The sequence below is a fragment of the Burkholderia sp. Ac-20353 genome, assembly GCF_017104785.1.
Taxonomy (GTDB): domain Bacteria; phylum Pseudomonadota; class Gammaproteobacteria; order Burkholderiales; family Burkholderiaceae; genus Burkholderia.
The window spans coordinates 1-55,316 of record NZ_JAAGPL010000027.1 but is presented as its reverse complement, the minus strand read 5'-3'; the positions used below and the strand labels follow the sequence as shown (position 1 = coordinate 55,316).

The 55,316-nt window shown below is 65.9% G+C and carries 57 protein-coding genes (1 of these 57 running past the window's edge); 30 read left to right on the top strand and 27 right to left on the bottom strand.

The window, feature by feature from the left end:
• Together G3N94_RS11950 and G3N94_RS11945 are read right to left on the bottom strand one after the other, a co-directional pair.
• On the bottom strand, positions 1-693 hold the 5' portion of the coding sequence (locus G3N94_RS11950; RefSeq protein ID WP_205792593.1) for a branched-chain amino acid ABC transporter substrate-binding protein. It extends 429 nt beyond the left edge of the window; the window shows 693 of its 1,122 coding nt (coding positions 1-693); it begins with the start codon at positions 691-693; the stop codon falls past the left edge of the window.
• 122 nt (positions 694-815) lie between these two features.
• Positions 816-1,553, bottom strand: a complete 738-nt coding sequence (locus tag G3N94_RS11945) for a FadR/GntR family transcriptional regulator (protein WP_205792592.1) — start codon at positions 1,551-1,553, stop codon at positions 816-818.
• A 281-nt stretch (positions 1,554-1,834) separates the two neighbouring features.
• Between G3N94_RS11945 and lhpI the strand changes: the two genes are divergently transcribed.
• The 3 genes from lhpI (at position 1,835) to G3N94_RS11930 (ending at position 4,139) form a co-directional block, all read left to right on the top strand.
• The gene (gene lhpI, locus G3N94_RS11940) at positions 1,835-2,773 is read left to right on the top strand and encodes a bifunctional Delta(1)-pyrroline-2-carboxylate/Delta(1)-piperideine-2-carboxylate reductase (RefSeq protein ID WP_205792591.1); all 939 of its coding nucleotides are present in this window, start codon (positions 1,835-1,837) and stop codon (positions 2,771-2,773) included.
• Positions 2,774-2,933: 160 nt separating this feature from the next.
• Positions 2,934-3,341: a response regulator transcription factor gene (locus G3N94_RS11935; RefSeq protein WP_205792590.1), complete on the top strand. Its 408-nt coding sequence runs from the start codon at positions 2,934-2,936 to the stop codon at positions 3,339-3,341.
• Positions 3,342-3,359: 18 nt separating this feature from the next.
• A complete protein-coding gene (locus G3N94_RS11930; RefSeq protein ID WP_205792589.1) occupies positions 3,360-4,139 on the top strand; it encodes a helix-turn-helix domain-containing protein in 780 nt (259 codons plus the stop codon).
• A gap of 79 nt (positions 4,140-4,218) precedes the next feature.
• Here the strand turns inward: G3N94_RS11930 and G3N94_RS11925 are convergent, their stop codons facing one another.
• Together G3N94_RS11925 and G3N94_RS11920 are read right to left on the bottom strand one after the other, a co-directional pair.
• Complete coding sequence (locus G3N94_RS11925; protein WP_205792588.1) at positions 4,219-4,566, bottom strand: metal ABC transporter ATPase; 348 nt, start codon at positions 4,564-4,566, stop codon at positions 4,219-4,221.
• A 199-nt stretch (positions 4,567-4,765) separates the two neighbouring features.
• Positions 4,766-5,005 carry a UDP-glucose 4-epimerase gene (locus tag G3N94_RS11920; protein WP_205792603.1) on the bottom strand — a complete coding sequence of 80 codons (240 nt, stop codon included), beginning with the start codon at positions 5,003-5,005 and terminating at the stop codon, positions 4,766-4,768.
• A gap of 364 nt (positions 5,006-5,369) precedes the next feature.
• Here G3N94_RS11920 and G3N94_RS11915 point away from each other — a divergent pair, with 364 nt between their 5' ends.
• Entirely contained in the window at positions 5,370-5,813 is a 444-nt protein-coding gene (locus G3N94_RS11915) for a hypothetical protein (protein WP_205792587.1), read from the top strand.
• A gap of 127 nt (positions 5,814-5,940) precedes the next feature.
• On the opposite strand, the gene G3N94_RS11910 is transcribed toward G3N94_RS11915, so the two are convergent.
• The 5 genes from G3N94_RS11910 to G3N94_RS11890 form a co-directional block, all read right to left on the bottom strand.
• Positions 5,941-6,339, bottom strand: coding sequence for a DUF488 family protein (locus G3N94_RS11910; protein ID WP_205792586.1), 399 nt, complete (start codon positions 6,337-6,339; stop codon positions 5,941-5,943).
• Positions 6,340-6,539: 200 nt separating this feature from the next.
• Positions 6,540-7,403 carry a PhzF family phenazine biosynthesis protein gene (locus G3N94_RS11905; protein ID WP_205792585.1) on the bottom strand — a complete coding sequence of 288 codons (864 nt, stop codon included), beginning with the start codon at positions 7,401-7,403 and terminating at the stop codon, positions 6,540-6,542.
• A 75-nt stretch (positions 7,404-7,478) separates the two neighbouring features.
• Complete coding sequence (locus G3N94_RS11900) at positions 7,479-7,634, bottom strand: hypothetical protein (RefSeq protein WP_205792584.1); 156 nt, start codon at positions 7,632-7,634, stop codon at positions 7,479-7,481.
• A gap of 248 nt (positions 7,635-7,882) precedes the next feature.
• Positions 7,883-9,085 carry an amino acid aminotransferase gene (locus G3N94_RS11895; RefSeq protein WP_205792583.1) on the bottom strand — a complete coding sequence of 401 codons (1,203 nt, stop codon included), beginning with the start codon at positions 9,083-9,085 and terminating at the stop codon, positions 7,883-7,885.
• Positions 9,086-9,157: 72 nt separating this feature from the next.
• A complete protein-coding gene (locus G3N94_RS11890) occupies positions 9,158-10,543 on the bottom strand; it encodes an amino acid permease (RefSeq protein ID WP_205792582.1) in 1,386 nt (461 codons plus the stop codon).
• A gap of 314 nt (positions 10,544-10,857) precedes the next feature.
• Here G3N94_RS11890 and G3N94_RS11885 point away from each other — a divergent pair, with 314 nt between their 5' ends.
• Positions 10,858-11,331: an Lrp/AsnC family transcriptional regulator gene (locus tag G3N94_RS11885; protein WP_124597345.1), complete on the top strand. Its 474-nt coding sequence runs from the start codon at positions 10,858-10,860 to the stop codon at positions 11,329-11,331.
• A gap of 19 nt (positions 11,332-11,350) precedes the next feature.
• Here G3N94_RS11885 and G3N94_RS11880 read toward each other — a convergent pair whose 3' ends face one another.
• Positions 11,351-11,902: a hypothetical protein gene (locus tag G3N94_RS11880; RefSeq protein ID WP_205792581.1), complete on the bottom strand. Its 552-nt coding sequence runs from the start codon at positions 11,900-11,902 to the stop codon at positions 11,351-11,353.
• Between the two features lie 386 nt (positions 11,903-12,288).
• On the opposite strand from G3N94_RS11880, the gene G3N94_RS11875 reads away from it, so the two are divergent.
• From G3N94_RS11875 to G3N94_RS11845, 7 genes are all read left to right on the top strand, one after another.
• Positions 12,289-12,972, top strand: a complete 684-nt coding sequence (locus G3N94_RS11875; protein WP_205792580.1) for a hypothetical protein — start codon at positions 12,289-12,291, stop codon at positions 12,970-12,972.
• A gap of 10 nt (positions 12,973-12,982) precedes the next feature.
• Complete coding sequence (locus G3N94_RS11870; RefSeq protein ID WP_205792579.1) at positions 12,983-13,507, top strand: PAAR domain-containing protein; 525 nt, start codon at positions 12,983-12,985, stop codon at positions 13,505-13,507.
• Positions 13,508-13,511: 4 nt separating this feature from the next.
• Positions 13,512-14,225 (top strand): M35 family metallo-endopeptidase, encoded by a 714-nt coding sequence (locus G3N94_RS11865; protein ID WP_205792578.1) that lies wholly within the window; start codon positions 13,512-13,514, stop codon positions 14,223-14,225.
• On the top strand, positions 14,222-14,713 hold the full coding sequence (locus G3N94_RS11860; RefSeq protein WP_205792577.1) for a hypothetical protein: 492 nt from the start codon (positions 14,222-14,224) through the stop codon (positions 14,711-14,713). The genes G3N94_RS11865 and G3N94_RS11860 overlap by 4 nt, the downstream gene beginning before the upstream one ends.
• Before the next feature lie 244 nt (positions 14,714-14,957).
• Positions 14,958-15,404, top strand: coding sequence for an OmpA family protein (locus G3N94_RS11855; protein WP_205792576.1), 447 nt, complete (start codon positions 14,958-14,960; stop codon positions 15,402-15,404).
• 71 nt (positions 15,405-15,475) lie between these two features.
• Complete coding sequence (locus G3N94_RS11850; protein WP_205792575.1) at positions 15,476-15,811, top strand: hypothetical protein; 336 nt, start codon at positions 15,476-15,478, stop codon at positions 15,809-15,811.
• 160 nt (positions 15,812-15,971) lie between these two features.
• Complete coding sequence (locus G3N94_RS11845; RefSeq protein WP_241021776.1) at positions 15,972-16,451, top strand: hypothetical protein; 480 nt, start codon at positions 15,972-15,974, stop codon at positions 16,449-16,451.
• Between the two features lie 58 nt (positions 16,452-16,509).
• Here the strand turns inward: G3N94_RS11845 and G3N94_RS11840 are convergent, their stop codons facing one another.
• Together G3N94_RS11840 and G3N94_RS11835 are read right to left on the bottom strand one after the other, a co-directional pair.
• The gene (locus tag G3N94_RS11840) at positions 16,510-17,367 is read right to left on the bottom strand and encodes an EamA family transporter (RefSeq protein WP_205792574.1); all 858 of its coding nucleotides are present in this window, start codon (positions 17,365-17,367) and stop codon (positions 16,510-16,512) included.
• Between the two features lie 211 nt (positions 17,368-17,578).
• Entirely contained in the window at positions 17,579-17,728 is a 150-nt protein-coding gene (locus tag G3N94_RS11835; RefSeq protein ID WP_205792573.1) for a hypothetical protein, read from the bottom strand.
• 26 nt (positions 17,729-17,754) lie between these two features.
• Here G3N94_RS11835 and G3N94_RS11830 point away from each other — a divergent pair, with 26 nt between their 5' ends.
• Together G3N94_RS11830 and G3N94_RS11825 are read left to right on the top strand one after the other, a co-directional pair.
• Positions 17,755-19,434: an alkaline phosphatase family protein gene (locus G3N94_RS11830; RefSeq protein WP_205792572.1), complete on the top strand. Its 1,680-nt coding sequence runs from the start codon at positions 17,755-17,757 to the stop codon at positions 19,432-19,434.
• A 94-nt stretch (positions 19,435-19,528) separates the two neighbouring features.
• Entirely contained in the window at positions 19,529-20,971 is a 1,443-nt protein-coding gene (locus G3N94_RS11825) for a cytochrome c peroxidase (RefSeq protein ID WP_205792571.1), read from the top strand.
• Between the two features lie 45 nt (positions 20,972-21,016).
• Here the strand turns inward: G3N94_RS11825 and G3N94_RS11820 are convergent, their stop codons facing one another.
• Together G3N94_RS11820 and codA are read right to left on the bottom strand one after the other, a co-directional pair.
• Complete coding sequence (locus G3N94_RS11820) at positions 21,017-22,339, bottom strand: TIGR00366 family protein (RefSeq protein ID WP_205792570.1); 1,323 nt, start codon at positions 22,337-22,339, stop codon at positions 21,017-21,019.
• 230 nt (positions 22,340-22,569) lie between these two features.
• On the bottom strand, positions 22,570-23,811 hold the full coding sequence (codA, locus tag G3N94_RS11815; protein ID WP_205792569.1) for a cytosine deaminase: 1,242 nt from the start codon (positions 23,809-23,811) through the stop codon (positions 22,570-22,572).
• Between the two features lie 358 nt (positions 23,812-24,169).
• Between codA and G3N94_RS11810 the strand changes: the two genes are divergently transcribed.
• Both G3N94_RS11810 and G3N94_RS11805 read left to right on the top strand, forming a co-directional pair.
• Positions 24,170-25,312 carry a porin gene (locus G3N94_RS11810; protein ID WP_205792568.1) on the top strand — a complete coding sequence of 381 codons (1,143 nt, stop codon included), beginning with the start codon at positions 24,170-24,172 and terminating at the stop codon, positions 25,310-25,312.
• Positions 25,313-25,562: 250 nt separating this feature from the next.
• Complete coding sequence (locus tag G3N94_RS11805) at positions 25,563-25,865, top strand: DUF4148 domain-containing protein (protein ID WP_205792567.1); 303 nt, start codon at positions 25,563-25,565, stop codon at positions 25,863-25,865.
• A 240-nt stretch (positions 25,866-26,105) separates the two neighbouring features.
• Here G3N94_RS11805 and G3N94_RS11800 read toward each other — a convergent pair whose 3' ends face one another.
• Positions 26,106-27,053, bottom strand: a complete 948-nt coding sequence (locus G3N94_RS11800) for a LysR family transcriptional regulator (RefSeq protein WP_205792566.1) — start codon at positions 27,051-27,053, stop codon at positions 26,106-26,108.
• Positions 27,054-27,254: 201 nt separating this feature from the next.
• On the opposite strand from G3N94_RS11800, the gene G3N94_RS11795 reads away from it, so the two are divergent.
• The 3 genes from G3N94_RS11795 to G3N94_RS11785 all read left to right on the top strand — a co-directional run bounded on the left by G3N94_RS11795 (position 27,255) and on the right by G3N94_RS11785 (position 30,989).
• Positions 27,255-29,438 (top strand): FUSC family protein, encoded by a 2,184-nt coding sequence (locus G3N94_RS11795; protein ID WP_205792565.1) that lies wholly within the window; start codon positions 27,255-27,257, stop codon positions 29,436-29,438.
• A 156-nt stretch (positions 29,439-29,594) separates the two neighbouring features.
• The gene (locus G3N94_RS11790) at positions 29,595-29,807 is read left to right on the top strand and encodes a hypothetical protein (RefSeq protein WP_124597334.1); all 213 of its coding nucleotides are present in this window, start codon (positions 29,595-29,597) and stop codon (positions 29,805-29,807) included.
• Between the two features lie 321 nt (positions 29,808-30,128).
• Positions 30,129-30,989, top strand: coding sequence for a class I SAM-dependent methyltransferase (locus tag G3N94_RS11785; RefSeq protein ID WP_205792564.1), 861 nt, complete (start codon positions 30,129-30,131; stop codon positions 30,987-30,989).
• On the opposite strand, the gene G3N94_RS11780 is transcribed toward G3N94_RS11785, so the two are convergent.
• A complete protein-coding gene (locus tag G3N94_RS11780; RefSeq protein ID WP_205792563.1) occupies positions 30,986-32,419 on the bottom strand; it encodes a cytochrome P450 in 1,434 nt (477 codons plus the stop codon). The two genes, G3N94_RS11785 and G3N94_RS11780, sit on opposite strands and share 4 nt — an antisense overlap.
• Positions 32,420-32,506: 87 nt before the next feature.
• Here G3N94_RS11780 and G3N94_RS11775 point away from each other — a divergent pair, with 87 nt between their 5' ends.
• Positions 32,507-33,445 carry a helix-turn-helix domain-containing protein gene (locus G3N94_RS11775; protein ID WP_205792562.1) on the top strand — a complete coding sequence of 313 codons (939 nt, stop codon included), beginning with the start codon at positions 32,507-32,509 and terminating at the stop codon, positions 33,443-33,445.
• 37 nt (positions 33,446-33,482) lie between these two features.
• Here the strand turns inward: G3N94_RS11775 and G3N94_RS11770 are convergent, their stop codons facing one another.
• Entirely contained in the window at positions 33,483-33,806 is a 324-nt protein-coding gene (locus G3N94_RS11770) for a DNA-binding protein (protein ID WP_205792561.1), read from the bottom strand.
• 531 nt (positions 33,807-34,337) lie between these two features.
• On the opposite strand from G3N94_RS11770, the gene G3N94_RS11765 reads away from it, so the two are divergent.
• Both G3N94_RS11765 and G3N94_RS11760 read left to right on the top strand, forming a co-directional pair.
• The gene (locus G3N94_RS11765; protein WP_205792560.1) at positions 34,338-34,955 is read left to right on the top strand and encodes a LysE family transporter; all 618 of its coding nucleotides are present in this window, start codon (positions 34,338-34,340) and stop codon (positions 34,953-34,955) included.
• A gap of 94 nt (positions 34,956-35,049) precedes the next feature.
• Positions 35,050-35,904, top strand: coding sequence for a GntR family transcriptional regulator (locus G3N94_RS11760; protein ID WP_205792559.1), 855 nt, complete (start codon positions 35,050-35,052; stop codon positions 35,902-35,904).
• On the opposite strand, the gene G3N94_RS11755 is transcribed toward G3N94_RS11760, so the two are convergent.
• From G3N94_RS11755 to G3N94_RS11745, 3 genes are all read right to left on the bottom strand, one after another.
• On the bottom strand, positions 35,901-37,154 hold the full coding sequence (locus G3N94_RS11755) for a serine hydrolase domain-containing protein (RefSeq protein WP_205792558.1): 1,254 nt from the start codon (positions 37,152-37,154) through the stop codon (positions 35,901-35,903). The two genes, G3N94_RS11760 and G3N94_RS11755, sit on opposite strands and share 4 nt — an antisense overlap.
• Positions 37,155-37,281: 127 nt before the next feature.
• Positions 37,282-38,613, bottom strand: a complete 1,332-nt coding sequence (locus tag G3N94_RS11750; RefSeq protein WP_205792557.1) for a carotenoid oxygenase family protein — start codon at positions 38,611-38,613, stop codon at positions 37,282-37,284.
• 8 nt (positions 38,614-38,621) lie between these two features.
• Entirely contained in the window at positions 38,622-39,248 is a 627-nt protein-coding gene (locus G3N94_RS11745) for a DUF2239 family protein (protein ID WP_205792556.1), read from the bottom strand.
• Positions 39,249-39,606: 358 nt separating this feature from the next.
• Between G3N94_RS11745 and G3N94_RS11740 the strand changes: the two genes are divergently transcribed.
• The 4 genes from G3N94_RS11740 to G3N94_RS11725 all read left to right on the top strand — a co-directional run bounded on the left by G3N94_RS11740 (position 39,607) and on the right by G3N94_RS11725 (position 43,327).
• Positions 39,607-40,488, top strand: a complete 882-nt coding sequence (locus tag G3N94_RS11740; protein ID WP_205792555.1) for a LysR family transcriptional regulator — start codon at positions 39,607-39,609, stop codon at positions 40,486-40,488.
• A gap of 178 nt (positions 40,489-40,666) precedes the next feature.
• Entirely contained in the window at positions 40,667-41,599 is a 933-nt protein-coding gene (locus G3N94_RS11735) for an AEC family transporter (protein WP_205792554.1), read from the top strand.
• 100 nt (positions 41,600-41,699) lie between these two features.
• Positions 41,700-42,632 carry a DMT family transporter gene (locus G3N94_RS11730; protein ID WP_205792553.1) on the top strand — a complete coding sequence of 311 codons (933 nt, stop codon included), beginning with the start codon at positions 41,700-41,702 and terminating at the stop codon, positions 42,630-42,632.
• A gap of 320 nt (positions 42,633-42,952) precedes the next feature.
• Positions 42,953-43,327, top strand: coding sequence for a hypothetical protein (locus G3N94_RS11725; RefSeq protein WP_205792552.1), 375 nt, complete (start codon positions 42,953-42,955; stop codon positions 43,325-43,327).
• A gap of 178 nt (positions 43,328-43,505) precedes the next feature.
• Here the strand turns inward: G3N94_RS11725 and G3N94_RS11720 are convergent, their stop codons facing one another.
• Positions 43,506-45,023, bottom strand: coding sequence for a CoA-acylating methylmalonate-semialdehyde dehydrogenase (locus G3N94_RS11720; protein ID WP_205792551.1), 1,518 nt, complete (start codon positions 45,021-45,023; stop codon positions 43,506-43,508).
• A gap of 53 nt (positions 45,024-45,076) precedes the next feature.
• On the bottom strand, positions 45,077-46,435 hold the full coding sequence (locus G3N94_RS11715) for an aspartate aminotransferase family protein (RefSeq protein ID WP_205792550.1): 1,359 nt from the start codon (positions 46,433-46,435) through the stop codon (positions 45,077-45,079).
• Positions 46,436-46,540: 105 nt separating this feature from the next.
• Between G3N94_RS11715 and G3N94_RS11710 the strand changes: the two genes are divergently transcribed.
• Both G3N94_RS11710 and G3N94_RS11705 read left to right on the top strand, forming a co-directional pair.
• The gene (locus G3N94_RS11710) at positions 46,541-47,500 is read left to right on the top strand and encodes a LysR family transcriptional regulator (RefSeq protein ID WP_205792549.1); all 960 of its coding nucleotides are present in this window, start codon (positions 46,541-46,543) and stop codon (positions 47,498-47,500) included.
• A 78-nt stretch (positions 47,501-47,578) separates the two neighbouring features.
• Entirely contained in the window at positions 47,579-48,070 is a 492-nt protein-coding gene (locus tag G3N94_RS11705; RefSeq protein ID WP_205792548.1) for a 2,4'-dihydroxyacetophenone dioxygenase family protein, read from the top strand.
• A 32-nt stretch (positions 48,071-48,102) separates the two neighbouring features.
• Here G3N94_RS11705 and G3N94_RS11700 read toward each other — a convergent pair whose 3' ends face one another.
• Entirely contained in the window at positions 48,103-49,107 is a 1,005-nt protein-coding gene (locus tag G3N94_RS11700) for a GlxA family transcriptional regulator (protein WP_205792547.1), read from the bottom strand.
• 170 nt (positions 49,108-49,277) lie between these two features.
• On the opposite strand from G3N94_RS11700, the gene G3N94_RS11695 reads away from it, so the two are divergent.
• Positions 49,278-50,078: an SDR family oxidoreductase gene (locus tag G3N94_RS11695; protein ID WP_205792546.1), complete on the top strand. Its 801-nt coding sequence runs from the start codon at positions 49,278-49,280 to the stop codon at positions 50,076-50,078.
• Positions 50,079-50,232: 154 nt separating this feature from the next.
• Here the strand turns inward: G3N94_RS11695 and G3N94_RS11690 are convergent, their stop codons facing one another.
• The 4 genes from G3N94_RS11690 to G3N94_RS11675 form a co-directional block, all read right to left on the bottom strand.
• The gene (locus G3N94_RS11690; RefSeq protein WP_205792545.1) at positions 50,233-50,595 is read right to left on the bottom strand and encodes a DUF805 domain-containing protein; all 363 of its coding nucleotides are present in this window, start codon (positions 50,593-50,595) and stop codon (positions 50,233-50,235) included.
• 139 nt (positions 50,596-50,734) lie between these two features.
• A complete protein-coding gene (locus tag G3N94_RS11685; RefSeq protein WP_205792544.1) occupies positions 50,735-52,084 on the bottom strand; it encodes an MFS transporter in 1,350 nt (449 codons plus the stop codon).
• A gap of 68 nt (positions 52,085-52,152) precedes the next feature.
• Complete coding sequence (locus G3N94_RS11680) at positions 52,153-53,514, bottom strand: MFS transporter (protein ID WP_205792543.1); 1,362 nt, start codon at positions 53,512-53,514, stop codon at positions 52,153-52,155.
• Between the two features lie 167 nt (positions 53,515-53,681).
• Complete coding sequence (locus G3N94_RS11675) at positions 53,682-54,641, bottom strand: MBL fold metallo-hydrolase (RefSeq protein ID WP_205792542.1); 960 nt, start codon at positions 54,639-54,641, stop codon at positions 53,682-53,684.
• Between the two features lie 176 nt (positions 54,642-54,817).
• On the opposite strand from G3N94_RS11675, the gene G3N94_RS11670 reads away from it, so the two are divergent.
• Positions 54,818-55,316: helix-turn-helix domain-containing protein (locus G3N94_RS11670; RefSeq protein WP_205792541.1), on the top strand; the 499-nt coding region annotated here is incomplete at its 3' end.

Genomic DNA, 55,316 nt, shown 5'->3' with positions numbered 1-55,316 from the left:
GCCCTGCGCCGCGTAGCCGCCGAAGAAGATCACGTCGGGGTTCTTCGACTTGATCGTCGTCAGGATGCCGAGGAAGTCGGTCGCCGACGAGCTCGTGTACTCACGGTCGACGATCTGGATGCCGTTCGCCTTCGCGACGTTCAGGAACTGCTCGGCAACACCCTGCCCGTAAGCGGTGCGGTCGTCGATGATCGCGGCCGTCTTCGCCTTCAGCGTCTTCGCGGCGAACACGGCCATCGTGCCACCGAGCTGCTCGTCGCTTGCGCCGATCCGGAAGATGTTCTTGAAACCCTGTTTCGTGAGCGCCGGGTTCGACGCGACCGGCAGGATCGGCACGCCTGCGTTGTTGTACACGTTCGATGCGGGGATCGCGACGCCCGAGTTGTACGGGCCGAGCACCGCGACGACCCCCTTGTCGACGAGGCTCTGCGCGACCTGCACGCCCACTTTCGGGTCGGCCTGGTCATCCTGGGAAACCAGTTTGAACGTCACGGTCTTGCCGGCGACCTTGATGTTCTGCTTGTTGAGTTCGTCGATCGCGAGGCGGGCGCCGTTTTCGTTGTCCTTGCCGTTCGCGGCTTGCGGGCCCGTGAGCGGCGCCGAATGCCCGATCATGACGACTTCCTGTGCTTGCGCGGAAGTCAGCGCGCCGACGGCCGCAGCCACGGCGAGCGCAGTGACGAGATTACGCATGATGTCTCCTGATTGGTTTTTAGTTAAACCAATGTAGGATACGTGTGGTCAGTACGCAAGCAATTTCAAAAAAATTGGTCAGAAATCTGGTCTGATCGCGAACCAGCGCACGTCCGAACCGCTTACTTCGGCGCGATGTCGCGCCGCACGCGGCGAATGTGCTGCTCGACGTAGAACGCGGCCGCGTCGGCATCGCCCGACACGATCGCCTCGTAGATCAGCCGGTGCTCGGACACGTAGAGCCGGACCCGGCCCGCGTCGTAGATCCCGTCGTCCTTCAGGCGCTTCCACAGCGGCTGGTCCATCGTCTTCGCGACCTCGTCGGCGATCTTCACGATCAGCGCGTCGCCCGTCATCAGCGCGATCTGCCGATGGAACAGCCGGTCGCTCTCGTTCCACAGCGCACGCTGGTGCGGGTCGTCGACGTCGGTGATCGTCTCCATCTGCGCGAGATAGCCTTCCGCGACCGGGTCAGGCCGGCCCTGTGCAGCCGCGAGACGCGCAATCGCGGGCTCCAGGATCAGCCGCACGTCGAGCGTCGAGGTCGGGCTGACGTCCGCCTCGGCCGCGTCGCGCATGAGGCCGGCCCGCTCGAGCACGTCGAGCGGCGCCGGCACGACGTAGGTGCCCGAATTGCGCTTCGTGAACACGAGCCCTTCGTTCTGCAGCGCGCCGAGCGCCTCGCGCACGGCCGGGCGGCCGACCTTGAACAGCGCCGCGAGTTCGCGCTCGGACGGCAGCCGGGAATCGGGCGCGTAGCGCCCCGCGCGGATCTCGTCGCGAATCCGTTCGGCGACCTGCTCGTAGATTTGCAGCGGCCGGAAGCCGCTTTCGAAGAATTCTGGGCGCGCGGACGACATCGTGAAGCTCCTGCCGGGTGTTCTGGTCGTGGATCGGAATGGGTTCGCACTATACCGGAGCCGCGCGCCGTGTCGTGTCGTCTGCCCGACGCGGCCTGGATCGCTCCTTTGGACTGATATTAGAACCAAAATTACCGCCTCGCCACACTTTCTGGCTTGCCATCCCGCCAGCTGCTGGTATAGATTCGATCCAGACCGCCTGTTTTGCGGTATCCGCAGCCACGCACCGGGCGCACTGGTCGCCCGCCCGTCCACGTTCACCCGACATTCCGACTCGCACAATGACCACTCTTTCCCAGATTCCCGCTTTCGATGCGGCCGCGACGGCCGCACTGCTCGACTATCCGGCGCTGCTCGCGACGCTCAGGCAAACCGTCGTCGAATACGCGGCGGGCGAGATCGTCAGCCCTGAGCGGCTCGTCGTGCCGCTGCAGGCGGGCGGCGTGATGCTGTCGATGCCGTCGAGCGCGCGCGACCTCGCGATCCACAAGCTCGTCAACGTGTGTCCCGGCAACGGCGCGCGCGGGCTGCCGACGATCCTCGGGCAGGTCATCGCGTGCGACGCGCTCACCGGCGAGATGCGCTTCGTGCTCGACGGCCCGACCGTCACCGGCCGCCGCACCGCAGCGATCACCGCGCTCGGGATCCAGGCGCTGCATGGCGATGCGCCGCGCGAGATCCTGCTGATCGGCACCGGCAAGCAGGCGGCCAATCATGCGGAAGCGCTCGCGGCGATCTTCCCCGCTGCGCGCCTGTACGTGCGCGGCAGCCGCGCAGCCAGCGCCGCCGAATTCTGCGCGGCCCATCGCGCGCATGCGCCGCAGCTCACGCCGCTCGAGCCGGACAGCCCGATTGCCGACACGATCGACGTCGTCGTCACGCTGACGACGAGCCGCACGCCGGTTTACCGTGAAGCGGCGCGCGAAGGCCGGCTCGTGGTCGGCGTCGGCGCCTTCACGGCCGACGCGGCGGAAATCGATGCGGGTACCGTCCGCAACAGCCGGCTCGTCGTCGACGACGTGGCCGGCGCGCGCCACGAAGCGGGCGACCTGATCCTCGCTCAGGTCGACTGGCGCAGCGTCGCGTCGCTCGCCGACGTGCTGCGCGGCACGTTCGAGCGCAGCGGGCCGCTGCTGTTCAAGAGCGTCGGCTGCGCGGCATGGGATCTCGCCGCGTGCCGCACCGCGCGCGACGCCCTCGCCGCACGCGGCGGCGCCTGAGACCGGCGGCGCGGGCGCGTAACGGCGGCGCACGCCGCCTTTACGCGTCCATGCCGCGCCACGCATTGTAGGAAAAACCCTACAACGCGGCGAACCTGCCTACGCAAACTTCCAATTCGGCCGATTTCCTTTTCGGCGGCGCAACACGATACTGGCTGTCATGAATGCCAGCCTGTCACCCGCCGCGCTCAGGGTGTTCCTCGTCGATCACGCGTTCGCCGTGCGGCGCAGGATCGCCCTGCTCGTCGGCGCGATCCGCGGCGTCGACGTCGTCGGCGAAGCGGAAGACGGCCAGGGTGCGTGGGCGCACATCCGCCAGTGCCAGGCGGATGTCGTGATCGTCGACCTGCGGCTCGCGGACGGCAGCGGCCTCGATCTGATCGGGACGCTGTCGAAATACGCGCCACGCGTCATCACGATCGTGCTCACGAATCACTCGGCGCCGGCATTCAGGGAGGCTTGTGCGACGGCCGGCGCGGATTACTTCTTCGACAAGACCGCCGAATTCGACGCCGCATGCCATGTGATCGAATCCCTGGTGCGCGCGCGTCGCGTGCACCGCCCCTGAAAGTGCCGGAGTTGCATTATGTCCTCAGCATCCGTTAGCGCAGCCGCCGTGCCCGTCGCGCCGCGGCCGCCGATCCCGCTTCACGCGATCGCGCGCGCCGATGCCCCGAAACACCCGACCGCGCGCTGCTCGGTTTGCGCGATGCGCTCGATGTGCCTGCCGCCGCAGCTGACGGCGGCCGAGTACGGCCGACTCGACGCGATCATCTGCACGACCCGCCACGTCCGGCAGGGCGACGCGCTGTTCCGCGCGGACGATCCGTTCCAGAGCATCTACGCGGTGCGCGCGGGCTCGTTCAAGACGGTGATGGTGCATCGCGACGGCCGCGAACAGGTGACGGGCTTCCAGATCGCCGGCGAAACGCTCGGCATGGACGGCATCGGCGGCGGCCACCATTGCTGCGACGCCATCGCGCTCGAGGACAGCGTCGTGTGCATCATCCCGTTCGGCCCGCTCGAGGCCGCATGCCGCGAGATGAAGCCGATGCAGCACTTCCTGTACCAGATGCTGAGCAGCGAGATCGTCCGGGAATCGAGCCAGATGCTGCTGCTCGGCACGATGTCCGCCGAACAGCGCGTCGCGCAGTTCCTGCTGAACCTGTCGTCGCGCTTCCAGGCGCGCGGCTACTCGGCGTCCGAGTTCAACCTGCGGATGACGCGCGAGGAAATCGGCTGCTATCTCGGGATGAAGCTCGAGACCGTCAGCCGGATGTTCTCCCGGTTCCACCGCGAATCGCTCGTCGAGACGCATGGCAAGCGCGTGCGCATCATCGACGCGGAAGCGCTCGCGCGCGTGTGACGCAGCGCACGGCGACGCGTCACACACACACGCCACACACGCGACTCGCAGTCGGCACGCATCTGCCGCGCTCCGTTCGTCAACGCATCGCATGCGCGCCTGACGGCCCGTTCGGCCCGTTCGGCACGGCGACCTGCCATGCGAGCAGCTCGCGCTCCGCTTGCGCGAATGCGCAGCGCACCGCTTCGTTCGCGTCGTCGCCGACGCAATGCGGCACCGGCTTCAGCTCGTTGTTGCGGGTGATCAGGTCGAGCCGCACGTCGTACGCGCGCTGGCCGGGGCCGGTCGCCCGTGACTCGATCGCCAGATGGCAACCGCTGATCAGCGCGCGGAACCGGTCGAGCCGCACCAGTTGTGCGCCGGCTTCCGCTTCCAGCGCGGCCGAGCCGGCAAACCCGAAATAGGCGATCTGCATCCCCACGCCCATGTTATTTCTCCTGACGGGGTCGCCCTCGCGCCGACCGCCTTGCATGCGCCGCCCGCTTGTCCGCGGCACGGCGAAGATTCATCTGTGACTGCGTGGCCTGTTCTCGCCGGCCGCAGTCCGACCGGCATCGTGCGCGATCCCGCCGCGCGTTGCACGCACGCCCCCGCGTACGCATTCCCGTTATTGCGTCATCCCGTGCCTATACGTTGAATACCTGCGACAGCTTCAGCTCGATCCACGTCATGCCGGCCCGCAGCCCTTCGAGCACCGCCTCGCGCTCCGTCGGATAGACGTGGCCATGCTCGAACGCATGCTGAAACCGGGCAGGACCGGCGCCGTGCTCGACCCGCACGCGACAGCGGAACCCGCCCGCGTCGTCAGGCCGCGTCTCGACCTCGACCGTCCAGTCGCCTTCCCGGATGTTGCCCGACAGCGCCATCTGCTCCTCCCGCGGCCCCCGCCGCATCCCGCCCGCCTGACCGGCCGGCCGCGCGGAACCGGGTGCCTCCCGATGCGCGCCACCGTCCTGGTGCGTCCATGAGGTGAGCATAGAGGCGCACGCTGCCGCGCGCTTGACCCACGTCAAGCGAGTCGTGCGTGCGGCTCGCTCCGCATGACGTTGCTCAACGCCGCTCAACGCGGCGGCCGCCGGGCGGTCAAAGGAAGTAAACCGGCACGCTCGGGCGCGATCGGCCCGATTCGCGCGAACGCCTCGCACGCGGCGTGCGCCGGCTTATGGGGTGGCAATACGGGGCAGTAATATCGGGCAGTAATACGGGGCAGTGATTTGCACTGGATATTCAATGGGCTTGATAGCGAATCTGGACGGCGCCCGCGATCTGTACCGGCTGTGCTTCGTGCACGCGCCGTGGGCGTACTTCACGTGCCTGCCGCTCGACGAGCAATGCGGCGAAAGCTGGGCGACGATTCCGTACCAGGCGGTCGCGAAGCCGCCTTACAGCGATTCGCGCACGCAAGTGCTGAAGGTTGCGTTCGACGCGCCGCTGCTGCTGCCGCCCGAAGCCGGGCGGCACGGCGGCGCATATAGCGTCGAGCAGATCAATCGCGGCACCGCCCCGTGGCTGCGCAGCGAGAACTTTCTCGACGCCAACTCGCTGCTCGTATGGGGTGGTGCGACGCTGCAGGCATTCGTCGAGACGGTCGAATCGGCGGGTGGCACGGTCTATGGCCCGCTCGGCTGGGCCGATCTGCCGCCGTGGGAAGCGCCGGACGCGGCGCCAGCGTGAGAGCGTTGGGCTGACAGCGCGGGCGTGAGTGCGTCGGCCCGAGAGCGCCGGTCTGACAGCGCCGGCTGCGCCATATCAGGCGGAAAACCGTCGCGTGCGTTCGCGGCTCGGCAGCGCCGCCCGCCGCTCAGGACGCGCCCGGCTCGATCACCGCACCGCGCTCGGCGAGCAGGTCGCGCAGGATGCTGCGGTGGCAGCGGTGCGCGTTCTCGCAATAGCAGCCGATCGAGAACTGCGAGGTCGCGGACAACGTAGCCAGCAGGTCCAGCACCTTCGGCGCATCGCCGTGATTCATCTCCGCGCGGAACTTGCGCACGAACGCACGCCAGTCGGCGTCGGTTTCGGCGTGCAGCGCCTGCGCGACGAGTTCAGGCGTCGGCGACAGCGTCGGCAGCCACACGTCGTAATAGTTGCGCGACGCAAACTCGGCCTTCGGCACGCCGCGCGGCGGACGCCGCACCGTGCCGATCCGCACGCCCTCGCCGTCCGCACGCGGCGAGCCCAGCTGCACGATTCGAATGCTCATTCGCAGGTTGCTCCTCGACTTGACGATCATTACGATCCATCCGCGCATCGTACCGCCCCGCGCGCAGACGCGACAGCCATGCGGCGCCGCAGCGCGGCGGCACGGCTGCTCGCGTGCGAGATCAACCGTCCAGCGCTGTGCAGCGCCGGCGAGTCGCGAAACACAGTGACGAGAAATTTCGGAGGGCTGACCCAGACGTCTTAACGAGGCCGCAGCGTTCCGTCCACACACGTGACGGAATGCCCGCCGACCCATACCCCGTCGTCCCTATAGCGCACGTCGATCTGGCCGGTTCGCCCCATCGCGGCCCCTTGGCGCACGCGGTAGCCCTGCGCCGGCGCCATGCCCGTGCGTTGCAGATAGAGCGCGAGGCACGCGTTCGCGATGCCGGTAACGGGGTCTTCGTTGATGCCGTCGGCCGGAGCGAAGCAGCGCACCTCATAAGCAGCGCCCGTCTGTGGCCCCAACTCGCCGAAAGTCGCCACGCCCCCTACGCCAAACTGCTCGCTGAGTCGCGTCAGAGCGGCGAAATCGGGGCACAGCGCGAGACAGGCCTCGCCGTCGCGCAGGCGGCACAGGATCCACGCGACGCCGATGTCGACAATCTGCGGCGGCGGATTGTCTTCCAGCCGCTCGGCCCCCAATGCCCGCGCCAGCGACGGCCAGTGTTCGCGTTCCACTTCACGCCAGCGCGCATCCGGCGCTTTGAACGCCAGCGATCCGTCGTCGTCCTGACGCACCTCCACCAGACCGACACCACACTCCTGCCACAAGCGCCCGGGGCTGTGCGGCGTCAGGCCGCGCTCCAGCAACGCATGCGCGGTGCCCAGCGTCGGGTGGCCGGCGAACCGCAGTTCCATTTGCGGCGTGAAAATCCGTACCCGGTAATCGGCTCGCGGATCCGTTGGCTTGACCACAAAGGTGGTTTCCGACAGATTGGTCCAGTTGGAAATGGTCTGCATCTGGGCATCGCTCAACCCATCGGCATCGAAGATCACAGCGACGGGGTTGCCCTTGAAGGGCGTGACGGTAAAAACGTCGACCTGCTTGAAGGGCAGAAGCATCGCGATCTCCTGAAATGCCCACCCGACGTCACGCGATCGGCGCGATCTCCACGCAAGCGCCCGACGGGATCTGCATCACGAGAGTCGAATGTGCGTGCCTGCCGCACTCCCCGAGCACGTCGACACGTCGACACGTCGCTCCAGCATTCCCGTGGTCGCCAGATACTGCTCGGTGAAGTCGAGGTCCACGGTGAGCGGGTGGACGAACCGCGCAGAATCGTCATTGAGCATAGGCGCGGTAATGGTCTGTCGTGGACGGGGTAAACACTGGATCATCCGGGGTACGGAAAGCTGACGTCGGCGCCACGTTTGGGCCAAAACGCGTGCCGCTTCCATCCCGCTGCCGCCGTGCCGCTCACTCGAAAATAGCCACACCCCGGAATACCGCGAAAAACAAAAAAACCGGCTGCCCCCGCAACGAGGACAGCCGGTTTCATGCGGTCGCGCGCACGCGGCGCGCGTATCGGCCAGACGCCGGATCAGACGCCGCTCTTCAGCACCTTCGCGATCGCGTCGGAAACGATGCCGACGTTCGAATCGTTCAGGCCCGCGACGCACATCCGGCCCGAACGCAGGATGTACACGCCGTGCACTTCGCGCAGCGCGTCGACCTGCGATTCGGTCAGGCCCGTGTACGTGAACATGCCGCGCTGCTTCACGTAGCGCGTGAGCGCTTCGCCGCTCACGTGGTCGCGCAGCCCGTCGTGGATCGACTGGCGCATCCGCGCGATGCGGCGGCACATCGCCGCGAGTTCTTCTTCCCACTGCTTGCGCAGCGCGGGCGTATTCAGCACGGTCGACACGAGTTTCGCGCCGTGGATCGGCGGATTGCTGTAGTTCGAGCGCACCGCGCCGGCGAGCTGGCCGAGCACGCGGTCCGCCGCGGCGGCGTCCTCGCAGATCACGCTCAGGCCGCCAACCCGCTCGCCGTACAGCGAGAAGTTCTTCGAGAACGAGTTCGCGACGAGCGCCGGCAGCCCGCGGCGGGCCAGCTCGCGCACCGCGAACGCATCCGCGTCGAGGCCGGCACCAAAGCCCTGGTAAGCCATGTCGACGAACGGCAGCAGCTCGCGCGCCTCGATCACGTCGATCAGCTTCTGCCACTGGCCTTCGTCGAGATCGACGCCGGTCGGGTTGTGGCAGCACGCGTGCAGCAGCACGACACTGCGCGCGGGCAGCGTATTGATCGCTGCGAGCATCGCGTCGAACTTCAGCCCGCCCGTCGCTTCGTCGTAGTACGGGTACGTGTTCACCGTGAACCCCGCACGCTCGAAGATGAAGCGGTGGTTTTCCCAGCTCGGGTCGCTCAGCCACACCTGCGCGTCCGGGAAATAGCGCTTCAGGAAATCCGCGCCGACCTTCAGCGCGCCCGAGCCGCCGAGCGTCTGCACGGTCGCGATGCGGCCCGCCGCGCGCGTCGGGTGATCGGCGCCGAACACGAGCGCCTGCACGGCGTCGCGGTACGGCGCCATGCCGACCATCGGCAGGTACGGCTTCGGGCCGATTTCGCGCTGCTGCGCCGTCTCGGCTTCGCGGACGGCGCCCATCACCGGAATCCGGCCTTCGGCATCGAAATAGATGCCGATGCTGAGGTTGACCTTCTGCTCGCGCGGATCCTTCTGGAAGTTCTCGTTGAGCGTCAGGATCGGGTCGCCCGGATACGCGTCGATGTGTTCGAACATGGCTTTATCGGTCTCGTTGGATGAAAAGTCTTGCTGCCTGCGTCGGTGCGGCCTGCGTGGACAGGGCCGTCATTACCGTGCGGATGCGCTGTCGCGCAGCGCATAGGCGGCATTCTTCTGACGGAAGCGATACCCGATCGCGAGCACCGCGAGCCACACCGGGATCAGGTACACCGACAGGCGGAGATCCGGCGTCAGGTACATCACGACGAGAATGCCGGCCATGAACGCCAGGCACAGGTAATTCGTGAAAGGATAGCCCAGACTGCGGAAGAAAGTCTGCTGTCCTGCCGCACGCTTGGCCTGGCGGAACTTCAGGTGGATCAGGCTGATCATCGCCCAGTTGATGATCAGCGCCGACACGACGAGGCCCATCAGCACCTCGAACGCCTTGCCGGGCATGAAGTAGTTGACCAGCACGCACAAGCCGGTCGCGAGCGCCGACGCGCCAAGTGCCGCGAGCGGAATGCCGCGCTTGTTCACGGACATCAGCACCTTCGGCGCGTTGCCCTGTTGCGCGAGGCCGAACAGCATCCGGCTGTTGCAGTACACGCCGCTGTTGTAAACCGACAGCGCGGCCGTCAGCACGACGACGTTCAGCACGTTCGCGACCAGGTTGCTGCTGAGTGCGTGGAAAATCAGCACGAACGGGCTGCCGCCGGAGACGACCTTCTCCCACGGATACAGCGACAGCAGCACGGCGAGCGCGCCGATGTAGAAAATCAGGATGCGGTAGATCACCTGGTTGGTCGCGCGCGGAATGCTGTGCTTCGGATCGTCCGCCTCAGCCGCGGTGATGCCGACGAGCTCGAGACCGCCGAACGAGAACATGATCGCCGCCATCGACATCACGAGGCCCGACACGCCGTTCGGGAAGAAGCCGCCGTGCTGCCACAGGTTCGCGACGCTTGCCTCGGGGCCCGCGTGGCCGCTCGCAAGCAGCCAGCCGCCGAAGCCGATCATGCCGACGATCGCGGCGACCTTGATGATCGAGAACCAGAACTCCGTCTCGCCGTACGACTTGACGCTCGTCAGGTTGATCAGGTTGATCACGACGTAGAACACGAGCGCGGACACCCAGGTCGGCACGCCCGGCCACCAGTACTGCACGTAGATCCCGACCGCCGACAGCTCGGCCATGCTGACGAGGATGTACAGCACCCAGTAGTTCCAGCCTGACAGGAAGCCCGTGAAGTGGCCGCAGTACTTGTCGGCGAAGTAGCTGAACGAGCCGGCCACCGGCTCGTCGACGACCATCTCGCCAAGCTGGCGCATGATGAAAAACGCGACGATGCCGGCCAACGCGTAGCCGAGCAGCACGGACGGGCCGGCCATCTTGATCGTCTGCGCGATGCCGAGGAAGAGCCCCGTGCCGAGCGCGCCGCCGAGCGCAATCAGCTGGATGTGCCGATTCTTCAGCCCGCGCTTCAGGCCGTCTTGCTCGTGTCCAGAAACCATGTCTTCTCCACTCTGTCCGCCTCCTGGGGAAGCGGTGCGCCTCGGTGTGCCGGGCACTGTTTTGCTATGCCGGCGGCCGTTCGTGGAGCCACCGGGTTGGGGACTGCAATCTTCGTGCGGCGGCACCCGAACGCTGCCGGCGGCCCTGCTGCATCGGCCGCCGATTGCCGCCTGCGGCCGCATTGCTGCGATCGCACACGAAAATCCGGCGTCAGTTTAGCGTTGCGACGACGAAATCGGGTTTCGTAACCGGTTCATGCAAACCCTACATTATGAGATAAGATTGCATCCGGGAGACATCTGAGGAAATAAAAATGCCTGAACCGGTTCTCGACCGCATCGATCGGAGCTTGCTGGCCGTGCTGCAGGAGAATGGCCGTGCATCGAACCTCGACCTGGCGAAGGCCGTGGGCCTGTCGCCTGCGCAGACGCTGCGCCGCCACCGGCGGCTCGAGGAGATCGGCGCGATCCGCCGCTACGAGACGCGGCTCTGCCCCGATACGCTCGGTTTCGGCGTCACCGCATTCGTGCACGTGACGATGGAGCGCGGGCATATCCGCGACCTGTCGAAATTCCAGAAGCTCGTGTCCGATCTCGCGCAGATCCAGGAGTGCTTCTCCGTGACCGGCGACATCGATTACGTGCTGAAGGTCGTTGCGCGCGACCTGAAGGGACTGTCCACGTTCCTGCTCGAGACGCTGATGCGCATTCCCGGCGTGAGCGGCGTGCATTCGAGCGTGTGCCTCGACGAGATCAAATGCACGAGTGCGATGCCGGTGGAAGCGTGACGGGCTGCGCGCCGGCCGGTCACTCGCACACGGGCGCCGGCGCGATCGGCAGCGGCGTTGCCGTCACGCGACCGGCGTCGACATGCAGTTCGCGCAGCGTCAGATGGTCGTACGCGGATCCTGCCGAACCCCAGACCTCATAGTCGTGCCCGGCCGCCGGGACGAAGGTCCCGGACACTGGTGGATCGGAAACGCGCACGGTTTTCCCGCCTTGCATGTCCTGGTAGCTCGCGCGAGACGTGATCGTGATCGGCTTGCCCGCCGGCACCACGTATTCGTGGAAATATTTCGCGGCGTCGTCCGGCACCGGCATGCCGACCGTCTTGTTGACGAGGGCCGACAGGCCCGGTTTGGTCGCAACGATCGTATCCGGATACCCGGCGAGCAATGCTTCGGGCGGCCGGCATCCGCGATTGAAGTGGAAGTACACGACCGGCCCCCAGTAGGCGCGAATCCGCGCATCCTTCGTCGGGTCGTACGTTGAATTCGTCCCGCCCTGCGTCGCGCATCCCGCCAGCGCCAGTATCGCGAGCGCCGATGTCAGGCGTACCGCCATCGTCGTCGGTGTCATCCCTGCCCTGTTCGTCTTGAAATTGTCGTTCTTGGCCGCCGCGATCGGCGTGGCCGCCACGGCGGGCGGATTATGCCATGCAGGTGCAGCGGGTTGTCGCTGGCGAGACTCAGCGACTTACCCGAGCCACACCGAAGCCGAGACCAGATGGATGCCCCGCTGATTCGCACTGCGTGAGCGGCATACGCTCTTGCCGTCGATCGATACGACGCCATCGGTAGTCAACTTCCGTGTCGTTTTCTGCGTGCCAGGCTCATCGTCCGATGGAAACGCGTCGCTAGAGGATCGTCTGCCGTTGGGCAGTGCTTCATGCGAAATTCAGCCGAAAAATCAGACATGTACGATAGACAAAGCAATTCTTACCTGAGATCTTCATGGATTCCTAAGTGCATAAGATCGCGGAATCCATGACCGAAATCGAACATGCTGATTGCCCTTACTTTCTTCACTCGTCTATACGACTTCATGCGATGGTGCATACGCCGCATGTAGTGCCAGTCGGCGCCTCCGAGGCTATCGGCCCGATGTACTGCGGCAACATGAAAATGATCTGCACGCGAGATCCGTTCATCTGCACCTATCTTTCCCCTCTTGATGCGGTCATGGGTTCGCGAACGCTCATCAACAGCGAGGACCATTTTTGGCCGATCGATTTTCGACAGGTAGATACCCGTCACTTCATGGAACAACACGGCCGATTATTGGTTGCCGTGAACTATGCGTATGTAGCGAACGGGGGCCGTCTAGCCGTTTCCGAAGCAGGGCATCCGTTGATGACCTACACCTCTGCGTCGTTCGATGTGCCGATAGATCAACGCGACCATTTCGCGATCCACTTTCCGGATTGCGTGGTCGAACGAATCGAAACAGCTTATCTGCGCGCTGGATTATCCCGGTTCGGTCAGACGCTCGAAATGATGGCTAGTTGGACCACCGAGCAGATTGCCGACGCAGAAGCCGAAGCATGGGCACGCAAGCCCCCGACCATCGCAATCGACGATGCGGCTATCGATCAATACGCGATCTATGACCCCGAGTCGGGCGACTGGATTTTTACCAACTTCAATTGAGGAGCCAACAATGAGCCGACGAGCAGTCAGGCACGGCGACCCGACGACTACGGGGGGCTTCGTCGTCGCAACTACAGCAACGATATTTAGTGACAGCAAGCATGTAGCCCTTACTGGTGACGAGGCGACATGCGGCAATTGCACCGGTTTGTTCAAGATCGTTGGAAGCGCAACGCACATGACGTGGCACGGGCGCAGCGTTGTTCTCGAAGGCGATCGCGTACTCTGTCCATGTGGAATGAACATGGTTCTTGCGGGCAGCGATTGCAATATCTTTTACGACGATCCGGGCGGCGCGACGGGAATCGTCGCCCCCTCATCAAGCCAACCAACCCCTTTCGTTAGCAAATACGCTGCGCACGATGAGCAATACACCTTCTGCGATCATGCGGGTCAAACGCTTTCAAACGTCCATTACCGGATCGTCACGGATACCGGAAAAATCTTCACCGGCACCACGAACGGCGCGGGTCAAACACAGCGTATCGTCACGGACGCGGCGACATCCTTGAAAATCTATACGAAGGAACATTGACGCAATGAACGATTTTTCCGGCGGAAAGAAATACGACTTCGAGGCTAACGAAAATGAAGATTGGGTTCTCGTCCACTCGGGCGCTGTCACGAACACCAATCCGGGTTCAATGGTCTATGTTTCCATCAACACGGCGCCCATATGCTCCAATATGAGCAACAAGGAATTCAGAAAACTGGTCACGAATGCTCGCGATGCGGCGATTTCGTTGATACAGCAACGCATCGAGGGCGTAGCGACATGGGACATCGCTGAACGGGCGCGCGCCCGACTCTACTTCGGCCGCGCCGACAACGACGTAAGATCCATCCTTGCAACCGGCCTACCTAGGCTGCTCAAAGCGATGCAAGAGCTTGTGCCAGAGAACGTCGTTCGATGGGATGACTCCATGAATAAACAGCTCACCTGTAGCGTAGTACCCGACAGCGGTAGCAACACGGCTGGAGTATGCAAACCAGACTCCGAAAAGCGAATCATTGCCATTTATTCAAAGTTTTGCACGATTTCAAATGGCGACCTATGGACAGCATCGAAGGTTAAAACCCTAATCCACGAATGCACACACTACATCGACACTTTCAATTCCGATGACATCATGTATTCCGACACCGAATCCGGATTGAGGATTTTCGCAATGAGCAATCCCGATAGTGCAATTCGAAATGCAGATAGCATTACGGGATACATTGCAACCTTTGACAAAAAAGTCATGAAATGAAAACCCATATCAAAAATATCATCCGTCGTGCATCGTCCGCGCTCGCGCTATCCGCTTGCGTTGGCGTCGCTCCAGCACACGCGTGCACGATTGGAGAATCAGTCCGAATCCCGTTGCCACTCAACAGCACAGACGTTACCAATTCTGACAGACTGAAAATCGCAGACGCAGTAATCGAGGCTAAAAAATGGCCGGACGTAGAAATTCAAGCCGTCATCATATCGGGAGCATATACGAAGGAACGGGACGGTGAACACCTTAAGGACGAGCGCGCGAAGGTTGCTAGCGCGTATCTAAAGCAACTTGGAATCAAGAATGATAACATCATTATTGACAAAAAGACATTTACCGATGATATGGTGAGGAAAAGCGATGGAAAACTAGATTTGTACCAGATCGACATCGAACTAGCCCCGCTTTGCCGGGGCGGGTGCCAAAGGCTCTGTGACGACCCGCGCGTTACGCCGCGAAGCAAGGCAATTCAGTGATACCCATTGGCCGCCTGTGGAGATGGGCGTTCTCAACTGATCCACTTCGCGCCCTACGCGCTCCCTATCCTGATGGGATGTGAAAACTAAATTCCTAACTGCCGCCGCGCTCGTGTCGAGCTGCGCACATACAGCGCTCGCGTGCGAGGGACCGAAAAACCTTCCGGGCCAATACATCAACGTTCAGTTCGACAGTGATTCGAACGAGGTCCCTAGGGCCGAACCGGTGACGATCTGAATCAACATGAAAATTTTCACCGCAATATTAACTGCACCGATTGCAGCTTTACTTTCTTTATCCGAAAATACTATCGCAGAGTGCCAGGAATCGCAAAATCAACCGACACAGCAATTTTTTGTCGCCTTCGAGTCGAATAGCTATCAAATCACTCCATTAGAGCAAAAGCGACTCAAACAGTGGGTTTCCGAGATAAATTCGAAGTACTCCATTCAAAACTGGACCTATATAATTGGCAGTGCATCCAAAAATGAAATCGACCCCGATCAACTTGCAATCAAACGTGCCTCTGCGGTAACAAAAAGCATCATAGATGATGGTCTGATAATCGCACCATTTCAGATAAAGACTCAGATCTACCCAACTAATAGTACTGCTGATGCGAGTACGGAAACTCGTGAGGTTACCGTTCAAGTTAGCCCCGGATGCCGCAATAATTGCTGCACGGGCTAGTAGCTTGACGGGAGAGCATTGTTGAGGCTTCATCAGTCGATCCGCATAGTGTCCCAGAGAAATTCGAAGAAGTGAAACGACTCTCGTTCGCCGTTCTAGGGTTCGTGTGGGGCTTACTCATCACATGGGCGACCGTCTATATTCTCAATCAAATCCGTTGGCCCGAGGTGAAATCACATGCGACTGGCTGCAACGACGCGGAACACTGCGCATCGCATGCAAAGTTCCTGCTGGGCATGCTCGCCACGCTGCTATGGCCCGCCATCGCGTTCGCAGCATTGAACGTGGTGGTGTTCAAGCGATGGTCGGGGCGTCGATGGGGATTCGCATTTTTCGTGTTGACGTTGTTCTCGGTCCTGTTCTATCTCGCGCCCTACGTCACACCCTACTTAGGGCAAGTCGCGTGACCTCTACGCGCCGACGATTACGCGATAAAGTAAGCAACAAGGCCGGCACGATCGCGGACTTGTTCATTCACCGCCCTGCAATTTCGACATTCCATCCACCGACGATCAATACACAATCACGCGATTCCTTCCTAATCACATCCTAACTTGGCAATCAGCAATGCCGACAGCATCGAGTGGTATGTTGTCGATGGTGATTAAATTCCTAATTGCCGTCGCGCTTGCGTTGAGCTGCGCACATCCGGCGCTCGCATGCGACGGTCCGTCGAATCTTCCCGCCCGCTACATCGATATTCGGTTCGATGCTGATTCGAGCGAGATTTCAATTGCCGAACTAGCGAGGTTGTCCGCATGGTCCAATGACATGCACTATAGCTTTCCGATTATTGACACTGTGTGGCTTGTCGGACTGGCCGAACAATCCGAACGGCACGCCGAACAGCTTGCAACGCGACGAGCGGAAAACGTGATGAATGCGCTACGTCAGTTTTCGATCCGGGGCGAAAGAAGCGATTTCATCGGTCGAATTTTCAAGGCTGACGAGTTTGACCAAACTGGACGGCGCGTTGAGGTCAACGTAAGTCCGGGATGCCCGAACCACTGTTGCCCAAACCTAAACCCCGTCCCTAAGGCGCACTGACGTAATACGTTGCACTCAACAAGGACCGCACCATGCGGTGCCGTTTTCATTCAAGCCCTTACCTCACAACCTCAAACGCGCTAATCAACAACGCGCCGGCCGCGATCACCACACAACCGCCCGCGCGCCGGACCGACAGGCGCTCGCCCAGATAAAGCCGCGCGATCAGCGCCGCGAACACCACGCTCGTTTCGCGCAGCGACGACACCGGCCCCATCGGGCCGTGCTGCATCGCCCAGATCACGATCCCGTACGCGAGCGCCGCGAACACGCCACCGCATCCCGCCTTCACGAGTTCCGCGCGATTCTCCGACAACCGCAGCGAGCCTCTGCGCACGCGATAGTAAGCGGCCATCATGATCCCGGTCAGCACGAAGGTCCACGCCGCATAGCCGATCGCATCGCCGTTGTGCCGCACGCCGATGCCGTCGACCACGCTGTAGGCCGCGATCGACACGCCAGTTGCAAGCGCGGCCGGCAGCACCTTCCCCATCCGGCGCGACGATACCGCTTCTCGATCGAGGCCGATCGACACGATCCCTGCCGAAATCAGCACGAGGCCGCACTGTGCGCCCGTGCCCAGTGCCTCGCCGGCAAACACGCCCGCGCCAAGCGTGACCAGTAGCGGCGCGGTGCCGCGTGCGATCGGATACGCGACGCTCAGGTCGCCATGCTCGTACGAATACACGAGCAGCAGGTTGTACACGACGTGGATCGCGGCCGACGCAATGACGTACGGCCAACTCGCCGGCACAAGCGGCAGCGACGCAGGCAGAAGCAGCGCGGCAAACACGCCCATCGCAACGGTCAGCGTGGTGGCCGAGCGTAGCCGGTCGCCGCTGCTGCGCACGAGCGCGTTCCACGATGCGTGCAGCAGCGCCGCGCACAGGACGGCGAACAGGACGGGTATCGGCATCCAGCAGGCTCCATGACGGGATCGGGGCAGCGCAGCGGTCGCTACCGGTCGAGGCATTCATCATATGAATTCATCATACGAATGTCAAAGTCGCTGCGAGCCGCCTTCGAGCGCTATTCACGAGCCACCCGGCCAACCGGCGCCGCACCGCGTGTCCGCTCGGCTAAGCACATCGCGCGCGCCGAGATGGCACCTCCCCGATTATTTCATTTCACTTTCTACGCAAATGTCCCCGTAATGAAAACGATATCGCCGAGCAATGCCCGCGAAACCGCTCCGCCCCCATATCTTCATACCAGGCTGTTTCAATGCGCGTGCTCGCCATCGCGCCCGCTGCCGTTCCGGGGCCGATCATTTCCATGACCCGCTCGAATGGAGTCCTTCACGATGTTCCGTCAAGCCTTGTTCGTCACCGCCTGCGCCGGCGCCGTCTTCGCGCTGTTCGCATGCGGCGGCAACGACAACTCGACACCGGCCGCCGCCTCGGTGTCGTCGCAGGATGCGCTGCAGACCGCCACGCCGATCAAGCATCTCGTCGTGATCTACGGCGAAAACGTGTCGTTCGACCACTACTTCGGCACCTACCCGAGCGCGACCAACCCGCCGGGCGAACCGGCGTTCACCGCGGCGGCCGGCACGCCCACCGTCAACGGCCTGACGGGCACGCTGCTGACCGCGAACCCGAACCTCACGAACACCGCGAACGGCACCGACGCCGCGAACCCGTTCCGCCTCGACCGCACGCAGGCCGCGACCGCCGACCAGAACCACGCGTACACGGCCGAACAGCAAGCCGAGGACAACGGCCTCGCCGACCTGTTCCCGAAATACACGGGCCGCGGCTCGTCCGGCGGCGCCGGCGCGTTCGGCACGAAGGGCCAGGTGATGGGCTACTTCGACGGCAACACGGTGACCGCGCTGTGGAACTATGCGCAGCGCTTCGCGATGAGCGACAACATGTACACGACGTCGTACGGCCCGTCGACGCCGGGCGCGCTGAACGTGATCTCCGGCCAGACCAACGGGATGCAGATCGTCAAGACGTCGAAGCAACCGTCGACGCTCGCCGCGAGCTCGTACTACATCAAAGACAGCCAGGGCGGCTTCACGATGATCAACGACGTCGACCCGGGCTTTGACGTGTGCTCGAGCACGACCGACCAGGCGATGATGAGCGGCAAGAACATCGGCGACCTGCTGAACACCGCGAACATCACGTGGGGCGGCTTCATGGGCGGCTTCAACCTGTCGACCGTGAACGGCAACGGCACGACGGGCTGCAGCCGCACCACGGTCGCGACCGCGGTGAACGCCGCGACGTCCGACTACATCCCGCACCACAACTGGTTCCAGTACTACGCGTCGACGGCGAACCCGCAGCACACGCGGCCGAGCTCGGTCGCCGCGATCGGCTCGAGCCTCCAGACGGACGGCAAGACGGCCGAACCGGCGAACCACCAGTACGACACCGACGACTTCTTCGCCGCGGTGAAGGGCGGCAACTTCCCGTCGGTCAGCTTCCTGAAGGCGCCGGCCGCGCAGGACGCGCATGCGGGCTATTCCGATCCGCTCGACGAGCAGGCGTTCGTGACGAAGGTCGTCAACTTCCTGCAGCAGCAGCCCGACTGGCAGAACACCGCCGTGATCGTCACCTATGACGATTCGGACGGCTGGTACGACCACGTCTATGCGAGCCCGACGCGCGCGTCGTTCGATGCGGTCGACCAGGTGAACGGCAACGGCAAGTGCGGCACGGGCACGCAACCCGCGGGCGTGAACGGCCAGCCGGTCAACGGCCGCTGCGGCCCGGGCGTGCGGATTCCGCTCGTCGTGATCTCGCCGTACGCGAAGCAGAACTACGTCGACCACACGATGGTCGACCAGGCATCGGTCGTGCGCTTCATCGAGGACAACTGGCTCGGCAGCCAGCGCATCGGCGGCGGTTCGTTCGACGCGTCGGCAGGCGACCTGCGCGGCCTGTTCGACTTCATGTCGAAGCCGAACACGACGCCGCTGTATCTCGACCCGACGCTCGGCACCGCGCTGAGTTCGGCACCGGCGATCTGATCGTCGACGTCACCCGGCAGGCCGGCGCGCAATGCGCCGGCCGTTTCCATTTCAACGCGCCGCATTCGCGGCGCCCGACTTCAGCCTCGATCGCATGACCGCCCGTCCTGCATTTCCGCCGCCTGGCGCACCCGACGCACCAGACACGCCCGACGCCGGCACCGCCGCGCCGCGCCGCCCTCTTCGCTTCGTGCGCCGCGCTGCGCTCGCGCTTGGTGCCGGCGTGCTCGGCTTCGCCGCGTTCGCGATCGCGTTCCCCACGCACACGCCCGCCGCGATCGGCAACCTCGTCGAGGGCGTGACCGGCGCGAACCCGCACCCGATCGTGCTGCAGCGCCCAGCAGTCGCGCCGCTGTCCGCGGTCGCGCAGCTCGGACGCGCGCTGTTCTTCGATCCGGCGCTGTCGGCGTCCGGCAAGCAGTCGTGCGCGTCCTGCCACAGCCCCGATCACGCGTTCGGGCCGCCGAACGCGCTCGAGGTGCAGCCGGGCGGGATCGCGATGACGCTGCACGGCTACCGGCCGCCGCCGTCGTTGATGTACCTGTACCGGCAGCCGAACTTCAGCATCGGCCCCGATGCGAGCGAAAACGACGACGCGGCGAGCGTCGCGCAGCAGGCGTCGGCGGCGGCTGGCGTCGTGAAGGCGCAGAAGGTGGCCGGCACGTCAGCCGCGCCGCAGCTCGTGCCGCAGGGCGGGATGTTCTGGGACGGCCGCGCGGACACGCTGCAGCAGCAGGCGTTCGGCCCGCTGCTGAATCCGGTCGAGATGGCGAACCCGAACGTCGACGATGTCGCGCGCAAGCTCGCGCAGTCGCCGCACCGCGCACGCTTCCTGCAACTGTTCGGGCCGCGCGTGTTCGACAGCGCGCAGCTCGCGGTGTCCGAAGCGATGTTCGCGATCGCGCGCTATCAGGTCGAGGATCCGTCGTTCCACCCGTACAACAGCAAGTACGACCGCTGGCTCGAAGGCCGCACGCGCCTCACGCAGGCGGAACTGCGCGGGCTTAAACTCTTCAACGATCCCGCGAAGGCGAATTGCGCGGGATGCCACCTGTCGAAGCCGGGCGCCGACGGTCTGCCGCCGATGTTCACCGACTTCCAGTACGAAGCGCTCGGCGCGCCGCGCAACCGGCTGCTCGCGCAGAACCGCGATCCGGCGTTTCACGACCTCGGGCTGTGCGGCCCGTTCCGTACGGACCTGAAGGACCAGACGCAGTATTGCGGGATGTTCCTCACGCCGACACTGCGCAACGCGGCGACCCGCCACGTGTTCTTCCACAACGGCGTGTTCCACTCGCTCGACCAGGTGATGGCGTTCTACAACGAGCGCAATCTCGCGCCGGAGAAGTTCTATCCGCGCGGCCCGGACGGCAAGATCGATGCGTACGACGACTTGCCCGCGCCGTATCGCGCCAACATCGACGTGACCGACGCGCCGTTCGACCGCAAGCCCGGCGACGTGCCCGCGATGTCGGCGCAGGATATCAAGGATATCGAAGCGTTCCTGCAAACCCTCACCGACGAACCGGTGCGGTGAGTCCTGCCGACGGGCCCGGCGTCACCGCCGGGCCCGCGCCGCCGCTCAGAACAGATACATCCCGGCGACGAACACCACGCCGGAAAACAGCAGCGTGGTCACGCAATAACCCATGATGTCGCGCACGCCGAGCCCCGCGATCGCGAGCGCCGGCAGCGCCCAGAACGGCTGCGCCATGTTGGTCCACGCCTCGCCGTACGCGATCGCCATCGCCGCCTTGCCGAGGTCCGCGCCGAGCGCCTGCGCGGCCGGCATCACGAACGGTCCCTGCACGACCCAATGGCCGCCGCCCGACGGCACCGCGAAATTGATCACCGCCGAACTCAGGAACGCAAGCAGCGGGAACGTGTGGACGTTCGCGACGTCGACGAACCACTTCGTGATCACGCCCGCGAGCCCCGAATGGTCCATCAGCGCCTGGATGCCCGCGTAAAACGGAAACTGGATCATGATCCCCGACGCGCCGCGCGCGGCGCCGGCCACCGCCCGCGCGTACGCCATCGGCGTGCGATGCAGCAGGATGCCGGCCGCGAGGAACGCGAGGTTCACGGTGTCGATGTCGAGCGCGAAGCCCTTCTGCGCGAAGCGCAGCACGAGGAACACCGCGCACAACGCCGCGACGAGCACCGCCAGCAGGCGGCTTTCCTCCAGCCGCTCGGCGAGCGTCGCGTCCGGCCCGAGCTTGCGCTCGACGCTCGGCGGCTCCGCGAGCAGCGCCGGATCGACGCTGACCACGTCCTCCGGCTTCGGCATCATCAGGCGCGCGAGAAACGGCAGCATCACGATCAGACCGATCGTCACGAACGCGTTGTAGCCGGTGAAGAGCGTGTGCGACACCGGAATCAGTCCGATGGTCTTCTCCATCGGATTGCCCTTCGTCGCCGCGACGAGCGGAATCGAGCCCGACAGGCCGCCATGCCAGCTCAGGAAGCCCATGTACGCGGACGCCACAAGCAGCCGGTAGTCGCTGCCTGCCACGCGCCGCGCGACCTCGCGCGCGAGCATCGCGCCGAGCACCAGGCCGAATCCCCAGTTGATCGCGCATGCAAGTGCGGAGACGAACGTGACGAGCATCACGCCCTGCCCGGGCGTGCGCGCGGCACTCGCGAGCGCGACGAGCGCGCGCTTGACCGGCGGCGAACTCGCGAGTGCGTGCCCGGTGACGAGAATCATCACCATCTGCATCGAGAACGCGAGCAGCTTCCAGAAGCCCGAGCCCCACATCGTCGTCAACTGCGCGGGCGAATTCGGCGTGAGGCCGAATGCGAGCGCGAACGTCACGATTGTCAGCAGGATCGCGAAAATCAACGGATCGGGCAGCACGCGGTGGACCACCTGCGTGAAAAAGCGGGAAATGCGCTGAATCAACTTGTACTCCTCGTTTCCTGATATGAGCGGCCGCGCCGGTGTCGTTCTTGTGCATGCGCGGATCGCGCGGATTCTGGCACAGAACCCGCGGACGCGCTTCGATGCGCGTGCGACGCAACAGCGTGCTGCGAAGACCGGGAAACGGGAGCCGGGAGCCGGACTGGGGCGGCGGGCGAACGCGCCTGCCGCGCCGCCCCCACTGCCGCCAAACCAAACGTCACCCCGCAAAATCACGCCGGATAAGCGATCCGCTCCGGTTCGCGCCGCATGATCACCTTGCCGCCGCGGATCGACAGCGCCGCCTTCGCCTGCCGGCGCAGCGCGTCATAGTCGCTGTCCGCATCGAGCACGACGAGGTTCGCAGGCCGGCCGACCGCGATGCCGTAGCGCTCGCCGAGATGCATCGCGGCCGCGCTGTGATCGGTCACGAAGTCGAGGGCGCGCTGCAAGTCCTCGTAGCCCATCATGTGGCAGATGTGCAGCCCCGCGTCGAGCACGCGCAGGATGTTGCCGTTGCCGAGCGGATACCACGGATCCTTGATCGAATCCTGTCCGAAGCACACGTTGATGCCGGCGCGGTCGAGCTCCGCGACGCGCGTGACGCCGCGCCGCTTCGGGAAGGTGTCGAAGCGCCCTTGCAGATGGATGCTCTCGGTCGGACACGAGATGAAGCTGAGGCCCGCGCGCTTGAGCAGCCGGAACAGCTTCGAGCAATACGCGTTGTCGTACGAACCCATCGCGGTCGTATGGCTCGCGGTCACCCGCGCGCCCATTCCGCGCACGCGCGTCTCTTCGGCGAGCACCTCGAGAAAGCGCGAATGCGGATCGTCGGTTTCGTCGCAATGCACGTCGACGAGGCAGCCGGTGCGCTCGGCGAGATCCATCAGGAAACGGATCGAGCTCACGCCCTGCTCGCGCGTGTTCTCGAAGTGCGGAATGCCGCCGACGACATCCGCGCCGATGTCGATCGCCTGCTCCATCAGCGCGCGGCCGCCGTCGAACGATTCGATCCCTTCCTGCGGGAACGCGACGATCTGCAGATCGATCAGCCCGCGCGCCTCGTCCTTCACCTCGAGCATCGCCTTCAGTGCGGCCAGCGACGGATCGGTCACGTCGACGTGAGTCCGCACGTGCTGGATCCCGTGATCGCGCAGCATGCCGATCGCCGCATGCGCGCGCGCCTTCGTGTCGTCGTGCGTGATCGTCGCCTTGCGCTCGGCCCAGCGCTCGATCCCCTCGAACAGCGTGCCGCTCATGTTCCAGGCCGGCTCGCCGGCCGTGAGCACCGCGTCGAGGTGAATGTGCGGCTCGACGAGCGGCGGGATCGCAAGACGGCCGCCCGCGTCGATGTCGTCGCCGCTCGCAGGCGCGATCGCGGCCGGCTGCGCATCGATGCGCGAGATCGTTCCCGCGTCGATGCCGATCGTGAAGAGGCCGTCGCGGCCGCGCAGGCGTACGTTGAACAGGTTCATGTGGGGGTCCTGGCATGAAGCGGCCGTGCGTCGCCGCGACGGACGCGTGTTTCGAAAGGGATCGATGGCGTGACGCGCCCATTCTCCGCGCGTGCGCGGCATCGATCAACTGCCGGCGCGATCACGCGCGATGTTGCAACCGCACCACAACACTGCGCGGCACGGCACGCGTGCGTCGCGCATGAAGCACACCGTCCCCCCGGCAATCGGCGTGCCGCGCGATTTATGACAACGGTGTGAATCACTCTTGCTGGTTCTGCAACGGTGCGCTCGCGCCGCGCCGCCGGAATCCGCGTGGGTGCGTCCCTATACTGGCGCCGAATTTCTTGTTCCCAGTCCCACACGCAGGAGCCTTTACATGAAAAAAACCCTTCTTGCCGGCGCCGCCACCGCCGCGCTGTTCGCCCCGCTCGCACACGCGCAAAGCTCGGTCACGCTGTATGGCCTGATCGATGCCGGTATCGCCTACACCAATAATGTGAATGGCGCTTCCCAATGGCGCATGGCCAGCGGCACGATCAACGGCAGCCGCTTCGGCCTGCGCGGCAGCGAAGATCTCGGCGGCGGCCTGAAGGCGCTGTTCGTACTCGAGAACGGCTTCAACGTCAACAACGGCGCGCTTGGCCAGGACGGCAAGATGTTCGGTCGCCATGCGTACGTCGGCCTGAGCAAGAGCGGCTACGGCACGCTGACGCTCGGCCGCCAGTACGACACGATGGTCGACTTCGTCGCACCGCTGTCGGCAACCTCGGGCGATTTCGGCGACACGGGCTTCGCGCATCCGTTCGACAACGACAACCTGAACCATTCGCTGCGTATCAACAACGCAGTCAAGTACACGAGCGACACGTACGCGGGCTTCAAGGTCGGCGCGCTGTACGGCTTCTCGAACTCGACGAACTTCGCCAGCAACCGCGCGTACAGCGTCGCGGCGAGCTACACGAACGGCCCGCTGAAGCTGGCCGGTGCGTACCTGCAGATGAACGGCACGAAGGGCTCGACGAGCGCGAGCCCGGGCGCGACGGACGTCGCCGAAGGGAAAAGCCTGAGCCAGGGCGGCTGGTCGATCGGCGCGGACCGCATGCGTTCGTACGGCGGCGGCGTCAGCTACGTGTTCGGCCCGGCCACCGTCGGCTTCGTGTATACGCGCTCGCAATACGACAACTCGGGCTCGTTCGGCTCGACCGGCCAGATCGCGTTCAACAACTACGACGTGAACGTCCGCTACGCGGTGACGCCGGCCGTCAGCCTCGGCGCCGCATACGTGTACACGGATGCCAGCGTGTCGAACCCCGACAGCAAGCACGGCACCGATCCGAAGTGGCATCAGGTCGACCTGCAGGCCGTCTACAAGCTGTCGCGTCGCACCGACCTGTACGCGGAAGCGATGTACCAGCACGCGTCCGGCCGCGGCTACCAGGCGTTCATCAACACGTCGGGCGGCGCGTCGAGCACCGCGAACCAGGTCGTCGGCACGATCGGCATGCGCACGCGCTTCTGAGCCCCTGTGCCTCCTGGCCCGGCTGTCTGCCGAAACACGAAACCCGCCTGCGAAGGCGGGTTTTTCGTTTCATGCGCGCGTGACGACGGCGCGCGATGCATGTCGATCGCCCGTCCAATGTTGTTCGTTCTGGAAGGCAGACTGTCTGGAATCGGGGTTTTTACGCGCGCCGCCGCTGCGTAGACTTGCCTCAACGGTTCGGATCACTTGTCAATCTCCGGACCGCATCCAATATCCCGGAGGAAAAATCATGAAATCGCTCGTCGTCGCCACCGCCGCAGCCGTCCTGCTCGCCGCACCTGCGCTGTCGTTCGCCCAATCGTCGAAGTCGCCCGTCACGCGCGCGCAAGTGCTGCAGGAACTGTACGACCTCGAATCCGTCGGCTACAACCCGTCGCTCGGCGACGCGGGCAACTACCCGGACGACATCATGGCCGCGCAGCAACGCCTTGCCGCAAAGCGGCTCGCCGAACACAAGGCTGCCGAAGCCGCATACGGTCCGGCCGGCGCACCCGGTGCGCAAGCCGGTTCGGCGGTGAAGCCGTCCCTGTGACGCGCGCGCAACGGACTCCGCCCGCATGCTCGCGCTGAAGCATGCGGGCGAGGAGCCCGAACGGAATGAAGCAGGAAACTGAAGCGGTAAATCGAAGTAGTGAATCGATGCCGTGAATCGATGCGGGAAGCACGTGCGTTGGCGCGTCAGCAGTGACCGCGGCCGCGTATCGACGTGTCAACGCATCGACTCGTCAGCGCATTGACGCATCAGCACAGCGACGCGCCAACGCGCCACCCGTCAGGCAGCCTGTGCCTCGTGCCCAAGCTGGCCCAGCATCTCGACGTCGCGCGCGATCATGCCGGGCACCTCGGCACGCAGGAATTCGACCCAGGTCCGCACTTTCGCGTCGACGAACCGGCGCGACGGATACAGCGCATACACGTTCATCTTCTGCAGGATGTGCTCCGGCAACACGCGCACGAGCGTACCGTCGCGCAGCGCATCGATCGCGGCGTACAGCGGCAGCATCCCGATGCCGATCCCGTCGCGGATCGCGAGCGCGAGCGATTCGGCGGTATTGGTCTGCACCGGGCCCGTGACGTGGATCTGCTCGACGCCGTCCGGCCCTTCGAGCAGCCATTCGTGCGTCGGGAACGCGGGCGTGCGCAGCGTCAGGCACGCATGCGCGCCGAGGTCCTGCGGGCGGGACGGCGCACCATGCCGGCACACGTAGTCGGGAGACGCGCACAGGATGCTGAACGTCGAGCCGAGCAGATGCGATACGAGCTCGGAATCGGGCAGCGACGATGCGGTCACCACCGCCATGTCGCTCGTGCCGTCGAACAGGTCCGGCATCCGCTGCGACAGCGACAGCTCGACCGATACGTCCGGATACTGCGCGTGATAGCGCGTCAGCGCGGGCAGCACATAGTGATGGCCGACGCTTGCGAAACTGCGCATGCGCAGCACGCCGGCCGGCCGCTCATGCGCACAGCTCGCCTCTTCTTCCGCGCGGTCGACGTCGGCAAGGATCTGCCGGCAGCTCCGCAGATAGCTCTCGCCGGCTGACGTGAGCGCGAGGCGGCGCGTCGAGCGGTTCATCAGGCGGGTGCGCAGCCGCACCTCGAGCTCCGACACCGCACGCGACATCGCGCCCGTCGTCGAATTCAGCGATTGTGCGGCCGCGGTGAAACTGCCCGTCTCGACGACGCGCGTAAACACCCGCATGTTCTGAAGCGTATCCATTCCTGTGAACCACCTGTGTAGGAGCCGCTATTTTCCTCCACGAATTGAGATGGATTGTTACCTTGGCTGCAACTATCGTTTCCCCGCCGCTGCGTTAATGTGCGTGCGCGACGCTCCTACAATCGGCGCCTCACCAGTCGAACGGGCGCGTTCGGCCGAGCCGCGGCGAGCCGCCCGGCGCCGGGTGCGCCCTCTCCAGTCATGAAGCCACAACCAGCGATCGAGTCACCTTCCGTCGGCCTCCAACGATGGGGACGCTGGCTCGATCCCCTCGGCAAGGTGGCGCGCGACTGGGCCGCGAGCGACGGGCTGATCTGGCTGCACCTCGCGAAAACCGTGCTCGCGGCGCTGCTCGCGATGGGCATTGCGATGCGGCTCGAGATGTCGCAGCCGCGCACCGCGATGACGACCGTGTTCGTGCTGATGCAGCCGCTGTCCGGGATGGTGTTCGCGAAGAGCTTCTATCGCGTGCTCGGCACCGCGGCCGGCCTCGTCGCCGCGCTCGCGCTCGGCGGCCTGTTCGCGCAGCAGCCCGAGCTCTACATGGCCGGCATCACGCTGTGGATCGGCGGCTGCATCGCGCTCGCGGTGCGCAACCGCCACTTCCGCTGGTACGGGTTCGTGCTCGCCGGCTACACGGCCGCGCTGATCGGGCTGCCCGCGGTGATGACCCCGCAGACGCTGTTCCTGTCCGCGCTGACGCGCGCGGCCGAAGTCGCGCTCGGCATCGTCTGCTCCGGCGTCGTCAGCGCGCTGATCCTGCCGCTCAGTTCGGCGAAGGCGCTGATGCGCTCGCTGAGCGCGCGCCACGCGAAATTCGCGGGGTTCGCAGCCAACGCGCTCGCGGGCGACATCGAGCGCGGCGCTTTCGAACGCCAGTTCGCCGATTTCGTCGACGAGATCGTCGGCTTCGAGGCCAACCGTGCGTTCGCGTCGTTCGAGGATCCGCACATCCGCGCACGCAGCCGCCGGCTCGCGCGGCTCAACAGCGAGTTCATGAACGCGTGCACGCGGCTGCACGCGCTGCACCAGCTCGTCAAACGCCTGCGCGCCAGCCACGCCGATGCGGTGCTCGCGGCGCTCGCGCCGCACGTCGATGCGCTGGCGGAACGGCTCGCGGCGCTGCACGACGAACTGCGCGACGGCCCGGCCCGCGCGACCGGCGCGCTGCTCGAATTGCGACGCTTTCACACGGCGCTGCCGAAAGGCGCGCGCGCGTCGCGCCGCGAGATCGAGGATCATGCGGCGGGCGGCCTGCTCGACTACGACACTGCGATCGAACTGATGTATCGCTTCGTCGGCGAGTTTCTCGGCTATGCGGATACCTACGCATCGCTCGACCAGGACGATCACGCGTTCGAGCGCACGGTCACGCACTATGCAGTGAAGACGAACCGCTTCTTCATCGGCTTCACGTTCCTGCGCACCGTGGTCGCGGTCGGCGCGATGAGCGCGTTCTGGATCGCATCGCAATGGCCGAGCGGCTCGCTCGCCGTGATCGGCACCGCGATCGCGTGCGCGCTCAGCTCGACTTCGCCGCGCGCGCCGAAGTTCGTCGCGCAGATGAGCGTCGGCGCCGCGTTCGCGACGCTCGTCGGCTACCTGTTCCTGTGCTACGTGTACCCGAACATCGACGGGTTCCCGCTGCTGTGCGCGACGCTCGCGCCGGTGCTCGGCTTCGGCGCATTCCTCGCGATGCGGCCCGGGATGTCAGGCTACGGGATCGGCTTCGCGGTGTTCTTCTGCCTGCTCGCGGGCCCCGACAACGTGATCGCCTATACGCCCGAGGTGCTGATCAACAACGGGCTCGCGATCGTCGTCGCGATGCTCGTGTGCTCGATCGTCTTTGCGGTGGTGTTCCCCACGCACATGCCGTGGCTGACGGGCCGCATCGCACATGACCTGCGCCGCCAGGTGACACTCGCGTGCGAAGGCGCGCCGGCCGGCCTCGCGCAGCGCTTCCAGTCGAGCACGCACGACCTGATGGCGCAGTTGCGCACGCTGCTCGTGCGGCGCACGCGCCAGCATCGCGACGCACTGCGCTGGATGCTCGCGACGCTCGAGGTCGGACACGCGGTGATCGACCTGCGCGACGAACTGCAGGCGTTCTGCGCGTCGAAGCCGCTGCAGACGCTGCGCTGGACGGGTTCGATCGACACGGTGCTGCAAGAATTGCCGCGCTTCTTCGACGATCCATCGCCGAGCCATCACGCACGCACGCTGAAATCGGTGAACCTAGCGATCCGCGCGGCTCAGCACACGTTGATCGCGTGGCATGCGGTTCCCGACGAACGCCGCCGAATGCAACGCATCGTCGGCTGCCTGCACTTCATGCGCAGCGCGCTGCTCGACAAGGATGCGCCGTTCAACCGGCATCGCCGTTGAGCGCCATTGAATCCCATTGCATTGAATTCGTATTGCGCACGATCCTTGTTGCGGATGCAAATAAGCTCTCCAGCGGCGGTGATTAATCTCTAAGCAGTACGAGCCTATAGTTTCATCACTGCCAGCGAGACTGGCAAACACCCAGGAGAAACTGAAATGAAGCCGCTGCACCTCGCCCTCGTTGCCCTGTCGCTTACCGCCGCCGTCGCACACGCGCAACCGGCGCCGGCCGACCACGCACCGCAACAGGCGAACCGCGCCGAGGCCGTCCAGGCCGCAGGCCGCGTCGACCGCTCGCAATCGAAGAACGAAGACCCGAACGCCTGCGTCGGTCCGGTGAGCTTCTGCAACGTCTACTTCGGCAGCTGAGCATGACGCCGCGTCGCGACGGCCGAGCCCGCCGCACTCGTTCCGGGTGCGCGGGCAGGCACCGACCCGCCGGCTCGCCGCCCTGCACGCCCCGCACACACTGAACGCGCCGCTTCACCTGAAGCGGCGCGTTTCGTTTCAGCCTCTCCGCCAAGTCAGCGCCCTCATATGCCCGTTTGACACCGTGAGCATGCTTCCGTGATCATCTCGAAGCGCGCCAGTCCGAGTGGCGATCACGAAGAAAAGGAGGCATGACATGGAAACCCACCGCATCAAAGCCGTGTTCGTGACCACTGTCAACCGGTCAATGAGGTCGCGTTCATGAGCGACCGTCACGACATCGCGCCGGACAGCACCGCCGCTCGGGTCGCGCTGTGGCGCGCGCTGCATCGGGAAGTCGATGCACATCCGCATGTGCTGGAGGACGAAATCGGCCTGCGCTTGCTGGCGCCCGATCCGGGCTGGCAGCGCCGTGGCGACATGGATCCTCAGTTCACGCGGCCGTTCCGCGCGTCGATCGTCGCCCGGGCCCGCTTCATCGAGGATCTCGTCGTCGAGCAGGCCGCGCGCGGGCTGACTCAGTATGTGATCCTCGGCGCCGGACTCGACAGCTTCGCGCAACGCCGGCCCGACGTCGCATCCGGCCTCCACGTGTTCGAGGTCGACCGGCCGGGCCCGCAGGCGTGGAAACGGCAGCGTCTCGTCGAACTCGGCTTCGGCGTTCCGGACTGGCTGCGCTTCGTCCCCGTCGATTTCGAAGCAGGCGGTTCGTGGCGCGACGCCCTTTCGGCTGCCGGCTTCGACAGCGGCAAGCCGGCGATCGTCGTGTCCACCGGCGTCAGCATGTATCTGACCGACGAAGCGAATGCAGCCACGCTGCGCGAGGTTGCGGCGCTCGCGCCGGGATCGATGCTCGCGATGACGTTCCTGCTGCCGCTGGAACTCGCCGATCCCGACGTGCGCCCCGGGCTCGAGCTGGCGGCCAAGGGTGCGCGCGCCAGCGGGACGCCGTTCATCAGCTTCTACACGCCGGCCGAGATCATCGCGTTCGCGCGGAACGCCGGCTTTGGCGATGCCCGGCACGTTTCCGCGGCTGCGCTGGCGCAGCGCTATTTTTCCGGCAGGACGGACGGCCTGCGCCCGCCGGAAAACGCCGAGGAACTGCTCATCGCGACCGTCTAGGTTCGGCTCGCGATGTCAGCAATCGCATCCACCGCGAGATGCAGCGGCCGGTCCGGCCGCAACGTCACGTTCAGCACCGGACGCGGCGCCGCCATGCCGGCCGGTATCGACAGTACGTAGCGTTGCAGCACCATCGCGGCGATCACCGTCATCTCGGTCAACGCCAGATGCTGCCCGAGACACACGCGCGGACCGGTGCCGAACGGCATGTACGCGCCGCGCGGAATCGCCGGCGCGTCGTCGGCGAAACGCTCGGGCCGGAACGCGTCCGGATCCGGGAACCATCGCGCGTCACGATGCATGAGCTGCAGCGGCAGCATGAACAGCGTCCGCGGCGGCAGTTGCCATGCGCCCAACGCGATCGGCCGCGACGCGCGACGGCTGATCAGGATCGGCGCGGACGGGTACAGGCGCAGCGTCTCCTCGAGCGTCTGCGTCAGGTAGCGCAGCTGCGGCCGCGTCTCCGCAGTCGGCGCGCGGCCGCGCAACACGCGCCCGACTTCAGCGCGCGCGGCGGCCTGGGCCGAAGGGTTCGCGGCCATGCACCACGTCCACCAGGTCAGCGCGGCCGCGGTCGTTTCGTGCCCGGCCAGGAACGCGGTCATGCATTCGTCGTGCACCGCCTGCAACGGCCAGGCCCGCGCATCCGCCCGGTGCAGACGCAACAGCCGCGACAGCAGATCGTCGGGCCAGCGGCTGTCCGGCAATTCGAGGCGCGCATGCAGTTGCCGATCGATCAGGTCGTTCAGCACCGCCAGCGCCCGCGCCTTGCCCCGCTTCCACGGCATCCAGTCGGGCGCGCTCGCCGGCTGGTAGAACTCCGCGTTGGCCGCCGCGCTCACCGTGCGGACGGCCTCCTCGGCGGCACGCGTGTCGTCACCGATCGCGTCGGAGAACATCGTTCGCACGATCACGTCCATCGCGAGCGACGTCAGCGCGCTTTCGACCGGCCAGTGCGAGTCATGCGCGGGCCAGTGCGCCAGCGCATGACCGGCGGTCGCCGCGATCGTCGGGACGAAACCCTGGACGGCCTTCGGCATGAAACCCGGCTGAAGCGCGTGCCGCTTGTCGCGCCACGCGCTGCCTTCGGCAATCAGAACGCTATGTCCATGGACCTGCGCAAACACCCGAATGCCGCGCTCCCATCGCACCAGCGCATCGTGATGCGTGACCAGCAATTCGCGCACGAGCTGCGGGTCGGTGACGACGACCGCATGCTCGGGCCACATGCGCAGGTGCACGACGTCGCCGAACGTCTGCTGCCACGCTGCGAGCGTGCCGAGCAGGTCGCGCGACATGCTGCGCAGCAGGCCCCAGCCGGTCAGGCCTGCGCGCGGCCCCGGCGGCCATACGCCGGGCGGATGACGCACGGGTGCAGACGCGGGCGCGTCTGCATGGAATGGGCATTCGGAGTGGGATCGCGTATTCATGCGCCGCATTGTCCGCGCTCGTCGCGCGCCGGTCTTGAACGCAAACGTCATCGACACGCGTTTCGCGTCTCCCTATACTGCGCGGTCATGTCCTCCGGTCTACTCCCGACTTGGCCGCCGTGCCCCGATCCGCTCGCGCGTGCGCCCCGCGCGCTGAACGGCGGCCGGCCGCCTCACGCCCGGCTGTATCCGGCGCCGCCTGCGCTGCACGGCGCAATCGTCGCGATCGTCTGCCGCGATACGCGCGGCTTCGCGCTGAGCGACGCACAGCGCCTGACCCATTTCCCGGCTTCGCCGCTCGTGTGCCTGTCCTGGCATCGCAGCCTCGCCCCGGGGCTTGTCGAGCGGACGGCGGACGGCCCGCGCTGGCGGCCGTTCGGCGCGGCCGTCACGCTTTCCGGCAGCCAGTCGCAGCCCTTGACGAGCTGGGCGCCGACGACCGGACGCGGCGGCGTCGCGTGCTTCACCGCCGATGCCGCGCATGCGCTGTTCGGTGTCGGGTTGCCGGATATCCACGACCGCTTTGTCGACGCGCGCGAAGTGCTCGGCGACGCGTGGCGGCCGCTCGTCGATGCGCTGACCGACGCTACCGACGACGCGGCCGCGCTGGCCGCACTGGAGCGGTATCTCGCGCCGCGCTGGCGCGCGCTTCAGGGCGGCGGCTCAGGGCTCGCGTCGCTCCGCGACGCGGGCCGGCACTGGGTCGGGCGCCTCGCATGGCAGGCGCGCGAATGGCGGCGCACGCATGGCCCGCGACAGGTCGAGCGGCGCGTGAAGGCGTATAGCGGGCGGTCGTTGCGCGACTGGCAGGCGCTCGTCAGGACGGAAAGCCTGTTCTTCACGGCGCGCGATCGCGTCGAGGCCGGAAATCCGCTCGACTGGGCGACGCTGGCGCTCGACGAAGGGTTCGCCGATCAGGCGCACCTGAGCCGAGCAGCCAAACGCATCACCGGATTCTCGCCGACCGAATTCGCGCAACGCTTTGCCGACGACGAGTCGTTCTGGCTGTATCGGCTGTGGGTGTGAAGAGGGGCGTCGCGCGATGCGGCGCGCCGCAACCGGCTCAATCCGGATAGTCCTCGTTCACCTTCAGGTTGGCGAGCCTGAAGATCGTGCGCAGCGTCTGCGGATAGATGTCCCGGCCCGCGGACAGCGACGTCAGGATGAAATCGAGCACCTTTGCATACTTGAGCAGCACGAGATAGCTGTCGAAGTCCGCGGTGTGCGCGCGCAGGTGTTCCGCGATGCGCACCATCTCCGTGGATAGCGTACAGGCCATCTCGAGTTCGATCTGCTGCTTCGCGCTCCAGGCCTGCTGCGGCTGCTCGAGCAGCTTCGCCAGGAAAGCCTGGAAATGCGCGTCTGACTGGTTAGGCCGCGCGTCCATGGTATGCCCCGTTCTGCGGTTCGGCGAGCGCGTCCGCGGACACGCCCGGCTGTCTGGTCTCCTCGCGCTCGCCGCAGCGCGATGTGCATGCCCGATGACATGCAGAATCCGTACCAGCACCGCTGAAATCATCCTGGCGATCTCGCACCGGATCCGCGGCAACGGCCGCTCAGGCCCGCCGGCAGGCGGTCCCGGCGAACCCGACGAACCCCGGCCGATCACGCTCGCCACCGGGTTGCCGGGTGTCACGACCCGTCGGATCTGGCCGCAACGGCAAAATCATTCAAGGATGTAACGTAACAACGGGGATACCGGCGGGCACCGGCCGCGACACGTTTCACATTGGTAACGCGATCCGCGAGATACCGATAGACGTGCCGACAGCGACTTGCCGGACCCGTTCGATCGCATCGCACCGCTGCATCCGCTGCGCAGTTCGACCGAGCGAACATTGGCGCCGGCAAGCCTTTCGACTATAGTTTCATCAATGTAACCATCACCGGTTCAGCTTAAGAGGTTGTCGGCCCGTCCATGCTCGACACCTCTGCCTTCGTCGAAGGCTTGCTGCTTGGCGCAGCACTCTTCACGTCCGTTGGTCCCAAAGACACCTTCGTCATCAAGCGTTCGCTGTCGAGCGCGTATCCACTGATCATTGCCGGCATCTGCGCCGGAAGCGACGCGCTGCTGATCGCGATCGGGTCGCTGGGTCTCGCCGCGGTGCTGTCACACACGCCGCGCATCGTGTCGGCGGCACTGCTCGGCGGCATCGTCTATCTCGCGTGTCTCGGGCTGCTCGCGTTGCGTTCCGCTATCCGCAGAGAGCATCCCGACGCCATTCACGCGGGGGCCGCCGAACCGTTCGCGCGCTTGGCGCTCGCAACCGCAGCTGTTTCACTTTTGAATCCTTACGCGTGGGTCGACACGGTGCTGGTGCTCGGTTCGATCATCGCCAGCCGGCCCGCCGACGCGCGACTGTCGATCGCGCTCGGCGCGGTCGCCGCATCGTTCATCTGGTTCCTGTCGCTGACGTGGGCCGCCCGACGTTGCCGGCCGCTGTTCGCGCACGCGGCCGCGTGGCGGCTGCTCGATGGGTTCGTCGCCGCACTGATGATCTCCACGGCGATTCATCTGGCGACAACCAGGCTGTGAAGCGCGCTCGCTCAGACATCCCAAGAGTAGAATGTTAGGCATTTCGCGGAATGGCACGGCCGTTCTGCGGTGACGTCATTTCAGGAGCCCGCGATTGAATCCGTCGCTGAACGTCGAGCGCAAGGGGGTTGCCCTCTACATCCAGATTGCCAGCCTCCTGCGCGGACGGATCCAGCAGGGCGAATGGAAGCGTGGCAACCAGTTGCCGCCGATTCCGGCGCTGTGCGCGTTCTACAACGTGGGCACCATCACCGTTCGCCAGGCGCTCGCCGAACTGAGCGCCGAAGGCCTCATCAGCAGCGCACGCGGCCGCGGCACCTTCGTGACGGCCGACGTCGTGTCGGCTGCGGACAACGCGGAACTGCGCGATGCGATCAACGATCCGCTGAGCCTAGCACCGGGCCAGACCATCAAGCTGCTGCTGCGCGAGCCGGCCGACGGACTGCCTGCGACGCTGAAGACTGGTCAGCCAGAATGGCCAGCCTACATGCGGATCCGCACGATACACCTGCACGACGGCGAACCCTACGCGGTGATGGATGCCTACGTCGCGCGGGAAACCTGCGACCGGTTTCCAAAGGGCAGCGAAGGACGGCACAAGGTCGGCTACCTGGTCCGGAAGTACAACCGCATCCCGCTCGACAAAGCCCGCCAGGAAATTACCGCAGCCTATGCGGATCAGGAGACGGCCGGCCTGCTGGCTTCGCGCAGCGCCGACTGCAGCATGGCCGACGTGTTGATGCGCGCGCGGCGCTGGTGGACCGACCGCGACGGGCGCATCGTCCATGCGGGGCTCTACCTGTACCGCGCCGACATGTTCGTGCTCGACGTGACGCACGACATTTCCGGCGACGACCGCAGCGCCGATCTGATCCCGGTGATCCGCAACGACGCAGCCCAACCGTCGCCGGCGCCCCGCCGGAAAACCGGACGTCGACCGGCGGCCTAGCGCTGCGTTGCGCTCACGCGCTGCGCGCTGTTGCACATCGCGCCGTACACCCAATGGCGCAGGTCTCGGCGGATCCGGTAGGTGGTCGACGGCAGAAGCTGCGTCATGAATACGACGATCAGGTCCTCGGCCGGATCGACCCAGAACGCCGTGCTGGCCCCGCCGCCCCAGAAATAGTCGCCGACGCTGCCCGGCTGCATCGTGCGGGCCAGATCCTGCGTCACCGCAAAGCCAAGGCCGAATCCGAGCCCCGGATAGACGGCCTCGCTGAACGTGGATCGCGACATCTGATCGAGGGTCCTGCCGCCCGGCAGGTGATTGATCGTCATCATCTCGACCGTCTTCGGGCTCAGGATCTGATGTCCGTCGATCGAACCGCGATTCAGCAGCATTCTGCAGAACCGCAGGTAGTCGCCGGCGGTCGACACGAGCCCGCTGCCGCCCGATGCGAGCGCCGGCGTCTGGCGAAAATAGCTCGTTTCAGGATCGTCCTGCAGGATCAGCCCACCGGTAGCGCTCGGGCGGTAGCACGCGCAGAAGCGGTCGGCGCTGTCGTCCGGCACGAAAAATCCCGTGTCGTGCATGCCGATCGGGTCGAACAGCGTGCGCTTCAGATAGTCGGCGAACGGCATCCCGGCGATTTTCTCCACCAGATAGCCGAGCACGTGCGTCGCGACCGAGTAGTTCCATTCGTCGCCCGGCGAATAGTCGAGCGGCAACTGGCTCAGGCTGTCGATCATGCCGTCGAGGCCCGCAGGATGGTTCGGCTCGCCGATGCCGAGTTCGCGATACGCAGCGTCGACGTTGGTGCGCGCCTGGAAGAAATAGGACAGCCCGGCCGTGTGGCGAAGCAGATCCACCATCAGCATTTCGCGTTCGACCGGACGGGTCTGGAATCCGCCGAGACTGCGCGCGCCGGCTACGGCAACGCCCAGGTTCTTCCACGCCGGGATCACGCTCGAGACCGGGTCGTCCAGTGCGACCAGCCCCTGTTCGACCAGCGTCATGAAAGCGACGCTCGTGATCGGCTTGGTCATCGAATAGATGCGGAAGATCGCATCCTCCCGCATCGGCTTCGCGCGCTCCAGGTCCATCGATCCGACGACGTTCACGTGCGCGAGTTCGCCGTGCCGGTGAATCAGCGTCACCGCGCCCGGCAGGCGTCCGGACGCCACGTATCGTTCGGTCAGCCGTTCGTCCAGCGCCATCAGCCGCTGCGACGACCATCCAGGATGCGCCACCTTCGTCATGCTCAAGCCTCTCTGTCCATTCCGGTTTCGATCTGTCGGTGAACGTTCCGCTTCGATCCTGCGGATCACATCGACCGCCCAAAACATTCTAAACATAGAATGATAGCAGTTTATGTGACGGCTCGACTCAGCGCACCCTCGGCACCCACGCACCATGAAACCCCGCCGGCACGCGTCTCGGCAGGTGAATCGTCGCGACCGGCCCTGCGTCGATGCCGCGTGCATCGAGTATCACGAGATCGCTCGTATCGGTCGCGCGCCGGTATACCCACGTCAGCACCCAGCCGTCGTCTTCGTCCGTCGCGCCGGCACGGGACACGAATACCGGTTCGCTGTTCTGGTCGCCGTACGGCACGTCGTAACGCGTGACCACTCCGCGCTCGAGGTCATGGCGGACCACGCCGCGAAGCTCGGCGTTCGACGGTTGCTCAACCGCATAGAAGAACCGGTACGCACCACCCGTTCGCGCTTCGTTGATGCGCGGCAATTCGATGCCCCCGTCTCCGATCTGCGTTTCGGCAACCGTCCCTTTCTCCAGATCGATCACGTATCGCCACAGCACGCCCACCGGTTCGTCCTCGAACGTGCCGGGCTGCTTGCCGAGCCGCAGGAACGACGGATAGCGCACCGCGTCCAGCACGACGGTCGAGCCGTCGCCGTCATACGCGTTCACCACGTGCAGGATGAAGCACGGCGCGATGTCGAACCAGCGCACGTCGCCGCCGTGACGCGCAATGACGCCAATGCGGGCCTGACGCTCGTCATGCCAGCGCAGCGGCATCCGGTGCCCGCGAGACAGCATCGAAAAATCGTAACCGACGTTCAGATCGAGCAGGATGCTGCGGGTGGCCGTGATCGCGATGTCGTGCATCATCGACGGCGCCGGCAGGTCGAGCTCGATATCGACGGTCTGCACGCCTTGCGCGTCGTGGACACCGTACCGCAGCCACGGCGCGTTCCAGTGGGCTCGAAACGAGATCAACTCGCCGGTGCGCGGATCGACTTTCGGATGCGCGGTCATCCCGCCGGCGAGCCCGTCATGCCGCGTCGGTGCGCCAACCGATTCCAGCTCCGGCGTAATCGCAAGCGGCATCCCGCCTTCGGCCAGCGCCAGCAGTTCGCCCGCGTGCAACAGCACGTTCACGTTCGGGTTGGTATCGGGTAGCGACGCCGCCCGCGCCGGCGCATGGACATCCGCCCAGCGTCGCGTACGCGCCCAGCGGTTGCGATAGCCGGTCACGCGGCCATCGTCGAACGCGATCGCATGCAGCATCGCCGCTTCGGGCCACCACGCGAGCACGTCGTTGCCTTCGAAGCGTCCGCGCAACGGATTGGGACCATTGCGCAGCAACACGCCATCGAGATCGCGCGGAATGCATCCGGTCACGCGCAGATCGACGACGTCGGCTTCATCCGCGACCGGCGCGATCGCGCCGCTATTCAGATCAAAGGTCGTCATTTTTATGGTCAGTCATTGGTGGGTTGATCGGGCGATGAGCCCGTGGGGATATCGCCAGACGCGAGCGCAAGCGCGTGGTCGCGCACGTCGTCGGGCCACGCGGCGATCAGTGTGCGCATGCGCGACGGATCGTTCGCATACAGCGCACGCACCGCTTCCTCGAAGCCCGGCAGATCGCCTGCGATCGCCGACATGAAGTGATACGCGCGATCCTTCGCGCCACGCCGCCGCTCCTCCGCCGCACGCGAGCGCCGCGCTTCGTCGACGAGCTTGCGCAACGCGACGGATGCGCCGCCGGGCTGCGCGGCCAGCCAATCCCAATGGCGCGGCAGCAGCGTGACTTCGCGCGATACCACACCGAGTTTCGGACGGCCGCGGCCGCGAGGTTCGCCGGCGCCGGCGTCTGAGTCGGCCACCGCGGGGGCTTCGGCAGGCTGCCCGAAGCGCGCGAGGATCTCGTCGTCGGAGCCCCGGAGGTCGATGTCGATCGAGCGTCCGGTGGTGTCGTCGAAGATCAGCACCGGGCCGGCGCTGCCCGCGTCGCTCGTATGCCTGATCGTGAGGGCTACCGCCGAAAGCGGCCCGGTGGCAAGCCGCCGATGGCCTTCAAAGGCCGTGTAGGAACTGGAGTACATGCTGTTCGCCATTTGTCGGAAGTTTGAATAAGTGTATTTATACCCGGATGAAAATGTCTTTGCAATATCACCCGGGTATAAATAATCAAAACGGCGCGCGCCGCTCGATCCAGACATGCATCCGCCACATCGCGACACGCGCCGGCGCGGGTCGCGCTCGCGGTTGCCCGATCGATGACGCGCAGGCATGATGTGCGCGAACCGGCCGGCTGCCGCGTCCCCTGCTTCCGCGGTCGGGCGCGCGCCCGCCGGGCGGATCGATCGCAGCCCGGTCCGCCCGGCGCGTTCGCCACCCGATCGCCGTCCCGCGCATTGCCCGCCGCGATCGATCCATCCGGCTGCCCACGTCCGCTTGTCCATGTCATTGCGCGCATTCAGAACGCTGGTGGCGATTGCCCGCTACCGGACCTTCGCCCGCGCCGGCGAAGCGATCGGCCTCACGCAGTCGGCGGTGAGCCTGCAGATCAAGACGCTCGAGAGCGAGTTCAACGTGCAGTTGTTCGACCGGTCGCGCCGGCAGCCCGTGCTGACCGAGGCCGGCAACATCCTCGTCGCACAGGCCGAACAGATCCTCGCGATGGTCGACCGGATTCCCGATGCGCTCAGCGACGAGAAGAAACTGGTCGGCCGCTTGCGGATCGGGGCAATCCAGACGGCGCTGTCCGGCCCGCTGCCCGATGCGCTGCTCGCGCTGCGCGACGCGCATCCGTCGTTGCGCGTGCACGTGTCCGCGGGCATGTCGGTGGAGCTCGCGAACCGCGTCGCCGCCGGCGAGCTCGATGCCGCGATCACGACGCGCCCCGTCAGGCCGTACCCTGCTGAACTCACGTGGACCACGCTGTACGAGGATCGCTTCTGGCTGCTCGCGCCGCCGCAATACGCGGAGCGCGATGCCGTCACACTGCTCGAGGCGCTGCCGTTCATCCGCTTCGACGCGCAGGCATGGGCCGGCCGCATGATCGCCGCGGAACTGCGCCGTCTCGGCGTGCGCGTGCGTGAGGAGATGGTGCTGGACAGCGCCGAGACGATCGTCCGGATGGTCGCGCGTGGTCTCGGCGCGGCGATCGTCGCGCTGTCCGATTCGACGCTCGCGCGCCTGCCGCCCGTGACCCGCTTGCCGTTCGGCCAGCCGCAGATGGAGCGCGCCGTCGTGCTGCTCGAGCACCAGTCGCGTCCTGCGGAGCGCTTCGCGCGCGCGCTCGCCGCCGAAGTCACTGCGTCGTCACTGGGTCATCGATGATAATTTCTCATTGAACACCGGATAATTAACAATAATTCCTGTTGTCCGGGCGTGTTAACTTGGCGGCGTCGTCACTCTTTCGATCGTGCGCCGCCATGCTGCCTGCAGGACTGAACTCCGTCACGCTTCATCACGCCACCCGCCTTTCATCGCGCGCGATTCGAGCGCAGGCGCCGCGATGATTGGCGCGGTCCTGCTCGCGTTGGCGCCGGTCGCGCTGCTGGTCGCATTCGGCTACGGACTCCGACGCACTGGCTTCGTTGCCGACACGTTCTGGCCGCAGGCCGAACGGCTCAGCTACTACGTGCTGCTGCCCGCGCTGTTCGCGCACGGGCTCGCGAGCGCCCGGCTGCAATCGCTCGCCGTGTTGCCGCTCGCAGGCGCGCTGGTCGGCTCGACCGTGGTCGTCGCGGCGCTGTTGTTGCTGATCCGACGGTTCGTGCGGGTCGACGGCGCCGGCTTCACGTCGGTATTCCAGGGCGCGGTGCGCTTCAACAACTATGTCGGCACCGCGCTGGCGGCCGGGCTGTTCGGCGCGCAGGGCATCGCGCTGGCGGCCGTGTGCGTCGCCGCGATCGTGCCGACCGTCAACCTGATGTGCGTGCTGGTGTTCGCGCGCTACGGTTCGATACGGCTCGGCGCCGCGGCGCTCGCGCGCCAGATCCTGTCGAATCCGCTGGTGGTCGCCTGTGCGCTCGGGATCGCGATGCAGGCCGGCGGCGTCATGTTCCCGGCCGCCATCGAGCCGGCCGTGCGCGCGCTCGGCGCCGCGTCGATGCCGCTCGGCCTGCTGTGCGTGGGCGCCGCGCTGAAATTCGACGCGGCCCGCGCGTGGATGCAGCCGGTCTGCGTCGCGTCGGCGTTCAAGTTCATGGCGATGCCGCTCGTCACGCTCGTCGCCGGGCGCGCGCTCGGGCTGAGCGACACGGCGCTGACGGTCGCGCTGCTGTTCCAGGCGCTGCCGACCTCGTCGGCGTCATACATCATGGCGCGCCAGCTCGGCGGCGACGCGGCGCTGATGGCCGGCATCACCGCGTTCCAGACGATCGCCGCCGCGCTCGCGATGCCGGTCGTGATGACGACGCTTGTCGCAGCGTCGGCGCTTCGATGATTCCGCTCGCGTCGATCACCCGATGCACCGGGCATGCACGTCGCGACGTGTCCTCGCGATCCGTTGCCTCCACGATTTTCCGTCCCACCTTGTCGAAAACATGAATGCTCCCGCCACGTCGGTCGCCGCCGCCAAAGCGCTGTCGCCCACCGGCATCTACGCCAAGCTCACCCTCGTCGCGCTGTTCTGGGGCGGCACCTTCATCGCGGGCCGCGTGCTCGCCGCGTCGCTGCCCGCGACGACGGCCGCGACCGGGCGATTCGCGATCGCGGCACTGTTGCTGGCCGGTCTGACGTGGAAGGTCGAAGGCCGCCTGCCGAGGCTGAACGGCCGACAGCTTCTGGCGACCTTCGGGCTCGGCGTGACGGGCATCTTTCTCTACAACCTGTGTTTCTTTGCCGCGCTGGCGCGCATGCCGGCGGGACGCACCGCACTGTTCGTCGCGCTGAATCCGATCGCGACGGCGCTCCTGCTGTCGGTCGTGTTCCGGGAGCGGCTCGCGCCGTCCCGCTGGGCGGGCATCGCGCTGGCGCTGTTCGGTGCGCTGGTCGTGATCAGCCGGGGGGAACTCGTGCTGGTCCTCACCGACCTGCACAGCACGTTCGGCGCCGGGGAGCGCTACATGCTGTGCGCGGTGGCCAGCTGGGCCGCATACACCGTCATCGGCCGCTATGCGCTCGACGGGCTTTCACCGCTCGTATCGACCACCTACGCGACGCTCTGGGGACTCGCGCTGCTGCTCGGCGCGAGCCTGCTGGACCCGCACGCGGGCACAACCGCCCCGCTCACGTGGCAGGCCGTGGGCGCGATCGCGTATCTCGGCGCGGTCGGCACCGTCGTCGCGTTCGTCTGGTACTCGCAAGGCATCCGTGCGCTGGGGGCGGCCCGCACCGCGGTGTTCACCAATCTCGTGCCGGTGTTCGGGGTCCTGCTGTCGGTGGTTCTGCTCGGCGAATCGCTGACGCAGTCGATGCTCGTCGGCGGCGTGCTCGTGATCGCCGGCGTCACGCTGACGAATCGCGTCAGCCGCTGATCGACGCGCGGAGTGCGTGCAATCTGCGCGCAATCTGCACACATACGGTCGCGCTCGCCGGCCTCCGTGGCTGCAGCCGACGCACGCATGCGTCCCGTCGCTGCGCACCGCGCGATACCGATGTGTCCCCGGTTCGCTGCGCAGGCCTGCCAAAAACCGCCTATCGTGAATGAAGCGTTCCCGTGGCCGGCCATTCGACCCTCAGTCGCTCGCGCCGCCGGTCACGGACCGCCGCATCACGGCGCCATCCGCCGCGATCCCGGTGCGCGATCGCCCGTGCGCGCGATCGCGACCGTCCACCGGAAAACAAGGAGGCAATCATGAAAGCCGCGCTTCTCGCCAGTTCCGCCCTGATCGCCATCGCGTCCGCTTCGGCATTCGCGCAGGGCGCCATCACGAGCGTCGAAAACGGCGCGCTCGTCGCCGCGAACGGGATGACCGTCTACAACTTCGACAAGGACAAGCCGAACGCCGGCACCAGTGCATGCTCGGGCCAGTGCGAATCGATCTGGCCGCCGTACAAGGCGAGCGCGACCGACGTGCCGGTCGGCCCGTATTCGATCGTCAAGCGCGACGACGGCAGCCCGCAGTGGGCGTACAAGGGCAAGCCGCTGTATTTCTTCTCGAAGGACCTGAAACAGGGCGACCGCAACGGCAACAACGTCGCCAACATGTGGCACGTCGTCACGCCGTAAGCGCATCCGGCACACGTGCGCCGGGCACGATGTACCGCAGCGGCACGGTTGATACGCGAGCCGCGCCGGACGCAAACAAGCCCGGCCGGATCACTCCGGCCGGGCTTGGGGCCTGGGCCTGCATCGATCGTTCGCGACGCCCGCCATGCGGGCAGGCATCGCGCGGACAAGATGCGCGTCAGCGGCTCGACGGGAAGCTGAACACCGTCCCTTCGCGCACGCCGGCCGACGGCCAGCGCTGCGTGATCGTCTTGCGCTTCGTGTAGAACCGCACCGCATCCGGGCCGTATGCGTGCAGATCGCCGAACAGCGAGCGCTTCCAGCCGCCGAACGAGTGATACGCGACCGGCACCGGCAGCGGCACGTTGATGCCGACCATGCCGATCTGGATGTTGTCGCTGAAGTAGCGCGCCGCTTCGCCGTCGCGCGTGAACAGGCACGTGCCGTTGCCGTACTCGTGCGCGTCGATCAGCGCCATTGCGTCGTCGAGCGACTTCAGCCGCACGACGCCGAGCACCGGCCCGAAGATCTCGTGCTGATAGATCGGCATGCCGGGCTTCACGTTGTCGAACAGGCACGGGCCGAGGTAGTAGCCGCCGTCGTGGCCGTCGACCTTCACGCCGCGGCCGTCGACGACCAGCGTCGCGCCTGCGTCGATGCCGGCCTCGACGAAGCCCGTCACCTTCTCGAAGTGCTGCTTCGTGACGAGCGGGCCCATGTCGACGCCGTCGCCGCTGCCCGGGCCAACCTTCATCTTCGCGATCTCGGCCTTCAGGCCCTCGACCACCTTGTCGCCGGTCTCGTCACCGATCGCGACGACGAGCGGAATCGCCATGCAGCGCTCGCCGCACGAGCCGTACGCGGCGCCCATCAGCGCGTTCACCGCATTGCCGATGTCGGCGTCCGGCATCACGACCGCGAAGTTCTTCGCGCCGCCGAGCGCCTGCACGCGCTTGCCGTGCGCGCAGCCGGTCGAGTAGATGTATTCGGCGATCGGCGTCGAGCCGACGAAGCTCACGGCCTTCACGCGCGGGTCGGTCAGCAGCGTATCGACCGCTTCCTTGTCGCCGTTCACGACGTTCAGCACGCCCGGCGGCAGGCCGGCTTCAAGCGCCAGCTCGGCCATCCGCAGCGTCGACGACGGCGTGCGCTCCGACGGCTTCAGCACGAACGTGTTGCCGCACGCGACGGCCATCGGCCACATCCACAGCGGCACCATCACCGGGAAGTTGAACGGCGTGATGCCGGCCGCCACGCCGAGCGCCTGGAACTCGCTCCACGAATCGATCGCGGGGCCGACGTTCTTGCTGTGCTCGCCCTTCAGCAGCTCGGGCACATAGCTCGCGTATTCGACGTTCTCGATCCCGCGCTGCAGCTCGCCCATCGCGTCGGCGAGCACCTTGCCGTGCTCGGCCGTGATCAGCGCGCACAGCTCGTCCGCATGCTGCTCGAGCAGCGTCTTGAAGCGGCTCATCACGCGCGCGCGCTTCAGCGGCGGCGTGTTGCGCCACGCCGGGAACGCGGCCTGCGCGGACGCGATCGCGGCCTCGACGGTCAGCTTGTCCGCGAGCGCGACGCTCTTGTCCGATTCGCCGGTGGCCGGATCGAACACCGGCTGGAGGCGGCTGCCGCCGTCGACGCGCTTGCCGTCGATCAGGTGGCCGAGCGTGGAAGTGACGTTGCTGTCGTGTTTCATCGTTAAGACTCTTTCGTGAATTCGGATTTCGGAAGACGTGCCGCGGGCGCGGCTCAGTCCACTTCGTTCAGTGCGTCGGACAGCGCGTTGACGAGGTTGTCGATCTCGCGCTTCTCGGCGATGAACGGCGGCGCGAGCTGGATCGTGTCGCCGCCGTAGCGCACGTAGAAGCCCTTCGCCCAGCAGCGCATCGCGATCTCGTACGGACGGCGCGCCGGTTCGCCGGGCAGTGCCGCGATCGTCAGGCCGGCTGCGAGGCCGTAGTTGCGGATATCCGCGATATGGCGCTGGCCCTTCAGCCCGTGCACGGCCGCCTCGAAATGCGGCGCGAGTTCGCGTACGCGGCCGATCGCGTCTTCCTTCACGAGCAGGTCGAGCGCCGCGACGCCGGCCGCGCATGCAACCGGGTGTGCGGAGTACGTATAGCCGTGCGGGAATTCGAGCATGTACTCGGGGCCGCCCGCGGCCATGAACGTGTCGTAGATCTCCTTCGTCGCGATCACGCCGCCGAGCGGCTGCACGCCGTTCGTCACCTGTTTCGCGAAGTTCATGATGTCCGGCGTCACGCCGAACGCTTCCGCGCCCGTCATCGCGCCGGCACGGCCGAAGCCCGTGATGACCTCGTCAAAGATCAGCAGGATGTCGTGCGCGGTGCAGATGTCGCGCAGGCGCTGCAGATAGCCCTTCGGCGGCACGACGACGCCCGCCGAGCCCGAGAACGGCTCGACGATCACCGCCGCGATGTTCGACGCGTCATGCAGCGCGATCAGGTCGAGCAGGCGGTCGGCCAGATCGGCGCCGTGCTCGGGCATCCCGCGCGAAAACCGGTTCTCGGCGAGCTGCGTATGCGGCAGGAAGTCGGCATCGATGCCCTGGCCGAATACCTTGCGGTTCGCGCCGATACCGCCGACCGAGATGCCGCCGTAGTTCACGCCGTGGTAGCCCTTCTCGCGGCCGATCAGGCGCGTCTTCGTGCCTTTGCCCTTCGCGCGCCAGTAAGCGCGCGCCAGCTTCAGCGACGTGTCCGCCGCTTCCGAGCCGGAGCCGGTGAAGAACACGTAGTCGAGGCCGGCCGGCGTCAGGTCCTTGATCCGGTTGGCCAGCTCGAACGACTTCGGATGACCGAACTGGAACGCCGGCGCGTAGTCGAGCTGCGCGACCTGGCGGCTCACCGCGTCGACGATCTCCGTGCGGCCGTGGCCGAGGCCCGTGCACCAGAGGCCCGACAGGCCGTCGAAGATCTTGCGGCCTTCGGCGTCCGTGTAATAGGCGCCCTGTCCCGACACGATCATGCGCGGATCGGACTTGAACTGGCGGTTGGCGGTAAACGGCATCCAGTGCGCGTCGAGCCACGCGGCGTCGGTACGCACGGGGGTGTCTGCCTGTTGCGGAGCGGTGATGGTGTCGGTCATGTCGGTCGGCGCGTCGCGCCCCTCCTCCTTGTGATGATGTTGCGCATTGTCCGAAGGCCAATTAGTCTTTTGAATATCGCAATATCAATGTTCACTTGCGCATCTATGCAAGCAAAGAAACCAAAGAGCCGGGCGCTGCTCGGGCAGCTCAGCGACATGGACCTGCGCCTGTTGCGGGTCTTCAAGGGCGTCGTGCAGTGCGGCGGAATGGCGGCGGCCGAACTCGAGCTGAATATCGGCATCTCGACGATCAGCCGCCACGTGAAGGATCTGGAAACGCGGCTCGGCCTCGTGCTGTGCCGGCGCGGCCGCGCGGGCTTCACGCTGACGCCCGAGGGGCAGACGGTGTACGAGGAGACGCTGCGGCTGCTCGCGTCGATGGAGGCGTTCCGCAGCCGGATCGACGGAATCCACGACCGGATGGGCGGCGAACTGCACATCGCGGTGTTCGACAAGACGGCGACCAACCCGAACGCGCGTCTCGGCGACGCGATCCGCCAGTTCGCCGACGAGGCGCCGGACGTCGCGCTGAACCTGCACGTCGCATCGATCAACGAGGTCGAGCGCGGGATCATCGACGGCAGCTACCAGGTCGGGATCATCCCCGTGCACCGGAACTCCGGCAGCCTCGTCTATTCCGAGCTGTTCGGCGAGCGGATGCTGCTCTACTGCGGCCGTCAGCACCCGCTCTTCGACGCACCGCACGGCAAGCTCACCTGGACGACGGTCCGCAATCACGCGTTCGCGGGGCTCGGCTTCCATTCGCCGAACATGGAGCTGAGCCATCGTGCGAAGCTCACGCGCAGCGCGACCGCGTCCGATCAGGAGTCGATCGCGACGCTGATCCTGTCCGGCCGCTATCTGGGCTTCCTGCCGGATCACTACGCGGAGAGTTTCGAGAACAAGGGGCTGATGCAGTCGATCGCACCGCACAAGTTCCATTACCAGTGCCGGTTCGTCAGCCTGCTGCGGCGCTCGCCGCGGCCGTCGCGGGCGGCGCTGCTGTTCCAGTCGTGTCTGGACGCGGCGCATGCCAAGGGGCGGGAGACTGCCGGGAGCGCCTGACGCTCCGAACGGGCCAGCCTTGCCGCCCCGCTCTGCGATAATGCCGGCTCCGCCGCTCTCCATCGCCCGTTGCCAGCCATGACGCCCCCGTCCGCTCCGTTCCCGACCGACCTGCCGCCGATCTCGTGCCTGCCCGGCGACGCGCTGCCGTGGCTGCCGATGAGCCCCGACCTGCCGGGTCTCGCGATCAAGTACCTGCACATCAATGCAGCCGAAGACACGCTGACGGCGTTGCTGAAGATGCCCGCCGGCGGGACGCTGCCGCGCCATCGCCACGACGGGCAGGTATTCGTCTACACGTTGCAGGGCGCGTGGCGCTACCGCGAGTACGACTGGGTCGCGCACGCCGGCTCGACGGTGCTCGAACCGGCCGGCTCGGTCCATACGCCGGAAACGCTCGGCGCCGCCGGCGAAGACGTAATCACGTTCAACGTGATGCGCGGTGACCTCGTGCTGCTCGCCGACGACGGCCGCGAGACGGCGCGGGAGAATTGCCGCGTCGCGCTGCTGCGCCTGCGCAAGCATGCGCGCACGGCGCCGGATGCCGCCGCGCCGTTCGTCACGCGCTGACCGCGGCAAGGCCTCGCTTCAACCGGCGGTCGTCATGCGCGAGCGGCATTGACACGCACGACGGCCTGGGCCGCGCTGTTTCCATCGCTTCGCGCATCGATGCGTGCGTCGCGCCGGATTGCCTGCGGCGGCGTGCCGAAGCCGCGCATGAACGCGTCGCGCATATGGCGGCGGTCGCGAAAGCCGGTTTCCCTTGCGATGATGTCGAGCGGATGCCGGCTCTGTTCGATCATCAGCCGCGCGGCCTCCAGGCGCAGTCGTTCGATCGCCTTGGCCGGAGACTGCCCCGTTTCGAGCGCGAACACGCGGCTGAACTGGCGCGGGCTCAGGTGAACGCTGTCGGCCAGATCCTCGACAGTCAGCGCGCGGCTCAGATTCTGGCGTGCATAGTTCAGCGCATTCTGGATGCGATCGGATTTCGGCGCGAGATCGAGCATTTCGGAATGCTGCGACTGGCCGCCCGCACGACGCTGATTCATCACGAGATTGTGCGCGACCGAACGCGCGGTTTCCGCCCCCAGATCCTTTTCCACCATCGCGAGCGCGAGGTCGAGACCGGCCGTCATGCCGGCGGACGTCCAGATCGGTCCGTCGACGATATAGATCCGGTCGTCCTCGACGCGAATTTCCGGAAAGCGCTTCCGCATTTCGCGCCCGTAAAACCAGTGCGTCGTCGCGCGCCGGTGCGCGAGCAGGCCCGCTTCCGCGAGCACGAACCCGCCGGTGCAGATCCCGGCGATGCGCCGCGCGCGATTGCCGGCCTTGCGCAGGAACGCCAGGATCCCGTCGGGCGCCGGTGAGCTGAGCGGGTCGTTGACCCCGGCGACCATCCACGTATCCACGTCGACCTTCCCGCGCAACGAGCGCGTGCCCACCGCGAGGCCGAGCGACGAGCGCACCTCGCCGCCGGCCACCGAGAAATTGTCGAGCGTGTAGAAGGTCTCGCCCGCCACCATGTTCGCGTACTCGAACACGGACTGCGACGCGAGCGCCATGATCTGAAACCCGTCGCTGATCAGAAAGCCGATCCGGTGCATCTCCGTTCTCCCGTCGGTCAGAGTCGGCGCTTCGGCGTGTTGCTCCGGCCTCACGCAAAGCGGTCAAGCGATGACCTGAATCATACTCATATACGTCATTTCCGTCGTGCCGAAGCGGAGCCACAATGCACTCACCCATTCATCAATCTCGTTCTAAACGGAGTGACATCATGACTCAAGCACATCAAGGTACGGCCCTTATTACCGGCGCGTCGTCGGGTATGGGCGCAATCTACGCCGACCGCCTGGCACGCCGGGGTTACGACCTGATCCTCGTCGCGCGGAACCGCGACCGGCTGATCGCGCTTGCCGACCGCATCACGAACGATACGCACCGCAGCGTCGAAATCGTCGACGCGGATCTGAACGACCGCACAGCACTTGCCGGCGTCGAGGCGAAACTGAAACAGGATGCGAGCATCACGCTGCTGGTCAACAACGCGGGCATCGGAACGCATACACCGCTGCTCGACAGCGACGTCGATGCGATGACGCGCCTGATCGACCTGAACGTCACCGCGCTCACCCGGCTCACGTATGCGGCCGTCCCGGGTTTCGTCGCGCGCGGCAACGGCGCCGTCATCAACATCTCGTCGATCGTCGCGATCTCGCCGGAAACGCTCAACGGTGTCTACGGCGGCAGCAAGGCCTTCGTGCTCGCGTTCAGCCAGTCGCTGCACCACGAGCTCGCCGACAAGGGCGTGCAGGTGCAAGCCGTGCTGCCCGGCGCGACCGCCACCGATTTCTGGCAGACGGGCGGCCTCCCGCTCGAGCATCTGCCGAAGGAAATCGTGATGTCGGCCGACAACATGGTCGATGCGGCGTTGACGGGCTTCGACCGCGGCGAGCTCGTGACGATCCCGTCCTTGCATGCCGGCGAAGAGTGGGACGCGTATGAGGCCGCGCGGCGCACGATGGCCACGCACCTGTCGAGCGATGTGCCTGCGCCGCGCTATGCTGCGGCGCGGTAAACGCCGGATATCGAAGCTGCTCTGGATCCCGCCTGCAAAGGACATCTAATCATGAAACTCTGCGGACGCTAACGCTCGCGAATGCGCGGTACCCATGCACGGACATCGCGCGAACGGGCCGGCCACATCGATTGCGGCCGGCCGCGCAGATCACTCAGGCATAGCTGCCGGCGACTTCCGCTTTCGGATCGTCGCCGAAGCGATTATTGCCCGACGTGCCGCGGATGCAGAGGTAGACCAGATTGACGATCGGACAGAGCAGCCACCAGCCGCTGTGGTCGGTATCGTGCATGCGGCGCACGCCCACTGCAATGCTTGGAATCAGGATCGCGAGACTGTAGAGCTGCGCCCAGTTCGCAAACGCCTTGTCGCCGATGAGTACCCCGATCACGCCGAAGATCAAGCCGATCAGGAACGCAACGATCGTGTTCACGAGCAGGAACATCCAGTATTCCTTGCGGCGCGCGCGCCCGCTGAACACCGCATAATTCTTGAGTACCTTCAGATACCATTTCATGGTTATAGCCCTCTCGGTTTTTGTATTGATATTGCGTGTACAACGCCCGAATGATCGCTGAATGGATCATCGGATGCAATACCAGGCACTCGACACCGGGCTGAGGTACGTTCGGCGTAAAACGGCACGCTGCCGCAAGTCATTGCGACGCGCCGGCTCCCCCCTGTTGCACGGCCCGCGTCCCGATCAGCATCGCGACCGCGCACGCGGCGAGCAGCGCGGCGATCATCAGCATCGCCGGATCCATGCTGCCGGTGCGTGTGCGAATCACGCCGACGATCCACGGCGTGATCATCCCGCTCGACACGCCGATGCTGCTGATCAGCGCGATCCCGCCCGCCGCGCCGGCCCCCGAGAAGTACGCGGACGGCACGGCCCAGAACACCGGATGCGCGGCGAAGATCAGCATCGCGGCCAGCGACAGCAGCGCCATCATCGCGACGAGACTCGGCAGATGCAGCGTCAGCAGCGCGAGTGCGACCGCGCCGCCGAACGCGCACGCGGCGAAATGCCGGCGGCGTTCGCGCATCCGGTCCGAGTGCCGCGCGATCGCGATCAGGCCCACCGCGCCGACCGCGTTCGGCACGATCGACAGCAAACTGATCTGCACGACGTCGTGGATGCCGAACTCGCGAATCATCAGCGGCATCCAGAACAGCAGCATCAGCAGCGCAGTCGTCAGCGAAAAGTAGATGAATGCAAACAGGTAGGTGCGCGGCTCGGCGAGCACCTCGCGCAGCGATGCTGCCGCATGCGCGCTCCGCTGTGCGCGGTCGGCCGCGAGATCGTCGGCGAGCCGCCGCTTGTCGTCCGGCGTCAGCCACGCGGCCTGTTCGGGCCGGTCGCACAGCCAGAACCATGCGATCACACCAAGCACGATCGCCGGCGCGCCTTCGATCGCGAACATCCATTGCCAGCCGTGCAGCCCGAGCACGCCCGACATCCCGCGCATGATCCAGCCGGACAGCAGCCCGCCGATCATCCCCGCGACCGCGACGCCCGCATAGAAGATCGACAGCACCGACGCGCGCCGCCGCGCTGGATACCAGAAGGTCAGGTAGAACACGAGTCCCGGGAAGAAGCCGGCCTCGAACACGCCGAGCAGGAAGCGCAGCGCATAGAAATGCCGTGCGCTGTCGACGGTGATCATCGCGACCGACACCGCTCCCCACAGCAGCATGATCCGCGCGAACGTGCGGCGCGCGCCGAAGCGGCGCAGCAGCGCATTGCTCGGCACTTCGAACAGCACGTAGCCGACAAAGAACAGCACGGCGCCGAGGCTGTACATCGCGTCGCTGAGGCCGAGATCCTGCCGCATCTGTAATTGTGCGAAACCGATGTTGCTGCGGTCGAGGATCGACACGATGTAGCAGACGAACAGGAACGGCACGATCCGCGCGCCGATGCGGCGGTACAGCGCATCGGTGTCCGGCATGCCGCTATCGGACGCGACGCGGCGCGCCGCTTCCGCTTGAAGAGGAGCAGACATAGGTTGCCTCCTTGGTGGCTTGCATTCGATGGCGCCGGGCTCGCCCGGCGCGCCGTGTAACCCGCCGCTCAGCCCTGCCGCACCCGCTCGCCCTTCACGCCGACCATCAGCGCGACGCCGCTCACGACCAGCAGCGCGGCCAGCAGATAAACGGCGAGATCCATGCTGCCCGTGCGCGTGCGGATCAATCCGATCACCCACGGGCTGACGATGCCGCTCGTGATGCCGATGCTGCTGATCAGCGCGATCCCTGCCGCCGCGGCCTTGCCGGACAGATAGCCGGTCGGCACCGCCCAGAAGATCGGCAGCGCGGCGAAGATCAGCGTCGCCGCGATCGACAGGCACGCGAGCATCGCCGCGAAGCTGTGCAGATGCAGCGTCAGCGCGGCAAGCGCGAGCCCGCCGCCGATCGTGCAGCACGCGAAGTGCCTGCGGCGCTCGCCGGTGCGGTCCGAGCGGCGCGCGATCAGGATCAGGCCGACCGCGCCGACCGCGTTCGGCACCACCGTGTAGAGGCTCACGGCCACGACGTCGGTCACGCCGAAATCGCGGATCATCAGCGGCATCCAGAAGTTCAGCGTCAGCGACGCGCAGGTCAGCGAGAAATAGATGAACGCGAACAGGTAGACGCGCGGGTTCAGCAGCGCGGCGGCGAGGCTGCGCGAATCGTGCGAATCGTGCGAATCGTGCGCCCGATGATCGCCATCGCGCCCCTGCCCTTGCGCACAGAGCGACGTCACGCGCGCCTTTTCGGCCGGCGTGAGCCACGCGGCGTCCTGCGGCCGGTCGACGAGATACGCGAGAGCGACGAACGCGAGCGCGATCGCCGGCGCGCCTTCGATCGCGAACATCCATTGCCAGCCGAACAGGCCGAGCACGCCGGCCATGTCGCGCATGATCCAGCCCGACATCAGGCCGCCGAGCACGCCCGCAACTGCGACGCCCGCAAAGAACACCGAGATCATCGCCGCGCGCCGGTTCGCGGGAAACCAGTAGGTCAGGTACAGCACGATGCCGGGAAAGAAGCCCGCTTCGAACACGCCGAGCATGAAGCGCAGCACGTAGAAATGCGTCGGCTTCGACACGAACATCATCCCGACCGACGCGATCCCCCACAGCAGCATGATCCGCGTAAACGTGCGGCGCGCGCCGAAGCGCGCGAGCAGCATGTTGCTCGGTACTTCGCAGAACACGTAGCCGACGTAGAACACGGCCGCACCGAGGCCGTACATCGCGTCGCTGAAGCCGAGGTCGTGCTTCATCTGCAGCTGCGCGAAGCCGATGTTGATGCGGTCGAGGAACGACACGACGTAGCAAAGGAACAGGAACGGAATGATCCGCCACGCGATCTTGCGGAACAGCAGCTGGTCGTCGGAAGCCGGGACGGACGCGGACGCGACCGCCGTCTCGGCAGGTACGGATTGGGGCATGTCTCTCTCCAAACGCGCTGCGCGATTCGAGCGCGCAGCAGTCTCCGCGGGCGTGCATGCGCCCTGCTTTCTTGTGAGATCGGGAACCGCTACGGGAAACGGCTATCGGCCACCGCCGCGGAAAAAAAGCGGGACGTCCGCCCGGACGCCCCGCTGTCGTGTGCCGCTCAGTCCTGCAGCGCGGCCCACATCTCCTTGTCGCGCTGCGCGGTCCAGATGCGCGGATGCGTGATGCCGCTCGCTTCGTCGAACGCGCGCGACACGTCGAACGGCAGGCAGTGCTCGTAGATGAACACCTGGCCGAACTTCGGATCCATCGCTTCGCGCGTGAGCGCCATCGCGGCCTTCAGGTCGAGCTGCTGCTCGACGGCCTTGCGGCCCTGCGCGAGCAGCGTCGTGACGAAATCCTTCGTGTAGTCGAGGCCCTTGTTCACGTCGGCCGGGTTCAGCAGCGCCGGGCCGCGGCCCGGCACGAGCTTCTCGGCGCCGAGCGCGCGCAGCGCCTCGAGCGTCGCCGGCCACTGTTCGAGCTGCGCGTCGCCGCAATAGCACGCGGCGTCGTATTCGACGAGATCGCCCGAGAACAGCACCTTCTGCGACGGCAGCCACACGATCGTGTCGCCCTTCGTGTGGCCCGAGCCGACATGCATGATCTTCACTTCGAGCTTGCCGAGGAACAGCGTGATCTCGCGCTCGAACACGAGCGTCGGCCACGTCAGGCCCGGCACCGTCTCGACACCCGCGAACAGGCGCGGGAAGCGCTCGATCTCCGACTTCATGTCGGCCTCGCCGCGCTCGACGATCATCTCGTAGGTGCCGCGGCTCGCGATCACCTGCTGCGCGCCTTCGGCGAAATACGCGGACGCGCCGAGCACGCGCACCGCGTGGTAGTGCGACAGCACGACATGCTTGATCGGCTTGTCGGTAACGCTGCGGATCTTCGCGATCAGGTCCTGCGCCATCGCGGGCGTCGCGGTCGTGTCGACGATCAGCACGCTGTCGTCGCCGATGATCACGCCCGAGTTCGGGTCGCCTTCGGCGGTGTACGCGTAGGCGTTCTCGGACAGCTGGGTCCAGGTGATCTTCTTCTCTTCCAGATCGGCTTGAGAGGCGAATGCTTTGGCCATGTTGCGTTCCGTGGCTGCGAGCCATGTGTTGAGGGGAGTGTCCGGATCATCGTCCCGCCCATCATATTTGTCAATGACAAATATGCTTGCTATTTTCTAATACGGGTAAACGTGCGGACCGGCGCGATAAATGGCGTCGGATACCATTCGGGGTATTCCGATTTCAGGTGAACGCAGTGCAGAACGACGAAGATCGCGCGGACGGCGCGCCGCAGAAGGCGCAGCGCGGCATCCAGAGTGTCGAGGTGGGCGGCCGGCTGCTCGACGCGCTCGCGCGGCGGCGCAAGCCGCTCGGCCTTTCCGAGCTGGCGGCGGCCGCGGAGCTGTCGACCGCGCAGGCGCATACCTATCTGGTGAGCCTGACGCGCCTCGCGCTCGTGAAGCGCGACGCGATCACCGGCAACTACGAGCCGGGGCCGCTGTCGCTGCGGCTCGGCCTGATGTCGATCGAGCAGCAGCCGGCGTATCGGGCCGCGTTGCCGCATGCGGCGCGGCTCGCGGAAGGCGTCGGGCTCAGCGTTGCGCTGTCGGTGCCGGGCGCGCTCGGTCCGACGATCGTGCGCATCGAGCACGGCGGCTATCCGCTGCACGTCAACCTGCACGTCGGTTCGGTAATGTCGCTCGACACGACGGCGACCGGCCGCGTGTTCCGCGCGTTCGGCGACCCCGCGCAGA

What these genes read in the sequence shown, in the direction of transcription:
- G3N94_RS11945 (WP_205792592.1), bottom strand. Translation starts at nt 1,553, where the DNA reads ATGTCGTCCGCGCGCCCAGAATTCTTCGAAAGCGGCTTCCGGCCGCTG.
- lhpI (WP_205792591.1), top strand. Translation starts at nt 1,835, where the DNA reads ATGACCACTCTTTCCCAGATTCCCGCTTTCGATGCGGCCGCGACGGCC.
- G3N94_RS11935 (WP_205792590.1), top strand. Translation starts at nt 2,934, where the DNA reads ATGAATGCCAGCCTGTCACCCGCCGCGCTCAGGGTGTTCCTCGTCGAT.
- G3N94_RS11930 (WP_205792589.1), top strand. Translation starts at nt 3,360, where the DNA reads ATGTCCTCAGCATCCGTTAGCGCAGCCGCCGTGCCCGTCGCGCCGCGG.
- G3N94_RS11925 (WP_205792588.1), bottom strand. Translation starts at nt 4,566, where the DNA reads ATGGGCGTGGGGATGCAGATCGCCTATTTCGGGTTTGCCGGCTCGGCC.
- G3N94_RS11920 (WP_205792603.1), bottom strand. Translation starts at nt 5,005, where the DNA reads ATGGCGCTGTCGGGCAACATCCGGGAAGGCGACTGGACGGTCGAGGTC.
- G3N94_RS11915 (WP_205792587.1), top strand. Translation starts at nt 5,370, where the DNA reads ATGGGCTTGATAGCGAATCTGGACGGCGCCCGCGATCTGTACCGGCTG.
- G3N94_RS11910 (WP_205792586.1), bottom strand. Translation starts at nt 6,339, where the DNA reads ATGAGCATTCGAATCGTGCAGCTGGGCTCGCCGCGTGCGGACGGCGAG.
- G3N94_RS11905 (WP_205792585.1), bottom strand. Translation starts at nt 7,403, where the DNA reads ATGCTTCTGCCCTTCAAGCAGGTCGACGTTTTTACCGTCACGCCCTTC.
- G3N94_RS11900 (WP_205792584.1), bottom strand. Translation starts at nt 7,634, where the DNA reads ATGCTCAATGACGATTCTGCGCGGTTCGTCCACCCGCTCACCGTGGAC.
- G3N94_RS11895 (WP_205792583.1), bottom strand. Translation starts at nt 9,085, where the DNA reads ATGTTCGAACACATCGACGCGTATCCGGGCGACCCGATCCTGACGCTC.
- G3N94_RS11890 (WP_205792582.1), bottom strand. Translation starts at nt 10,543, where the DNA reads ATGGTTTCTGGACACGAGCAAGACGGCCTGAAGCGCGGGCTGAAGAAT.
- G3N94_RS11885 (WP_124597345.1), top strand. Translation starts at nt 10,858, where the DNA reads ATGCCTGAACCGGTTCTCGACCGCATCGATCGGAGCTTGCTGGCCGTG.
- G3N94_RS11880 (WP_205792581.1), bottom strand. Translation starts at nt 11,902, where the DNA reads ATGACACCGACGACGATGGCGGTACGCCTGACATCGGCGCTCGCGATA.
- G3N94_RS11870 (WP_205792579.1), top strand. Translation starts at nt 12,983, where the DNA reads ATGAGCCGACGAGCAGTCAGGCACGGCGACCCGACGACTACGGGGGGC.
- G3N94_RS11865 (WP_205792578.1), top strand. Translation starts at nt 13,512, where the DNA reads ATGAACGATTTTTCCGGCGGAAAGAAATACGACTTCGAGGCTAACGAA.
- G3N94_RS11860 (WP_205792577.1), top strand. Translation starts at nt 14,222, where the DNA reads ATGAAAACCCATATCAAAAATATCATCCGTCGTGCATCGTCCGCGCTC.
- G3N94_RS11855 (WP_205792576.1), top strand. Translation starts at nt 14,958, where the DNA reads ATGAAAATTTTCACCGCAATATTAACTGCACCGATTGCAGCTTTACTT.
- G3N94_RS11845 (WP_241021776.1), top strand. Translation starts at nt 15,972, where the DNA reads ATGCCGACAGCATCGAGTGGTATGTTGTCGATGGTGATTAAATTCCTA.
- G3N94_RS11840 (WP_205792574.1), bottom strand. Translation starts at nt 17,367, where the DNA reads ATGCCGATACCCGTCCTGTTCGCCGTCCTGTGCGCGGCGCTGCTGCAC.
- G3N94_RS11835 (WP_205792573.1), bottom strand. Translation starts at nt 17,728, where the DNA reads ATGGAAATGATCGGCCCCGGAACGGCAGCGGGCGCGATGGCGAGCACG.
- G3N94_RS11830 (WP_205792572.1), top strand. Translation starts at nt 17,755, where the DNA reads ATGTTCCGTCAAGCCTTGTTCGTCACCGCCTGCGCCGGCGCCGTCTTC.
- G3N94_RS11825 (WP_205792571.1), top strand. Translation starts at nt 19,529, where the DNA reads ATGACCGCCCGTCCTGCATTTCCGCCGCCTGGCGCACCCGACGCACCA.
- codA (WP_205792569.1), bottom strand. Translation starts at nt 23,811, where the DNA reads ATGAACCTGTTCAACGTACGCCTGCGCGGCCGCGACGGCCTCTTCACG.
- G3N94_RS11810 (WP_205792568.1), top strand. Translation starts at nt 24,170, where the DNA reads ATGAAAAAAACCCTTCTTGCCGGCGCCGCCACCGCCGCGCTGTTCGCC.
- G3N94_RS11805 (WP_205792567.1), top strand. Translation starts at nt 25,563, where the DNA reads ATGAAATCGCTCGTCGTCGCCACCGCCGCAGCCGTCCTGCTCGCCGCA.
- G3N94_RS11800 (WP_205792566.1), bottom strand. Translation starts at nt 27,053, where the DNA reads ATGGATACGCTTCAGAACATGCGGGTGTTTACGCGCGTCGTCGAGACG.
- G3N94_RS11795 (WP_205792565.1), top strand. Translation starts at nt 27,255, where the DNA reads ATGAAGCCACAACCAGCGATCGAGTCACCTTCCGTCGGCCTCCAACGA.
- G3N94_RS11790 (WP_124597334.1), top strand. Translation starts at nt 29,595, where the DNA reads ATGAAGCCGCTGCACCTCGCCCTCGTTGCCCTGTCGCTTACCGCCGCC.
- G3N94_RS11785 (WP_205792564.1), top strand. Translation starts at nt 30,129, where the DNA reads ATGAGCGACCGTCACGACATCGCGCCGGACAGCACCGCCGCTCGGGTC.
- G3N94_RS11780 (WP_205792563.1), bottom strand. Translation starts at nt 32,419, where the DNA reads ATGAATACGCGATCCCACTCCGAATGCCCATTCCATGCAGACGCGCCC.
- G3N94_RS11775 (WP_205792562.1), top strand. Translation starts at nt 32,507, where the DNA reads ATGTCCTCCGGTCTACTCCCGACTTGGCCGCCGTGCCCCGATCCGCTC.
- G3N94_RS11770 (WP_205792561.1), bottom strand. Translation starts at nt 33,806, where the DNA reads ATGGACGCGCGGCCTAACCAGTCAGACGCGCATTTCCAGGCTTTCCTG.
- G3N94_RS11765 (WP_205792560.1), top strand. Translation starts at nt 34,338, where the DNA reads ATGCTCGACACCTCTGCCTTCGTCGAAGGCTTGCTGCTTGGCGCAGCA.
- G3N94_RS11755 (WP_205792558.1), bottom strand. Translation starts at nt 37,154, where the DNA reads ATGACGAAGGTGGCGCATCCTGGATGGTCGTCGCAGCGGCTGATGGCG.
- G3N94_RS11750 (WP_205792557.1), bottom strand. Translation starts at nt 38,613, where the DNA reads ATGACGACCTTTGATCTGAATAGCGGCGCGATCGCGCCGGTCGCGGAT.
- G3N94_RS11745 (WP_205792556.1), bottom strand. Translation starts at nt 39,248, where the DNA reads ATGTACTCCAGTTCCTACACGGCCTTTGAAGGCCATCGGCGGCTTGCC.
- G3N94_RS11740 (WP_205792555.1), top strand. Translation starts at nt 39,607, where the DNA reads ATGTCATTGCGCGCATTCAGAACGCTGGTGGCGATTGCCCGCTACCGG.
- G3N94_RS11735 (WP_205792554.1), top strand. Translation starts at nt 40,667, where the DNA reads ATGATTGGCGCGGTCCTGCTCGCGTTGGCGCCGGTCGCGCTGCTGGTC.
- G3N94_RS11730 (WP_205792553.1), top strand. Translation starts at nt 41,700, where the DNA reads ATGAATGCTCCCGCCACGTCGGTCGCCGCCGCCAAAGCGCTGTCGCCC.
- G3N94_RS11725 (WP_205792552.1), top strand. Translation starts at nt 42,953, where the DNA reads ATGAAAGCCGCGCTTCTCGCCAGTTCCGCCCTGATCGCCATCGCGTCC.
- G3N94_RS11720 (WP_205792551.1), bottom strand. Translation starts at nt 45,023, where the DNA reads ATGAAACACGACAGCAACGTCACTTCCACGCTCGGCCACCTGATCGAC.
- G3N94_RS11715 (WP_205792550.1), bottom strand. Translation starts at nt 46,435, where the DNA reads ATGACCGACACCATCACCGCTCCGCAACAGGCAGACACCCCCGTGCGT.
- G3N94_RS11710 (WP_205792549.1), top strand. Translation starts at nt 46,541, where the DNA reads ATGCAAGCAAAGAAACCAAAGAGCCGGGCGCTGCTCGGGCAGCTCAGC.
- G3N94_RS11705 (WP_205792548.1), top strand. Translation starts at nt 47,579, where the DNA reads ATGACGCCCCCGTCCGCTCCGTTCCCGACCGACCTGCCGCCGATCTCG.
- G3N94_RS11700 (WP_205792547.1), bottom strand. Translation starts at nt 49,107, where the DNA reads ATGCACCGGATCGGCTTTCTGATCAGCGACGGGTTTCAGATCATGGCG.
- G3N94_RS11695 (WP_205792546.1), top strand. Translation starts at nt 49,278, where the DNA reads ATGACTCAAGCACATCAAGGTACGGCCCTTATTACCGGCGCGTCGTCG.
- G3N94_RS11690 (WP_205792545.1), bottom strand. Translation starts at nt 50,595, where the DNA reads ATGAAATGGTATCTGAAGGTACTCAAGAATTATGCGGTGTTCAGCGGG.
- G3N94_RS11685 (WP_205792544.1), bottom strand. Translation starts at nt 52,084, where the DNA reads ATGTCTGCTCCTCTTCAAGCGGAAGCGGCGCGCCGCGTCGCGTCCGAT.
- G3N94_RS11680 (WP_205792543.1), bottom strand. Translation starts at nt 53,514, where the DNA reads ATGCCCCAATCCGTACCTGCCGAGACGGCGGTCGCGTCCGCGTCCGTC.
- G3N94_RS11675 (WP_205792542.1), bottom strand. Translation starts at nt 54,641, where the DNA reads ATGGCCAAAGCATTCGCCTCTCAAGCCGATCTGGAAGAGAAGAAGATC.